This is a genomic window from Frondihabitans sp. OV104 (assembly GCF_057787745.1).
The window spans coordinates 3,334,549-3,390,317 of sequence record NZ_CM173541.1 but is presented as its reverse complement, the minus strand read 5'-3'; the positions used below and the strand labels follow the sequence as shown (position 1 = coordinate 3,390,317).

Sequence of the window (55,769 nt, the reverse complement as noted above, 5' to 3'; positions counted from 1 at the left end):
GTAGACGTTCTCGATGATGAAGCGCATCTTCTCGGGGAGGGCGTCGACGGCGGCGCGGAGGTAGCGGGTGCGCTCCTGCTCGAGCAGCGTCTCCTCGGGGAGGATGATGTCGGCGGCCAGCTGGTCGGCGACGGTCTCGTCGATGGCCGACACGGTGCGCGAGGCGTCGCTGAGGGCATCGGCGGCGGTCTGGCGGTCGACGCCGAGCGACGAGGCGATCTCGTCGACGTTCGGGGTGCGTCCGAGGGCGGCGGTCAGGGTCTCCTGCGTCGCGAGGGTCTCCTTGATGCGCTTGCGGGTGGCCCGGCTGGCCCAGTCGCTCGAGCGCATGTCGTCGGCGAAGGCCCCCATGATGCGGGTGCGGGCGTAGGCGCCGAACGGCACGCCCTGCGTGGGGTCGAAGGCGTCGGCGGCCTGGACGAGGGCGAGGGCGCCGGCCGACGCCAGGTCGTCACGGCTGAGGTGCGTCGCCTTGGCGCACACCTCGGAGACGAGGTAGCCCACGAGCGGGAGGTTCTGAACCACCATCGCGTTGCGTTCCGTCTTGTTCATCGTGACCCCTGAGTAGGCATGACGAATAACCCCGGCGGCAGAGCGCGCCGAAGCGATTCGAGTGGAAGGTGCCGCGGTCGCGGCGGGAGAGTTCGTGGAGTCCGGCTCGTCCCTAGCGGTCCGCCGGCGGTGTCGGAGTGATCTTTCCGACACCCATAACGCTAGAGGGGCGCAACCCCCGAAAACTAGGCCGAAATGGCCCCACTCCGGGGGTTTGGGGTGTCGTCATTTAGGGGGACAGACAGCAATTTTCCCGATTATTCACCCCCGTAAGGGGAGTTGTGACGAAGCGGTCGGGAGCCGGGTGCCAGGCCCGTGTCGACCATTCGGGGGGCACGGATATCGCACGAAGTCGCGATCGCCTCTAACGCCCTGTGCCCCCCTGCCGATAGTGGTCGTTGTGAGCCGGACGGCCACCTGCGGCACAGATCGCAGCCAAGACGTGGAGGGACCGTGGGCGTGAACGAATTGTCCGCCGTGCTCTGGCGTGAGAGGGAGCTCCTGGAGCTCCTCACGTTCAAGCTGGAAGAGGAGCAGCTGCTCCTCACCGCCGGGAAGTCCCGGTGGATCGAGCACGCGACCCGCGAGGTCGAGCAGGTGCTCGACCGCCTGCGCTCCGCGGGCCTCGAGCGGACCGTCGAAGTCGCCGTCGTCGCCGAGGAGTGGGGGACCGACTCCGAGATGCCTCTGCGCGAGCTCGTCGAGCACGCGCCCGACGGGCCCTGGGCCGACATCTTCTCCTCCCACCTCCGCGCGATGACGGAATTGACTCGGCAGATCAAGCAGCTGCGCGACGAGAACGAGCAGTTCCTGCGCGCCGCCGCCCGCTCCACCCAGGAGACGCTCGCGACCGTGTCGGCCGACTCCTCCCTCTACGACTCCCACGGCGCCGGGCGCGCCGCGACGGCGTCGTCGAGCCACCTCTTCGACGGACGGCTGTAGACGTGAGCACCTTCTCCGGGCTGAACACCGCGTACCGCGGCCTCTCGGCCGCACGCGCCGGCCTCGACGTCGTCGGCCAGAACATCGCGAACGCGTCGACCGAGGGCTACACGCGTCAGCGCGTCACCACCTCCTCCATCTCGGCTGTGCAGCCCGGCATCTTCTCGACCGGCACGAACATCGGCCAGGGCGTCTCGATCGACGGGTACGCCCGCATCGGCGACGCCGCCCTCGACACCCAGGTGCGCACCACGGCGTCATCGGCCGGCTACGGCACGGTCCGATCGAGCGTCCTCTCGACCCTTGAGGGCTCTCTCAACGAGCCCGGCTCGACCGGCCTCTCGTCGCAGCTCTCGAAGATGTGGTCGGCGTGGGGCGACATGTCGAACTCCCCCGACAGCGCCGCCGCCGCCTCCACCCTCATCGGGCAGGCGCAGTCGATCTCGGACACGATCAAGACCGGCTACCAGTCGGTGAGCAGCCAGTGGAGCGCCGCCCGCTCGTCCGTCCAGACGATGGCCGACACCCTGAACGCCACCGCGACCCAGATCGCCAGTCTCAACGGCCAGATCCAGCAGGGCATGGCCACCGGCGGCTCGGTCAACGAGCTGGTCGACCAGCGCAACCTCCTCACCGAGAAGGTCGCGGGCCTCGCCGGCGGCACCGTCCACGCGAACACCGACGGCACGGTCGACGTCCTGATCGGCGGCAACGCCATCGTGTCGGGAACGAGCTCTCGCACGGTCCAGGTCTCCGGCTCCTCCACGATGGAGGGCGCAGCGGCCTCCCCCGTCACCCTCGAGTGGTCTCACCGCCCGGGCGCCTCCGTCGGGCTCGACGGCGGTCAGATCGCAGGAACTCTCTCGGTCCTCGCCCCGGCCGACGGCTCCGGCACCGGCGGGGTCCTCGCCGAGGCCGGCGCGACGTACAACTCGTTCGCGACCACCCTCGCCTCCGCCGTCAACGCGGTGTACTCGACCGGTGCGACCGCGTCGGGCACCACCGGCGCGAACTTCTTCGCCGTCTCGACGACCGGCCCCGCCGCCCTCGGCCTCTCGGTGGTGCCCACGTCGGCCGCCGCGATCCAGAGCGGCGCCGTCGGCGCCGGAGCCCGCGACGGCTCGATCGCCGACAAGCTCTCGACCCTCGGCACCGGCAGCGCCGCTCCCGACCGCGTCTGGGCCGGGTTCGTCACGACGACCGGCTCGCTGGCCAAGAGCGAGATCGCGTCGTCGGACCGCGCCACCGTCGCCGCCACCGCGGCCAAGACGCAGCAGACCTCGACGGCGGGCGTCGACCTCGACGAGGAGAACGTCAACATGCTCACGTTCCAGCACGCCTACCAGGGCGCGGCCCGCGTCATGACGGCGGTCGACGAGATGCTCGACACCCTGATCAACCGCACCGGACGGGTGGGCCTCTGATGCTCGGACGCGTCACCAACCAGACCGCCGCCATGGCCTCCTCGCGCATGCTCCAGGCGAACCAGGCTCGGCTCGCGCAGCTCAACAGCCAGGCGTCGTCGCTCAAGGCGATCACCGTGCCTTCGGACGACCCGACCGCCACCGGGCAGTCCCTCCTGGTCCGATCGCAGCAGAGCGCGAACTCCCAGTACGCGCGCAACGCGACCGACGGCGTCGGCTGGCTCTCGACGACGGACGCCGCCATGAGCGACACGTCCAAGATCCTGAACCGCATCCGCGACCTCACCGTCCAGGGCGCGAACGACGGGTCGATGTCGGCCACGGCCAAGGAGGCGATCGCCACGGAGCTCGTCGGGCTCAAGAGCGACCTGCTCGCGACCGCGAACACGTCCTTCCAGGGCCGCTCGGTCTTCGCCGGGTCGTCCGACGCCGGCGTCGCCTTCACTCCCGGCACCTCGACCACCGACCCGGCGACCGGAGTCGTCACGACGACGCAGCCGGCGTTCACCGGAACGGCCGGCAGCAGCGTCCAGCGCCGCATCGCCGACGGCACGACCGTCACGGTCGACACCGACGGCGCCGCCGTCTTCGGGACCGGCAGCGACTCCGTGTTCTCGATGGTCGACGACATCGTCAGCGATCTCCGATCGGGCGTCAACGTCAGCAGCCACCTCGCCGACATCGACACGCACCTGACCGCTGTCCGCGGCGCCTGGGGCGACGTCGGCGTCCGCCAGAGCCAGCTCGAGCGCGCCCAGGACAGCCTGGCGTCAAACGGCGTCTCGCTCGAGAACCAGCGCTCCGGTATCGAGGACCTCGACCTCGCCAAGGTCATCCTCGACCTCCAGACCCAGTCAGTCACCTACCAATCCGCCCTTGCGACCACCGCCAAGGTGATCCAGCCGACCCTGATGGACTTCCTCCGATGAGCGCTTCTCTCTCCTTCGTCACGCCCCCTCCCGGCCTCGACCCCCTCGTCGACTTCACCCTCGACGAGATCAGCGGCGCCGCCGGCCTGTACTCGCTGCACGCGAGCGACGAGCCGGCAAAGCGCCTGTTCGTGGTGGACGCGTCGGTGCACCTCGGGCACTACTCGCCCGAGATCTCGACCGAGCAGGCCGACCTCCTCGGCCTCACCACCCCGGCCGACGCGCTCCTGCTGGTCGTCGCCAACCCCGCCCCGGAGGGCACGACCGTGAACCTGATGGCTCCGATCGTCGTCAACGTGACCACCGGCGCCGCGGCCCAGCTGATCCTCGACGAGCAGGAGTGGCCGCTCCGCGCGCCGCTGGCCCCTGCCCGTGCGGCGGCTCCCGCCGCCCGACCGGCGGCGACGCCGGCGTCCGTGGCGTCACGGGCGAAGGCCCCCGTCCTCGCCTGACCTCCCCGGAGATCGACCACCGGGGGCGGTGAAACAGGCCCGGCCGAGCCCCCGAGCGCGCCGCACAGCCCAAACGCCCCGTCAACGACTACCCTCGAATCGATGACCGAGCACGACCACTCCGACAACGACGCGCACGGTGGCCCCACCAGCCGCCCCGTGCCCGCGAGCCTGACCGCACCCATCGTGCCGACGGGCCCCACGGGCCTGTCCGCTGCTTCGGGTGCGGCCCACTTCGACCCCGTCTCGCTGCGGCCCGCCGTCGACGTCACGGCCCTCGAGCACCGGCTCTCCGAGCTCGGCGCCAGCCGCAGCACGGCCGCCCTGGGCGAGCGCGCCGATCTGCTGCGCATGCTCGGCCGCCTCGACGAGGCTCTCGCCATCAGCGAAGAGGCGTTCCGCCTCGCCCACTTCACCGGCGACCGCGCCGACTCCGCCGCCGCGCGCATCCGCCGCGCGTACGTGTTCAAGGAGCAGGGCCGCCTCGAGCGCGCCTACAGCGACCTCCACACGAGCCGTCTGAGCGCAGCCACCGAGGAGTGGCACGCTCTCGAGGCCGCCGCCGCCGAGCTCGAGGGCTACACGCTCTACGATCTCGGCCGCTTCGAGGAGGCCCGCGAGGCGCTCGGCGCCGCCCTGGCCGCCTACGAGAAGGCCGGCGCCCCGGCCGAGCGCACGAACGGCCTCCGAGTCGCGATCGAGGGCGTCATGCGGGCGATCCTGCAGGGGTCGGCCGTCCCGCTCGTCGAGCCGATCGAGGAGCCCGCCGACGAGGTCGTCGAGCCCGAGGTCGAGCCGATGGTCACGCCCATCGTCGTCCAGCCGTCGCCGTTCGTCGTCCGCGACGAGCCCGTCGACGCCGAACAGGACGACGCCGACGCGATCGAGGGCGACACCGCTCCCCCGCCGCTGTTCCGCACCACGGGTTCGCCGGCGTTCCTGACGCCGTCCGACACCGCGACCGAGGCTCCGGCACGCCTCGACCCGGCCGCCGCGCGGCTCGATCCCGACGCGCCCGTCGATGAGCCCGTCCCCGACGCCGCGTCGATCGGCGTCGAGACGCAGGCCATCGCCGTCCCCCACGCGACGGCGCCCGGCACCGTCCGACTCGACGTCGACGACGAGGACCGGAACGAAGACGACGAGCCGGCCGCGACCGGCTTCGATGCCGAGGTGACCCGCGCCCGAAAGGCCGCGCGCAGCATCTGGGGCGCGTTCGACGCATCCCAGGCGGATCGCCCGAGCGACCGCTCCTAGCCGACGTGGCCGATCTGGCCCGCGTTCGGCACTGGGCTGCGGCCCTGATCGCGCTCCACCTCGACCCGTCGTGGACGTTCGGCTTCGACAACGCCAAGACCCGCGCGGGCCTCTGCAACTACGCCTCCAAGCGGATCACGGTCTCGCGCCACCTCGCCGGGCGGTACGACGACGACGAGATCCACCAGGTGCTCCTGCACGAGGTCGCGCACGCCATCGCCGGGTCCCGCGCCGGTCACGGCCCGAAGTGGGCCACGACCGCAGCCGACCTCGGCTACATCGGCGGACGGCTCCACGACGGCGCGATCGCATCGGAGCTCGCGCCCTGGGTGGGCCGCTGCCCGGCTGGCCACGAGCACTACCGGTACCGCGCGCCGTCGCGGCCGCTGGCGTGCGGGCGCTGCGCGCGGCGCTTCGACGACGCCAACCTCATCACGTGGGTGAAGCGCGCGGTCTAGACCCCGTGCTCCGGCACCCGCGCAGCGCCGCGGCCCAGGTCCGGTGCCGCTCCGTGGGGTGAACCGTGCGAGACCAGACCGGCTACGGTGGTTACATGCCCGAGACGACCTGGTTCCGCTCCGACACCGGCGTCCGCTGGGCCTTCGAGTCGGGCGCGACGTGCCTCGACTTCGCGTACCTGGGCGGCTTCGCCCCCGACGCGTTCGGCCCCGCCTCCGGCCTCCCCGGTGCGACGACCGACTCCGCGTGGGACGGCCTCCTCGTCGCCGCCGACCTCGGCGACTGGCTCGCCGAGCGCTTCGGGCCGCTCGGCGCCGCGCCCTCCGACCGCGAGCTCACCGACGCTCGAGCCCTCCGCGATGCGATCGCCCGCCTGGCGCTCAGCGCCGCCGACGGCCACGCCCCGCAGTCGCGCGACATCGACGCGGTCAACCTCTACGCCGCGGTGCCCGACGTGCCGCCGTCGCTTCCGGGCGGCGGCCGCCAGGCCGGGGCCGTGCGCCTGCGGGTGAGCCAGGCTATGGCGTCCGTCGCGCGCGACGCCGTGCACCTGCTCGCCGGCGTCGGGTTCGTCGGCGACCCGGCGCGGCGCCTGCGACGGTGCGCGGCCGACGACTGCGGGCTGGTCTTCCACGACGACTCGCGCGCCGGAACACGCCGGTGGTGCTCGATGACGAAGTGCGGCAACCGGGCGAAGGTGCGGGCGCATCGGGCGCGGGCCGCAGTTCCTGCGAGCAAGCCTCAGGCCTGAGCAGAAGGCGACGCAGCCCCGGGGGTTAACGACGTCGACCCCGCACTCGGCGGGGTCGAACGATCAGGCGAGGCGTCTACTCGACGACCTGCACCTCTTTCCAGAAGGCGACGTAGTTCGAGAAGTCCTTGCCGACGCGGTCGAACGCGGTCGGGTACGGGGTGGGGTAGCTGAAGGCGCGGTCCTGGAGGCCGTTCACCGAGAAGTACTGGCACTCGCCCTTCCAGGGGCAGGTGTAGGGGGTGTCGGTCTTCTCGAGGAGCGCGTCGTTGACGCTCGCGGGCGGGAAGTACCAGTTGCCCTCGATCTTGATGAGGTCGGATTCGGGGGCCTCTGCCACCACGGTTCCGTCGAGTACTGCCTTCATTTCGTCCTCCAAGGGTTGTTGACGGGGTGAACGCTACCCGCGCGAGGTGAATTCCCGCAGGGTGGCGACGGCGGCCGCGTGCTCTCGCCGCTGGTCGCGGGCGTCGGCGAGTTCCTGCCCCGATGTCGAGGCCGTGAGCAGATGCGCCGTCGCGCGACGGAGCCCCTGCCAGGCGGCGCACGCGGCTGCGGCCTCGGGCGACGAGAAGTCGATGCCGACCGCGGCGAGGGCGTCGACGACTGCTCCGGCGACGAGGTGGTCTTCGACGGCCGTGCGGAATCCGTCGTCGTCGATCGAACCGGCGCCCACGACGGCCACGACGGCGCGGTCGCCGAGCTGCTCCTGGAGCGCGAGCACGTGCGCGGCGGCGTCCTGAGCCGACGTCTCGGTGGCGCAGAGCACGGCGACGTTCGGCGGGCAGGCGTCGGTCACCGCGGCTGCGAGCAGGGCGGCCGACGCCGACCCGTGTCCGTCCAGCTCGTCGGCCACGACGACGACGTGGGCGCCCTCCGCGATGCGCCGGGCTCCGGCCTCGCCCCACTCGAACCGGACCTGGTAGCGCTCCTGATGCATGGCTCCAGGCTAGCCAGGTTGATCGAGCCAGCCAGGATGCCTGGCCAGCCAGGTCGTCCGGGCCGGGCGGGTGCAGACTGGCCCCATGCACGTGCAGCTCAAGCTCACCCTCGCCTGCTCTCCGGCCGCCGCGATCGACGCGCTCGCGAACCCCGAGGTCATGGTCGCCGTCACCCGCCCGCTCGTGAAGTACCGCTCGCTCTCGCGCTTCCCTCGCCGCTGGAGTTCCGAGCCGCACCTCGTGAGCGCCAGCATCCTCGGCGTCTTCCCGCTCGGTCGCACGCACGTCGACCTGAGCTGGCGCACAGTGCAGGGGGCGCGCATCCAAGAAGACACCGGCACGGGGGTCGCAGGAACGTTCCGCACCCTGTCCATCCGCCACCGGATGGCGGTGTCGCCCGCTCCGCTCCCCTCCGGCCTGCCGCGCGGGACCCTCCTCCGCGACCGCCTCGAGTTCGACGCGGGCCTCCTCGGCCCGCTGCTGTGGCCGGGGCTGTGGCTCGTGTGGCAGTGGCGCGGGTACCGCATGCGTCGGCTCGCGCCGACGTGGACGACCCCGGCGCGCGCGTAGCCGTCGGTGGCCGCGTCGGCGGGTGCTCGTCGGGTTCGGCGCGTCTCCGGGGGTACGCCCGAGCCGACCGCCACCCGCCCATCCACCCACGGCGAGTAGCGTCGGGAGCGTGAATCAGCCCGCGCAGTACGCCCTCGACATCGCCTCGTGGCGCCGCACCATCCACGACACCTACCGCTCCGTGCGCGAGGCCGCCGACCTCGAGGCGGCCCACGACCTCTGGCGCCGAACCCGCGACGACCTCTTCGCCACGCACCCCTCGACTCCCCTCCTGCCCGAGGACCGCCCGGTCTTCACCGGCCTCCCCACCAAGCCCTACGACAGGAACTGGCGGTTCGAGGTCGAGGTCACGCCGGCACCCGCCCACCGCATGGTCGTCCCCACCGGCACCGACGGCGACGTGCCCTTCGACCGCGTCGGGCTCGTCGACGTGCCCGGCGTCGGCTCCCTCGACGTCTGGCGCCTCGGCTCGTACGGCGGCGGCATCTTCGTGCCCGTGAAGGACGCCCTCGCCGGCAAGCCCGGAGGCACCTACGGCGGCGGCCGCTATCTCATCGACACGGTCAAGGGCGCCGACCTCGGCCCCGGGGCGGCGCCGGGCAGCCTCGTGCTCGACTTCAACTTCGCCTACAACCCCAGCTGCGCCTACGACCCGGCGTGGGCCTGCCCACTCGCGCAGCCGGGAAACACGGTGGCCGTGGAGATCCCCGTCGGCGAGCGGTACTCGGGCGCTCACTGAGCCGCCTCGCGTTCGCTCTTCGAGTCGATCCGGGCAGAAACGCGGCTGCGGCTCCGTTTCTACCTGATCCAACTAGCTGACGAGACAGGCCGCCACCTCGAGCGCGAACCACAGCAGGTGCGCCCCGGCAACCAGCACGACCACCCGCCGCACGGCCGCACGCACCGTCATCCGCGCCATCGATTCTCCATCGCCCAGCACGAGCGCCTCGGCCATGGCCACCACCGGCAGGAACGCCGCGCCTACGGTCGTCCACGCCTGAGGCAGGAACTCGCCCCCGAACCCGCTGCCGTCGTCGGGCGCGAACGTGGTCCCGAGTCCGAGGACCACCAGCGGGACTCCGAGCAGCGCCAGGGTCGCCACCGTTCCGAGCATCGCCCCGGCGATCGCGCCCGGCCACGGCCAGTGCGGCGTCGGCCGCCGCAGCACGACGACCGTCGCGGCCGACAACGCCACGACCGCGAAAGCGGCCACGACGGCCGCCGGGATCCAGTGCCCGTCGGCCCGGGCGAGAAACCAGAGCGCGATGTCGGCTGCTCCCAGAGCGGCCCACGCCCCGAGCACCGCGAGCGTCACGCCGACGTCTGTGACGGCACGGGTCGCGGTCGAGGTCATGCCTCCAGCGTCGCTCGCCCGCGCCGCTCCCGCGTCGCCCGCGGGTTCGACACGCGTCGTCCGCAGGTCGCTATGCGGCCAGGACGCCCTGCGAACTCGGGCGGGGCGCCAGGCTGAGATTCTCACCCGCTTGCACGACTCGACCAGTCGGCGTGGCTAACGCGGCGGCGGCGGGCAGCTGTCGCCGCAGCCCTCCCAGCCGGCCCATTCGACTGCTGAGTCGTCGGTGATCGCTCCCATCGGGTCGTCGGGATCGGGCCGGATGCCGGGCGGCCACTCGGTGGGGCCGGGCACCGCGGCCGGACCCGTCGGGAACTCCGATCCGTGGTCCGAGGGCGAGGGTTCAGCAGTGAAAGACCCCTCGAAAGCGACTGCTAGCGCTGAAACGCCGATGCTGTAGGCTTGGATCACTTGCGAGCCGACCCGATCGGCTCCCTGCGTCGTAGTACGCCCCTCTGATCCCGGCCTCGCACCTACCAGCGAGTCACGGAATCGCGAAGCTCACTCTGCGGCGAAACGATCGAGCGAAACCGCTCCGTCGCCTCATTCGAGTCCAGCTGCGCCGTTGACAGACGCACGCCCAGGAGGCTCGAAAACCTGTGCCTGAAAGGCAACCATTGACTGACACCCTCACCCCCGCCGTCGAGCAGGACGAGAACACCACGACCTTCGCGTCGCTCGGCGTCCCCGCCCCGATCGTCAAGGCCCTGAGCGCCGACGGCAAGACCACCGCGTTCCCGATCCAGGTCGACACGCTCCCCGACACGCTGTCGGGCCGCGACGTCCTCGGCCGCGGAAAGACCGGCTCCGGCAAGACCCTCGCCTTCTCCATCCCGATGGCCGCCCGCCTCGGCGGCTCGCTCGCCGGCGGCAAGCGCCGCCCGGGTCGTCCGCTGGGCCTCGTGCTCGCTCCGACCCGCGAGCTCGCCACCCAGATCGACGCGGTCCTCGCGCCGATGGCTGCCGCCTACGGCATGAACACCACCACGATCTTCGGCGGCGTCTCGCAGAACCGCCAGGTCCAGGCGCTCAAGCAGGGCGTCGACATCATCGTGGCGTGCCCCGGACGCCTCGAAGACCTCATGAAGCAGGGCTTCGTGAAGCTCGATGCCATCGAGATGACCGTCCTCGACGAGGCCGACCACATGGCCGACCTGGGCTTCCTGCCCGGTGTGACCCGCATCCTGAAGGCCACGCCCGAGAACGGACAGCGCCTCCTGTTCAGCGCGACGCTGGACAACGGCGTCGACAAGCTCGTCAAGCAGTTCCTGCACAACGAGGTCCTGCACTCGGTCGACGAGGCGAACTCGCCCGTCGCGAAGATGACCCACCACGTGTTCGAGACCGAGTCGGTCGAGACCAAGAAGGCCCTGATCAACACGCTCGCCTCGGGCCAGGGCCGCCGCATCCTCTTCATGCGCACGAAGCACCACGCCAAGAAGCTCGCCAAGCAGCTGACCGAGTCGGGCATCCCGGCCGTCGACCTGCACGGCAACCTCTCGCAGCCGCAGCGCGACCGCAACCTGGCTGCCTTCCAGGACGGAACGGCCCGCGTCCTCGTCGCCACCGACGTCGCCGCCCGCGGTGTGCACGTCGACGACATCGAGCTCGTGATCCACGTCGACCCGCCGACCGAGCACAAGGCGTACCTGCACCGCTCGGGCCGTACGGCTCGTGCCGGGGCCGAGGGCGACGTGGTCACCCTCATCATCCCGAGCCAGCGTCGTGACGTCGCGCAGATGATGAAGAAGGCCGACATCCACGCGACCCCCGTCGCCGTGAAGCCCGACTCCAAAGAGGTCAAGGCCCTCGTCGGCGAGGTCGCCGCGTACGTGAAGCCCGCCCCCAAGTCGGAGCGCGCCGAGCAGCACCAGGGCGGCGGCCGCTCGACCGGCGCGAACGCCCAGCGCAAGCGCGCCGCTCGCCAGACGTCCGACGGCTCGCCGATCGCCCGCAAGGACCGCTCGGGTCGCCCCTCGCAGTCCGGTGCAGCATCGACCGAAGGAACTCGGGGCGCTCGCCAGCAGGGCGGCGCCGGTCGCGGTCGCGGCCAGGCCGCCGGCGGTCGTGGCGGCCAGGGCGGGCGCAGCCAGGCCCCCCGCACCGGCAGCTCCACCTTCTACTCGACGGAGTCCGGCGCCGGGTCGTCGACCCCGGTCCGCGATGAGCGTCCGGCGCGCGACGAGCGCCAGCCGCGCCGCGCCCAGAGCGACGGCGGCTCGAGCCGCACGAACTCGACCCGGAACGACCAGGCGGCGTTCGCCGCGGAGCAGTCCGGCCAGCCCGGCGCGCGTCGCGACGGCAACGGCGGCGGCTCGCGCCGCGCGTCGTCGGCCGGCGGTCGCCCGGCGTCGCTCAAGGTGGGGGCGCTCGTGCGCGGCAGCGCGCCCCGCAACGGCGGCGGTCGCGGCCGCTAGGCGGAGTTCCTGCGCCCTCGCTGTCTTTCGAGATGGCGGGGGCGTTCTCCGTTTAACGAGGGCCGAGCGCAACCCCCGCCGCGAATCTGGGCGACCCCGGCGCAGACGTGGTGGCCTGGAGGGGACGACGAAAGGGGCCCCATGGCCGATCGACAGTATGTTCTCCGTTCTGGACGCCGAGTGGGCACCTCAGCTGCCGGCGATCCGATCGCTCGCCGGCTGGTGCTGCTGTGCCACCCGACGCCGGGTGCGGGCGGATTCGACCCCGATCCGCGGATCACGGGTCCGTGGGGCGTGCACCTCCTGACCCTCGACCGCCCGGGCTACGGCGTCTCGGAGCCGGTGACCGATCCGGCCGACGCGTCGATCGCGCGGTGGGCCGACGATCTCGACGAGTACGTCTCGTCGGCGGAGCAGATGGCCGAAGAGACGCAGCGGGTCGACTTCGGCGCTGTGGGCCTGGTCGGCTGGGGCACGGGTGGCGCTACCGCTCTCGCCTTCGCCGCCCGGCACCCCGATCGCGTGGACCGGGTGACGATCGTCGGCACGGCCGCTCCGAAGCGTCGGTCGCCGGTCGACAAATCGGCCGAGATCGCCGAATTCACTCGGGTCAAGACCAACGCCAGCGTCGCCGAGGTGGCGGCCGGCCTCGAGCAGACACCGTTCGCCACGTTCGCGGCGCTGGGCATCGCCGACGACGATCCGACGATGGCTCGGCTTCCCGAGCTCGACGCGATGGGCCTGAGATCGCGGCTCGGTCGCATGCTCGACGAGTCCGCCGTTCAGGGCGCGACCGGGTACGCGACCGATCTGCTGAGCCTCGCCGACGGCTCGTGGGCCGACGACCTGGGGTCGATCACGGCGTCGGTCCAGCTCGTCTACGGCGACTCCGACCCCGCCGCGGACGTCTCGGACGGGCACTGGTTCGCCGACCGGATCCCCGACGCGACGGTCGTCTCGGTGCAGGGCGCCGGGCGACTGGCGATCGTGGACGAGTGGGCGCGAATCTTGAAGCACGTCGCACCGCAGCACGGGGCGATCGGCGAGGACGTGGCCGAGGGGCGCTGACGCGCGATGGTCAGCGCGCCAGGAGCGCCTGACCCAGCTCGCTGCGGAGGTAGAGCACGCTGCGGCCGTACCGCGTCGCCGTGACCAGGCCGCCGGCGTGGAGCGCGCGCAGGTGCTGGTTGACGGCCGACGTCGTGACGTCGAACCGCACGCCGAGCTCCGTCGACGACGCGGGCGACTCGAGCGCGACCAGCAGGGCCGCGCGCGTCTCGCCGAGCAGGGCGGCGACGGCGGCGACGGTCGCGGGCTTCTCGGTCTCCCACAGGGCTCCGCGACCGCGGGCCGCGTAGAGCAGCAGGGGCGGCTCGTCGTCGTCGACCGCCGACGAGACCCGTCGCGAGAACATGGTCGGCACGAGGGTGAAGCCCCGGCCTGCGACGTCGATGGAGCGGTCGCGCGGATCGGTCGGCCTGACCGTCAGGACGTTGTCGGCGAACGACACGTTCTCGGCGATCTCGCCGAGCATCGCGGCGAGGCCCGACTCGGCGATGCGACGGCCGCGGTGAACGATGTCGGCCTGGAGGATGCTCCGCATGCGCGGCCACCACGGCTCGAAGGTGGCGGTCCAGTAGGCCGAGAGCGCGGCGACGGTGCGGGCGAGGGCGCGACGCGGGGTCTGCCCGAAAGGAGCGGGCAGGGCGCCGTGGATCGCCTCGATCTGGGCGACGAAGAGGCTCGGCGACATCGCTGCGAGGGTCTGCAGCTCATCGTCGATCACCGTCAGGGGCGAGTCGGGGCGCGGGTTCAGGAAGTCGGGGGTCCACAGCCGCTCGTCGACCAGCGCGAGCAGCACCTCGAGGTCCAGCGAGGCACGGGCCTCCTGAGTGCGCAGCAGCCACGGCAGCTGCAGCGGGTACCGGGCCGGCTCGCGAAGGGTGCGCAGCGACAGCCCCATCTCGCACAGCGGCGACACCCCGAACCGGATGTCGCCGAGATCGGTGTCGGTGAAGCGGTAGCGCAGCATGAAGCCTCACGCTACATCCATCGCGCAGGAACTCGGTGTGGTGGCAGAAAGGTCAGGTGCCCCGCATCGCCACCCGCCTCCGCCGACCGTTCGCCGACCCGGTGGTCCGCGTGCTCGCCACCGCCACGCTCGTCTCCACCCTCGGTCGCGGAGCCTTCTTCACGCTGACGGCGCTGTACTTCACACTTATCGTCGGGCTCTCGGCGACGCAGGTCGCGCTCGTCCTGACGGTGGCGAGCGCCGTCGGCGTCGGCACGTCGCTGCTCGGCGGCCACCTGTCAGACCGCCTGAGCGCACGGCGCCTGCTGTTCGCGCTCGTCATCGCGCAAGGACTCGCGCTGCTCTCATACGCCTTCGTGACGTCGTTCGGAGCGGTGCTGGTCGTCGCCTGCATCGTCAACGGGGTGCAGTCCGCCGCGAATGCCACGCGGTCCGCGGTCATCGCCCGGGCGTTCACCGGCCGCGCACGCGTGACGACGCGGGCCCTGCTGCGCACCGTCACCAACATCGGCATCGCCGTCGGATCGGCGGCCGCCGGAGCACCCCTGCTCATCGGCACGGGCACGGCCTTCCGCACGGCCATCGTGCTCGCCGCCTGTGCGACGCTCGCCAGCTCGCTCCCGCTCCTGCGGCTCCCGGTGCGCGTGAATGCCTCCCCTGCCATCGCGACAGCAGACTCGGCCGGCGGCCGCTCCCCCTTCCGCGACCCCGCCTACCTCGCGATCACCGCGCTCTCCGGCCTGTTCGGCATCCAGTTCGCCCTCGCCGAGGTTGGCCTGCCGCTGTGGATCGTGCACGACACCGAGGCGCCGGTGATTCTCGTGTCGGTGATCCTGATCGTGAACACGGTGCTCGTCATCGCGCTGCAGATCCCGCTGGCGCGACGGACGGACACGATCGCCCGCTCGGGCCGCGCCGTCGGCATCGCCGGAGCCCTGATGCTCGGCGCCTGCGTGGCCTACGGCAGCTCCGCGTGGACCGGCGCGCTCGTCGCCGGAGGGCTTCTCGTCGTCGGCATGCTGTTCCACACGTTCGCCGAGATCCTCTCGTCGGCCGGCACCTGGAACCTCGGCTTCGAACTCGCCGACCCGGCCCGCGCCGGCGCCTACCAGGGCGTGTTCTCGATGGGCTTCTCGCTCGGCTCGCTGTTCGGGCCGCTGATCGTCGCCGCGACGGCTCTGGCACACGGATTCGCCGGGTGGATGGTGCTCGCCGCGGTGTTCGCGGTGGCGGCCGGCGGGGTGGTGGCGGTGGTGCGGGTGCGTGGCGCGATTCCGGCGGCCTGACACATTTTGCTCGTGCCAAGGCTCGACCTGATAGAACGGCATCATGCGAATCCTGTTCATTGGCGGCACCGGAATCATCAGCTCGGCCGCGGCCGTCCGAGCCCAGTCCCTCGGCCACGAGGTCACCCTCCTGAATCGCGGCAGCTCGTCGATCAGACCCGTCCCGTCGGGAGTCGAGGTCGTCACGGGCGACGTCCGCGACCCGGCCTCCGTGCGGAACGCCATCGGCGACCGGATGTTCGACGTCGTCGTCGACTTCGTCGCGTTCACACCGGAGCAGGTGCAGGGCGACATCGACCTGTTCTCGGGGCGCACCGGCCAGTACGTCTTCATCAGCTCCGCCTCGGCGTACGCCAAGCCCGTGCCGTCGCTCCCGATCCGCGAGTCGTCGCCGCTCCGCAACCCGTTCTGGCAGTACTCGCGCGACAAGATCGCCTGCGAAGACCTGCTGATGAAGGCCTACCGAGACACCGGCTTCCCGATCACGATCATCCGCCCGTCGCACACCTACGACCGCACCGGCCTCCCGGTCACGGGCGGCTGGGCCGTCATCGACCGCATGCGCCGCGGCCTCGATGTCGTCGTTCCCGGCGACGGCACCTCGCTGTGGACCCTCACGCACACCGACGACTTCGCGAAGGCCTTCGTCGGCCTGCTCGGGCTGCCGTCGGCGGTCGGCGAGACGTTCCAGATCACCTCCGACGAGGCCATGCCCTGGAACGAGATCTACACGACGCTCGCGCGAGCCGCCGGCGTCGACGACCCGTCGCTCGTGCACGTCGCGAGCGAGACCATCGCGCTGGCCGAGCCCGAGTGGGGCCCGGGAATCCTGGGCGACAAGGCGCACTCGGTCGTGTTCGACAACAGCAAGGTGAAGGCGTTCGTGCCGGACTACGTCGCGACGATCCCGTGGGTCGCCGGGGCGGCCGAGATCCTGCGCTGGTTCGATGAAGACGAGTCGCGGCGCGTGGTGGACGCGCGCACCAACGAGGTGTTCGACCGACTCGTGCGGGCGGCGCGGCTGGACTAGCCGGCGCTAGACCTCGGCCGTCGCACCCACGAGCGCCGGCGCGATCGCCTGTGCCCACATCCGGTGCATGGCGCGGAACGAGAACGCGTCCTCGATGTACATCTCGGTGATCCGCCAGTCCGGGAAGGGAACGAAATCCGCGCCCATCTCGTCGGCGACCGCCGCGCTCACGGCGTTCAGCCGGGCCACCTGCGCCGAGATGAGAGCCCGCCCCGAGGGCTGGATCGGGCGGAAGTCCTGCATCGGGGGGACGCCGGCGATGGCGACGCGGGTCGACGTTCCGGCGGCCTGCCTCGCGGAGCCGACGATCGCCCGCAGGGACCTCCGCCACCGCTCGTCGTCGGTGCCGAGCAGCACGTCGGGGATCCCGAGGAGCACCACCACGACATCGGTCCCGGGCGTGACGACAGCGTGCTGCGCCGCCTCGGAGATGGTGAGGCTGGGGTCGGTGACGACGTCCCACGCGACTCCGCGTCCGGTGCGGGCACCCACGCAGCCCGCCACCTGAGCCGGCACCGCCATGCTCTCGTCGAGCACTCCGTAGCCGCTGACGGCGATGTCGCCGACGAACAGCATCCGAATCGGATCCTCCCCGTCGACGACCCGCTCGGCGGCGACCGTCGGAAAGATCCCGGCGGCGATGGTTCGGCGGTAGATGGCGAAGTGGGCGAGCAGAACGGGTCGGACGAGCCGGCGCAGCAGTGATCGGCTGAAGGGCATGGGAGGCGGGTGTCTCTCGTTGTCGCCGAGGATGTGCGGCGCGGGGCGGGTGGTGCGGGTGTGACTCCACACTGGCAGAAAGGAGGACACACTTCTGTCCCCCGATGGGGGCGATATCTCCCGTGACGAGGCGCGCGGGAGGTCCGCCTAGAGTGAGAGCGTGACGAAGGCGGGCATGTGGGGGCGGTTCGCGATCCTGCTGATCGCTTCTGCCGTGGCTCTGGTGCCGGTGGCGGTGGTGGTCTGGCGCGCGTTCGAGTTCGGGCCGGGCGGCGTCGCCGCGATCCTGCGAGGGCCTGCCCTGGCCTGGTTCGGCAACAGCCTCGCCGTCACGGGAGCGACCGTCGTCGTGAGCCTCGTGGTGGCGGCGCCGGCCGCGTACGTGCTCTCGCGCGGGCGGTCACGGCTGGTCGACGGATACTCGCTGGTGGTGTTCGCGCTGCAGTCGTTCCCGGTCTTCCTGGCCGTGGTGCCGCTGTTCGTGCTGTTCGCGCGAGCCGGGCTGGTCGACTCGCTGCCCGGCCTGACGCTCGTCTACATCGGCACGACGGTCGCCACCGTCGTCTTCATGCTGACCACTGCGATCGACGCGATCCCGCGGAGCCTCGAGGAGGCAGCGTGGATGGACGGCTGCAGCGTCGCCGGGGCCTTCGTGCGCATCGTGCTCAGGAACTGCCTGCCGGGCCTGGCCTCCGCCGGAGTCTTCGCCTTCCTCCTGGCCTGGAACGAGTACCTCGTCGCCCTGATCTTCCTGCGCTCGACGTCGAACTACACGCTCGGCATCGGCCTGAGCGCGGCGGGCGGGTCGCCGGCCCTCGCGGTGCTGATGATGCTGCCGCCGATCGCGGTCTTCCTGATCTTCCGGCGCCACTTCAGCGTCGGCGGCGTCGCGGGTGCCCTCGCCGGCACCTGACCGCCACGCCTCCTGGCAATTTCATAAGGATCCTGCGCGTGCCGGAGCCGCCGCACGCTCACTCCCGGCCCGGTTGTGCAGAATCTCTTGAGTCTTGGGGGCGGGCAGGCTACACGGAATCGTCATTGTGACCCGGCGCAACGGCGAGACTCCAGCTTTGGCCCCCGCCGGCGGTTCTAGCGGGGCTAATGCTGGAGTCTCGCGACCCTCGGGGCCCGATTCAGGGCGGGTGGTGCGACGACGGTAGCAGTTCCTGCGCCCCCTCCCCCCACCCAGAACGGGAGGGGATCGAAGTGCCCCGGCCCAGTCAATTCGCACGCTCGCGGGCATAGATTCAGGCCATGACTCTCGATGACATCGGCCTGACGACCCTCCGCGGGCAGGCCACCACGTTCGGCGCGTACTCCGACAAGGTCGTGCTCGTCGTCAACGTCGCATCGCGCTGCGGCCTCGCCCCCCAGTACGAGAAGCTCGAGGCGCTGCAGAAGCAGTACGGCGAGCGCGGTTTCACCGTGCTCGGCTTCCCGAGCAACCAGTTTCTGCAGGAGCTCGGCACCTCCGACAAGATCGAGGAGTACTGCTCGGCAACCTGGGGTGTGACGTTCCCGATGATGGAGAAGGTCAAGGTCAACGGCCGGTCGGCCCACCCGCTCTACTCCGAGCTCACGAAGACGCCCGACGCGTCGGGCAAGGCCGGGCGCGTCACGTGGAACTTCGAGAAGTTCCTGGTGCTGCCGGGCGGCGAGGTGCTTCGGTTCCGGCCCAAGACCGAGCCCGATGCTCCCGAGATCGTGTCGGCGATCGAGAAGGCGCTCGTCGCGGCCTAGCTCGCCCTGCCGGTCTCGGTCGCCGAGAGGGCGATCGTTGTCGATCTCGACCTGCCGGGCGACAACGATCTCACTGTCGGCACCTGAGGGCGGGTCAGACGGCGATGTCCCACACCGGCGCGGTGTAGGCGCGCGACCAGCCGGTCCGCAGGCGCGTGACGGCCCGGTCGTACGAGTCGAGGAGGTCCATGCGCGGGCGCACCATCCACTGGATCGTGAGCCCCTCGTAGAGGGCGACGAGCTGCTCGGCGCCGCGCGCCGGATCCATCGTGGCGGGCTCGCGGCCGAGCTCCACGTCGCGGGCGAGGTGGTGCTGCACGAGCTGGTGGAACTGCTTCCAGTCGTCGCGCAGCATCTGGCCCATCGGGTGATCGGGCAGCGCGGCGACGTTGAGGAGCGCCATGATGAGGCGCATGAGGGCCGGGTCGGCGAGGTTCGCTTCGACGATGCCGCGCAGGAAGACGACCGTGCCGTAGCGCTCCGCGATCGGCCTGAGCGGCTTCATCCGCTTGGCGTTCCAGCGGTCGACGGTGGCGAGCACGAGACCGTCGAACGTTCCGAACTGGCGCGTGATCATCTCGGTCGAGACTCCGGCCTCCTGAGCGACGTGCGCGAAGGTCACCTCGTGGAACGGGTGCTTGCTGAACATCGCGATCGCGCCGTCGACGATGGCCTTGCGGATCTCAGCGTCGGCCGAGAACAAGTCGGTCGTCGCGAATTCAGGGGAGGAGGGGTTTGCTGCCAGGTCGGTCACACCAGCAACAGTGGCAGGAACTGCATGCCCCTCGCGACCACCCGTTCTGGGCACTGACAGGCATCGCCCGCTCGTGCAGTGGTCGTACGGCTCAGTGCTGTCGAACAGCTCAGTGCTGTCGAACCACTCAGTGCGCGAAGCCCTCGAACTGCGACTTCGTCATGACGACGTCGAAGCCGCCCTCGGCGTCGGCGTCGGCGTCCGACCCGCCGCCGCCGAGCAGAGACCTCGTGAGCGCCTCGCGGTCGGAGAGGAGAGCGTCGACGGCGGCCACGAGGTGCGTGTCTGCCACGGGCTCGCCCGCGACGGCGGCGGAGAGCACCGCCCGCCGCATGAGCTCCTTGGCGAACGATCCGGTCGTCCCGTCGGCGCGCTCGGCCGCGGAGGCGATCGCCTCGTCGCTGAACGGTAGCGCCCCGGCGTATCGACGGAACAGCTGCGTTCGCGCCGCCAGATCGGGCAACGGGATCTCGACGGCGAGGTCGACGCGGCCGGGCCGCTCCGAGAGGGCGCTCTCCAGCATCTCGACGCGGTTCGTCGTCATCAGGAAGGTCACGTCGGCGTCGCCGGCGAGGCCGTCGAGTGCGTCGAGCACCTGGAAGAGGAGCGGCTGAGGGCCGGCGCTGAAGTCGCGGTCGCTGGCCACGAGGTCGATGTCCTCCAGGACGACGATGGCCGGCTGGAAGGTACGGGCGACCTCGGCGGCCATCGTGATGTAGCCGATGCTCGAGCCGGTCAGAAGGATCGCGGTGGTGCCCTCGGTCGCGCTGATCAGATGCCGGACCGTCATCGTCTTGCCGGTGCCGGGAGGTCCGTAGAGCAGCACGCCCCGCTTGAGGTGCTGCCCCGCGGCGAGAAGCGCGTCGCGGTGCCGGCCGATGCCGATGACGTGCTGCCGCACCTGGTCGATCACACCGGGCGCGAGAACGATCTCGTCGGCCCGGACGACGGGGCGCGCGACGAACGTCGCACCGGCCTCCATGCCGTACTCCGTCGACTCGAACGAGAGGACCTGGCCGCGGAGGACGCTCCGCTCGATCATCAGGCCCCGGAGGAGTTCCAGCGCCCTCCTCGATGTCTCGGCGTCGAGAGCGATCAGCTCGAGCGACACCGTCGACCGGCCGAACTGCGGAGCGGCGTCACGCTGCAGCACGGCGACGGGCTTGCCGTCGACACGCAGCTTCCAGATGCCGAACGCGACGACCTGCCGCGTCGACGCGGGCCCGGTGGCTCGTTCGGCGAAGTCGACCGGCCCGACGGTGAAACGGCCGTACGCGTTCGAGAGGATCTCCTGGAGGTCGGAGTGGTGCCTCTGCTGACCGCCGCCCACGCCGATCACCGAGTCGGGTCCGACTCCGCCGGCGAGCTCCGCCAGAGCGATGTCGGCGTCGGCCAGCCGGTGGGGCGCGATGGCCTCCGTGACGACCGAGAGCCGGGTCACATCGGCACCGAAGTACTCCGTCAGGTGGTCCTGGACGCTCGGCTCCCCGGTGTCGGCGTTCTGCTCGTGCTCGCGCACCACCCGCTCGATGAAGGTCGCGAAGGTTCGCAGGAACTTCGCCTCGTCGTCGTCGCGCTCGTTCGCCATCCTGGTCCCCCCGCCTCGTAGCCTGCCCCCCACGCTAGCGCGCGTTCCGATGCCTAGTCGGGCTGCACGACCGGCACCGGCGCCGTCGCCGTGTGCGGCGCCCGCACGCGCGGCATGGCCACCACGGCCGCGACGGCCAGGAGCACGACCACGACCACCGCGACGAACACCGCGCTCGACGCGTCGACGACGGCGCTCGGCACGGTGTCGCCGTCGGGTGTCCGGGCGTAGATCGCGTTGGCGACGGCGCCGAAGATCGCGACGCCGATGGCGCTTCCGATCGACCGGGCGAACAGGTTGGTGCCGGTGACGACGCCGCGCTCGTTCCACTCGACGCTCGACTGCGCCGAGATCAGGCTGGGCGTGGCGACGAATCCCATGCCGAGGCCGACCACGAAGCACGCCGCCGCCACGACGACGAGGTTCGGGTGGTGCGCCGTCGCGGCGAGAACCCCTGCGCCGAGAAGGGCGACTCCGATGCCGATGAAGACCGTGCCGCGGAAGCCGATCCGCAGGTAGACCTTGCCGGCCTGCGAGGCGCTGACCGGCCAGCCGAGCGTCAGTGCCGCGAGCGCCAGGCCGGCGAGGATCGGCGACACGTGGATCGACCCCTCGAGGTAGGTCGGCACGTACGACGTGAGGCCGAGCACGATGGCGCCGACGCCGAACGAGATGAGCGACGTCGTCAGGAGCAGGCGGCGCGTGAACACCCACGGCGGCAGCACCGGCTCGGCCGCGCGGCGCTCGACCACGATGAAGATCGCGAGCAGGATCCCCCCGGCCGCGAACGCGCCGATGCTCTGCGGGGAGTTCCACGCCCACGCCTGCCCGCCCTCGAGCAGCGCCAGGATCAGGAGGCTGAGCGACGCCGTCAGGAGCGCCGCACCGAGGTAGTCGACGCTGTGGCGCGTGCGCTCGATCTTCTCGTGGAAGGCGCGCAGGATCATCCAGGCTGCCAGGAGGCACAGCGGCACGTTGACGAAGAAGATGCCCCGCCAGATGCCGAGCTCCGAGAACACTCCGCCGAGGGTGGGCCCGACGACCGAGGCGATCGCCCAGACGCTCGCCAGATAGCCCTGCGCCTTGGCGCGCTCCTTGACGGTGTAGATGTCGCCCGCGATGGTGATCGCCATCGGCTGCACGGCACCGGCGCCGAGGCCCTGGACGACGCGGAACAGGATCAGCGCCGGCATGCTCCACGCGAACCCGCAGAGGATGCTGCCGACCAGGAAGAGCCCGATGCCGAACAGCATGAGCGGCTTGCGGCCGACCATGTCGGACAGCTTCGCGTAGATCGGCACGGAGACGGCCTGGGCCAGGAGGTAGATCGAGAACACCCACGGGAACGACGAGAACCCGCCGATGTCGTGGACGATCGACGGGACGGCGGTGGCGACGATGGTCGAGTCGATGGCGACGAGGCCGGTCGACAGCATCAGGGCGATGAGGATCGGGCCGCGGTCGGAGCGGAAGCCGACGCCGGCGGACGTGGTGGTCATTGGCACCACGCTAGGCCGTTCGCGCGCTAGTCGGCGAGCGACCAGTCGTCGAAGGTGAACCCGGGCGAGACCAGGCACGAGACGAGTGCCTCGCCGGCCGAGGGGAGGGTGCGCTGCCAGGTGCCTGCGGGCACGAGCCCTTGGGCGACGGACTCGGAGCCGGCCGTTCCTGCGCCCGGGCCCAGGACGTGGCGCTCGGCGGCGACCGGCGTTGCACTCGTTCCTCCGAGCTCGAGCACGACCTCGTCGGGGCCGTGCCAGAGCCAGATCTCGTCGGACTCGACCTTGTGCCAGGCCGACGCCTCGCCGGGCGGGAGCAGGAAGTGGATCAGCGTCGCCGCGGGCCGGTCGCCGGTGGCGTTCAGGGCCGGCGACGTCCAGGTGCGGCGGTACCAGCCGCCCTCGGGGTGCGGCTCGAGGTCGAGGGCCGCGGCGCGCGCGGGCACGTCGAGCCACTCGATCACTTCGCCGTCGACGGTTCGGCGGGCTACCTGGTCAGTCATGGGCTTCTTTCGTGAGGAGGGCGCCATCCTGCGCGCGGATCTCGCCGCGGATGACGGTGGCGCTGGCGCGCCCGGCGCCGTCCTCGACGAGGGCGGCGAAGGCGTCGGGGACGGTGCGGGCGTCGACGTCGAACACGACGAGGTCGGCGCGGGCTCCGACGGCGAGGTGGCCGATGCGGTCGGGTCCGGTGGCCAGGCCGATGGCATTCGCGCCGCCGAGAGTGACTGCGGCGAGCAGCCGCTCGTGCAGGTCGAGGGCGCCGTAGCCCTGGGCACGGGCGATGCGGTGCAGGGCCGTGACGTCGGCCATCAGGTCGAGCGAGGGCGACGACGACAGCGAGTCCGTGCCGATCGCGATCGGGCTGCCCTCGCGGAGGTAGTCGGCGACCGGCGGCGGGTCGAGGCCGATCACGGCGTTGGAGCGCGGGCAGAGCGCGACGGCCGTGCCGCGGGCTCGCAGCAGGGCGCGGTCGGCGGCGGTCATGTAGACGCCGTGCGCGATGTGGCAGTCGGGCCCGAGCACCCCGAGGCGGTCGACGAAGCTGGTGGCGCTGGCGCCGAAGCCCAGCTCGCGCAGCGCGCGGAAGGAGGGGACGCCGGCGAAGTGCCAGTCCTCGTGCCGCTCGCCGTGGTCGGTCGGGATGCGCTCGCCCTCGAACGCCGACTCCCCGAGGTGAAGGTGCAGGCGGAGGCCGCGCTGGCGGACGATGTCGGGCAGCTCGAGCAGCGGCGAGACGTCGAGCGAGTAGGGCGCGTGCGGCGACAGGCCGACCCCGGGGACGGCCGGGATGCGCTCCAGCTCGGCCACGACCTGGTCGCGGCCGCGCGCCTCCCAGGCCGCGTTCTCCCAGTTCATGACCTCCCAGAACGCGACGCCGCCGAGCCCGGCGTCGCCGAGCACCGATGCCGCCTCCATGTCGGTGACGATGTCGGCGATGCTGGTCACCCCGGCGACGATCGACGCCGCGGCCCCGGCTGCCGCCTCGGCCCTCCAGTCGTGCGGCTTCTCGTACTCGACGTCGAACGCCTTCGCCCAGTCGTCGAATCCGTCGTACTGCCCCTGACCGACGGCTGCCATGCCGGTGTACTGCAGGTGCGAGTGGGCGTTGACGAGGCCCGGCAGCAGGGCGCCGCGCCAGTGGTGCTCGGTGAACGCCAGGCCGCGGGCGGCGAGCTGGTCGACGACCCAGGCGTGCTCGCCGACGTGCAGGATGCGGCCGTCTTGCACCGCGACGGCGCCGTCGAGGATGGGCGGGGCGGTCATCGGCACGACGATGCGGGCCGAGTGGACCGAGACGGGGCCGCCGGGGCCGGCTCCGGTCATGCGCGCGGCCCGAAGCGCGTGGTGGCGACGTCGACGGGAGCGTCGCCCGGGCTCGCGGCGAACGGCGGCGTCGTCACACCGAGCCGCCGGAGCGCGAGCGTCGCGATGCGGTGATCGGCGCCCGGGTCGACCGGGTGCAGGCCCAGCGCCAGCGAGCCGCGACCGGCGAGCAGCGTGCGCACCGCCTCGAGCTGCACCGCGAACGAGAGGTCCATGATCTCGATCGGGTTGCCCTCGCCGGCCGCGATGTTGACGCAGGAGCCTCCCGCCAGCAGAAGCACGCCGCCGCCGCCCGGCAGCGTCAGCGACTCGACGTGCTCTGTCAGGGTGAGGCGGGAGGTTCCTGCGCCCTGAGCTTCGGCGAGCGCCACCTCGTTGTCGACTCCGCCGGCGACGGCGATGACGCACCCGGGCGCGCAGGAACTCAGGGCGGCGAACGTCACGGTGTCGCGCACCCCCGTCGCCGAGACGACGAGGTCGGCGGTGGCCACGGCGGTCTCGAGCGGCGCCACCGCGTACCCGGCGTACGCCGCCTGAAGCGCGCGCACGGGGTCGATCTCGGCCACCGTGACACTCAGCCCCAGCGCCGTCAGCATCTGCGCGCAGCCCTCGCCCACGGGGCCGAAGCCGGCGACGACCGCTCTGCCGCCGGGCGCGACCCGGTGCCCCTCGACGCCGTCGAGCGCGTCGACGATCGCGAAGACGCACGACTGGCCGGTGCCGTAGCGGTTGTCGAACCAGGTCTTGGTGCGGGCGTCGTTCACGGCGATGACGGGCACGCGGAGGTCGCCGCGCTCGGCCATCACGCGGAGCGGCCGCAGCCCCGACGTGGTCTCCTCGGCGGCTCCGATCATGCCGTCGAGGAGCTCGGGGGCGGCGTCGCGGGGCGGCGTCTCTTCGCGGGCCGGCGTCTCTTCCTGAGGCGGCGTCTCTTCGTGGGCCAGCGTCTCCTCCTGAGGCAGCGTCTCTTCGTGGGCCAGCCTGATCAGGTGCGATCCGTCGTCGAGCAGGATGTCGGGTCGCGTGCGCAGGAACTCGAGCGCCAGCCCCCGCTGCTCCCGGAGCGTCGCGGCGCTGTCGGCGTAGACGCTGAACCCGCGCGTGCGGAGCGCGTCGGCCACGGCGTCGTCGGTCTCGTCGGCGTGGGCGTACACGGCCACCTCCGCGCCGGCGTCACGCAGCAGCAGCGACAGCACGGCCGTCTTCGGCTCCAGCACCATGCTCACGCCGACCCGCAGGCCCGCCAGGTCGAGGCCCCTGACGGTCTCGGTCGAGATCGGCATGCGCTGCGCCGCCCACTCGATGCGGCTGTCGGCGTCGTCCTGGCGGAGCGGGGCCGCGTCGTCGCTCGTGTCGATGACGAGGGCGCCCTCGTCGGGCCCGCGATCCGCCGTGTCGACCAGCCACAGGTGATCGACGGGGCCGGCCGGCAGGTCTCGCCCGCCGAGGGCCTGGAGCAGGCTCCGGAGCGCATCGGCACGGGCTCCCCCGCCCTCGATACGGAACCGTCGCCCGGCGATCAGGAGGTTCGTCTCACGCGCGAAACGGCGGACCGCGGCCGACGCCCACGCTTGCTCGTGCATGCCCTCAGTATGGCAAGGCCCGCCCTGCGAGTCGTTGCGTGACGCCGACCGCGCGAGTGTCGGTGGTTGCGCTGTAATATCCAGTACTTCCCCACTCCTCGAACGAAGGCTCCCTGAGATGCGTCTCCGCTCCCGCACTGCTGTCGTCGCCGCCACCGTCCTCGCCGCGACGCTCGCTCTCGCCGGCTGCTCCGCCGGCTCGTCGAGCAGCGCCTCCGGCACCGTGACCGACGGCAAGCTCACCATCGCGACCGGGCAGCCCGCCTACTCGCCGTGGGTCGAGGACAACAAGCCGCAGTCGGGCGAGGGCTTCGAGTCGGCCGTGGCCTACGCCGTCGCCAAGGAGATGGGCTACTCGAAGTCCGACGTCGTCTGGACGAGATCCACCTTCGACAGCGCCATCGCGCCCGGCGCGAAAGACTGGGACCTCAACATCCAGCAGTTCAGCGTCACCACCGCCCGCAAGAAGGCCGTCGACTTCTCGACGCCGTACTACACGACCACCCAGGCCGTCGTCACGACGAGCAAGTCGAAGGCCGCGGACGCCACCAGCGTCGCCGATCTCAAGGGCGACAGCATCGGCGTCGCGACCGGCACGACCAGCCTCGCGACCGTCCAGAAAGACGTCGGAGTCACGCCGCAGGTGTTCAACTCGAACGACGACGCGATCCTGGCCCTCAAATCGGGCCAGATCGATGCGGTCGTCACCGACCTCCCCACGGCGTTCTACATCGCCTCGGCCGAGCTCGACGACGGCAAGGTCATCGGCCAGTTCCCGTCGACGGGAGACGGCGACCAGTTCGCCTTCGTGCTCCCGAAGGGCTCGAAGGTCACCTCGAAGGTCGACACCGCCCTGGCCGCTCTCGAGAAAGACGGCGCCCTGGCCGAGCTGACGAAGACCTGGCTGTCCGACAAGGTCGACGCCCCCGTCCTCAAGTGACCGCCGCCGTCGGCGCGCCGTCCGAGCTGGAGGTCGAGCGGCGCCTCTACCGCCGCCAGCGCGGCCGCCGCTCGCTGATCGCGAGCATCGCGTCGACCGTCGTGGTCGTCGCCATCGTCTACTTCGGCGTCGTCAACACCCCCGGCTGGGCCTCCGTCCAGCAGTCGTTCTTCGACCCGAAGACGGCGGCCGACTCGTTCCCGTCGATCCTGCTCGGCCTGTGGCTGAACGTGCGGATCCTGTTCTTCGCGGCCATCGGCGTGGCCGTATTCGGCACGCTGCTCGCGGTGGTCCGCGGGCTGCAGAACCCGGTGTTCTTCCCGCTGCGAATGCTCGCGACCGGTTACACCGACCTGTTCCGCGGCCTGCCGCTCATCATCGTGCTGTACCTCGTCGGGTTCGGGATCCCCGGGCTCGGCGTCTTCCCGCGGCTGCCCTACGCCGTGCTCGGCACGGTCGCGATCATCCTCACCTACTCGTCGTACATCGCCGAGGTGCTCCGCGCCGGCATGGAGGCCGTGCACCCGTCGCAGCGCCTCGCCGCGCGGTCGCTCGGCCTGTCGCACGCCAAGACTCTCCGCCTCGTCGTGCTGCCGCAGGCGCTCCGCAAGGTCACCCCGGCGCTCATGAACGACTTCGTCTCCATGCAGAAGGACGTCGGGCTCGTCTCGATCCTCGGCGCGATCGATGCCGTGCGCAGCGCTCAGATCGCGTCGCAGGAGACCTACAACTTCACGCCGTACGTCGTCGCCGGCCTGCTGTTCGTGGTCATCAGCCTGCCGCTCATCCGTGTGACCGACGCCATCGCCCGACGCCAGCAGCGGCGCGAGCAGATCGGGGGTGCGGTGTGAGCACCCCGGCTTTCCGCGACGACCAGCCCACGTCCGAATCCGCGCCGACCCCCGATGCAGTGCTGGAGCTGCGCGGCCTCCGCAAGTCCTTCGGCGATCAGGAGGTGCTGCGGGGCATCGACCTGACCGTGCACACGCACGAGGTCATCGCCGTGATCGGCGCCTCCGGATCAGGCAAGTCGACGCTGCTCAAGACGGTCAACCTGCTCGAGGGGATCGACGACGGCCAGATCCTGCTGCGCGGCAGCGACATCTCCGATCCGCGGGTCGACGTCGACGCCACCCGCGCGCGCATCGGCGTCGTCTTCCAGCAGTTCAACCTCTTCCCGCACATGACCGTGCTGAACAACGTGACCCTCGCGTCGCGCCGGGTGCACGGCATCGACCGCGCCGCGGCCGAGGCGACAGCGCAGACCCTGCTCGACCGCATCGGGCTGGGCACGTTCGCTGGCGCCTACCCCGACCGGCTCTCGGGCGGGCAGCAGCAGCGCGTCGCCATCGCTCGAGCGATCGCGTCCGACCCCGAACTGCTGCTGCTCGACGAGGTGACGAGCGCGCTCGACCCGCAGCTCGTCGGCGAGGTGCTCGACCTCGTGACCGAGCTCAAGGAGGGCGGCTCGACGATCCTCATGACGACGCACGAGATGCACTTCGCGCGGAACGTGGCCGACCGCATCGTCTTCCTGCACAAGGGCGAGGTCGTCGAGCAGGGCGCGCCGGCCGAGGTGCTCGACGCGCCGCAGCACCCGGCGCTTATCGAGTTCCTCTCGCGCGCGGCCCACTAGCCTCGACGCTCCGACGCGAAGACCGAAAGACGAGCAAAGATGTCCTTATTGCGGCCTAACTCATTAACCCGCAATATGAAAGAATCGACACATGGCTCGCTTCACGCACGTACGGCATCGCGGAGATCCAGGCGCGGCCACGCGAAGCGAGCGAACCGGCTACTCCTATCTGCGCTACGAACCTGACCCGCTCCGCGACCGGCTCCTCGAACTCGACTCCGACACCTGGCGATCGGTGGCGGAGGCAGGCGCCGCCCTCGCTGAGTCCGAGTCCCGACTCTTCCACCTCGGCGGAACAGAGGCTCTCGGGCGAATACTGCTTCGGGCTGAGGCCGTGGCGTCGTCTCGGATCGAGGGGCTCGAGGTGTCGCCACGGCGCCTCCTCGAAGAGGAGCACCTCGCCCGAACCGAGGCCGGACATCGACACACGACCGCGGGCGAAGTGATCGGCAACATCGATGCCATGCGCCTCGTGATCGAGCGAATCCAGTCGGGCCACGAGATCGTTCTCGACGACATTCTCTCCACCCATCGCGAGCTCATGCGGAGATCCGCTACGCCCGAGATCGGAGGGCGGCTGCGGCAGGGGCAGAACTGGATCGGCGGCGCCACACCCGCGCTTGCCGAATTCGTGCCTCCGCACCCCGATGCTGTCGAGGGACTTCTCCTCGATCTGCTCGAGTTCGTCGACAGGAGCAACCTGCCATCCATCGCTATCGCTGCGATCGCCCACGCGCAGTTCGAGACCATCCATCCCTTCGCCGACGGCAACGGCCGGACAGGCCGAGCTCTGATCCACATGGTCCTTCGATCCCGCGGCGCAACGAGCGCGGCCGCTCCGCCGATCTCGCTCAGCTTCGCCACGCATTCGCGCGACTATGTCGAGGCATTGACGCTCTTCCGCTACCAGGGCGACGGGTCCTCGCCCCTGGCCGCATCGCGCGCAGCACACTTCGTGCGGTTCTTCAGCACAGCAGTGTCCGAAGTGGTGGACCAGATGGAGCGCTTCGAGTCCGAGATACGCGGATTGCAGGCGACCTGGAGGTCCGCCCTCGTCGGAGTCCGCTCTGACTCGGCGGTCTGGGAACTCCTTGACCTCCTCCCCGGAATGCCCGTGCTCACGGCACGGTCGGTGCAGAGCGCCACGAACCGCAGCTTCACGACCATTAACGACGGGCTGGCCGCGCTCGAAGCCGTGGGCATCGTCGTTCAACGCAGCGTCGGCGCACGCAATCGAGTGTTCGAAGTGCAATCGATCATCACGGCGATGGCCTTGTTCGAACGACGGCTCGCGTCGCCCGTGCTCGACACAGCCTCCGTCCAGCCGAATCGGCCGGTGCCGGCTCGCCCTCAGCACTAGCCTGGCGCGATGACCGAGCGCGACACCCGCACCCTCCCCAAAGCCGAGCTGCACGTCCACGCCGAGGGAACCCTCGAGCCCGAGATGGTCTTCGCCCTCGCCGCGAAGAACGGCGTCGCGCTCCCCTACGCCGACATCGACGACCTGCGCTCGCGCTACAGCTTCTCGAACCTGCAGGAGTTCCTCGACCTCTACTACGCGTGCACCGCCGTGCTCGTGACCCGCGACGACTTCCGCGACCTGGCCGCCGCCTACCTGGAGCGAGCCGCGCACGACGGAGTCCGCCACGTCGAGCTGTTCTTCGACCCCCAGGCCCACACGGCCCGCGGCGTGGCTATCGACGACGTCCTCGACGGCCTGCTCGACGCGTTCCGCCAGGCCGAGGCCGACCACGGGATCACCGGCGGCCTGATCCTCTGCGTCATGCGCCACCTCCCCGCCGACGACGCGATGGCCACCCTCGAGTCGGTGGCCCACCGCGCCGGCGACCTGCTGGCGATCGGCATGGACTCGTCCGAGGTCGGCTTCCCCGCCGCCCCCTTCGGCGCCGTCTATGCGCGGGCGCAGGAACTCGGCCTCCACGCCGTCGCACACGCCGGCGAGGAGGGCGACCCCTCGTACGTCTGGTCCGCCCTCGACGACCTCCGGGTGCAGCGCGTCGACCACGGCATCCGCAGCCTCGAAGACCCGGCCCTCGTCGAGCGCCTCGTCGCCGACGGCATCACGCTGACCGTCTGCCCGCTCTCGAACGTGCGGCTCGCCGTGACGCGCGACCTCGCCGACCACCCCCTGCCGCGGATGCTCGAGCTCGGCGTCCTCGCCACCGTGAACTCCGACGACCCGGCGTACTTCGGGGGCTACATCGACGACAACTTCCGCGCGGTCCGCACCAGCCTGGGGCTCGACGATGCCGCGCTCGCGTCGCTGGCGCGCAACTCAATCACGGGAGCGTTCGCGTCCGCCGACCGCAAGGCCGAGCTGCTCGCCGGGGTCGACGCCTGGCTCGACGCGCCGCAGTAGTCGCGGAGCCCGTGCCCGGCACGCCGGGCGCCGCCCCCACTCGAGATGGCCGCGCCCGTCGGGCCCCCGCCCCGGGGCCGACGCCAAGGGCCTCCTCGCGAAAACGGCCCGGCACGCCGGGCGGCGCCCCCACTCGCGAAATGGCCCCGCCCGTCGGGCCCCCGCCTCGGGGCCGACGGCGAGGGCCACTTCGTAGGCAGGCCACCTCGCAAGCAGGGCCACCTCGCGAGCAGGCCCCGCGGCGCCTACGCCGCCAGGAACTTCTCGGCGCTGCGGAGCCCCAGTGCCATGATCGCCAGCGCCGGGTTCGCGACCACGGCGCTCGGGAAGACCGAGTTGTCGGCGATCCACAGGTTGGGCACGTCGAAGCTCCGTCCGTCCGCGTCGACGACGGCCGAGTCGGCCGAATCGCCCATGCGGGCGGTTCCGATGGTGTGAGCCGTCCGCGCGAGCACACGGGTCGACGTGGCTCCGGCCGCTTCGACGATCGCGGTCATGGTGCGGATCGCGTGTCGGTCCATGGCCTCCTCGTTCTCGCCCGAGCTGAAGGCGACGCGGGCCTTCGGGATGCCGTAGGCGTCCTTCTCGTCCGAGAGCGTGAGCACGTTGTCGTCGCTGGGCAGGCACTCGCCGTTCATGCCGACCCCGGCAAGATACCGGTAGCCGTCCATGGCGTCGACGAGCTCCCGACCCCAGAGGCCGCCGCCCCGCACCATGGTCGTGGCGAGGGTGAGCGGCACGACGCCGAGGCTCTGGAGCAGGTAGCCGCCGGCGAAGTCGGCGTCGTCGGGGCGGAGCGTGTCTTCGGTGATGATCGACGACGGGTAGCCGCGGTGGCTGCGCATCTCGGTCTCGAACGTGCCCCACACCTGCGTGGCGCCGTGGGCCATGTAGTTCCTGCCGACCTGGCCGCTCGAATTGGCCAGCCCCGTGTGGAGGAGCAGGCGCGGAGTCTCGACGCCGCCGGCGCAGAGGAAGAGCGCGGCGCACCGCTGGCGGTGCTCGACGCCGTCGCGGAGGTAGACGACCGCGCTGACGCGGCCCTGGCCGTCGAGCTCGATGCCGGTCACCATCGAGTCAGGACGGATCTCGGCGCCGTGCGCGACCGCGAGCGGGAGGTAGGTGGTGTCCATGCTGACCTTGGCACCGCTGCGGCAGCCCTGGTGGCAGCTTCCGCAGGACGAGCAGGCGGGGCGGAGTCCGGCGTGCTCCTGGTGGCGGTCGACGGTGGTGAGAGCCGCCGGGGCGTCGGTGGCTCGGATGCCGAGGGCCTCGCAGCCGCGCATCATCATGTCGGACGACGCGTTCCTCGCCGGCGGCGGCATGAGGTACTTGCGCGACGGATCCCACGGGTAGAACTCGGGGCCGGCGATGCCGACGAAGTGCTCGACGCGCTCGATGTAGGGGATCAGCTCGTCGTGCTCGATGGGCCAGTCGACGCCCTTGCCGGAGTCGGAGTGCAGCTTCAGGTCGCGGGGGTCGGGGCGCGGCGTGAAGGCGCCCCAGTGCAGCGTCGAGCCGCCGACGCCGCGGCCGGAGTTGTTGGCGCCGAAGGCCGTCGGGTTCGCCCCGTCGGTCAGCCGCTCCTCCATCCAGTTGATGTCGACGGCCTGGTTCTCGTCGGGCGTGAACTCGTGCGGGTCGAAGTTCGGGCCCGCCTCGAGCGCGACCACGCGCAGACCGCGCTCGGCGAGGGTCGCGAGCACGGGCGCTCCGCCGGCGCCGGTGCCGATGACGACCGCGTCGACGATCTCGTCGTCCGAGTAGGTGCGCATTCCGTCGAGCCTCATCGGGCTGCCTCCTGGGTGTCGTGGTCGTGAGTCGGGTGCGGGAGCGGCTCCCAGCCCTCGCGGGTGTCCGCGGCGAGCAGGTGGAAGCCCTGGATCCGCTGCACGTCGCCGCCGTTGGCGAAGCCGTCGAAGCCGACGCGGGCCATGGTCGCCGGGTGGGCGAGCCAGGTGCGCGAGAGGTCGACGCGGCAGTCCTCGAACCACAGGGTCATCTGGTCGGCGGTGAGGGTGCCGGCCGGCGGCGTCCAGCTGCCGTCGACGATGGCGGTGAGCGTCTCGTCGCGGGCGTGCTCGGACAGGTCGCCGAATCCGGCGAGCGCCGTCAACGCGAGTCGGTACGCCTCGGGATCGGGCGGCAGAGCGACATTCCGCCAGCCGTCGCTGTGTCCGCGGTGCAGCTGCGAGTCGACCCGCGCGGCGAGGTCGATGGGCTCGCCCGTCTGCGGGACGACGCGCGCCGCGACCGCCCGGAGGGTCTCGAGCTGCGCGGGGGTGAGAGCCCGGGGCTCGTACGACGGGCGGTCGGCGAGGGCCCGGCGCGCGAGGATCCGGCGGGTGCGGGTGTTCGTGCGGCCCGACGCGATCACGCGGCCGACGTCGACGGGCACCTCGGGTCCACGGCCGGCGTGCTCCCGCCAGAGGGTCCGCACGGCGGCGGCGACCTCGTCGGGTCGCTCGAGAGGCAGGAGGTGGCCGGCTCCCTCGAGCACGACGACGTCGGCCCGGCCGTAGACCGGCAGGTTGAGGCGACGCTGGCCGTCTTCGCCGAGGGGTCCGTCCGCGCCGCCTGCCAGGATGACGGCGGGGACGTCGAGCGTCCCGACCTCGTCAGACCGGTCTTCGCGGCTGCCGCGCTCGAACCAGGCGGTCCAGGCTTCGGCCCGAGACCGCTGGACGTCGGCCAGGGCGCGCTCGTCGGCCGCGGCCCCGAGGGGCACGCCGACGTTGTCGTCGACGAACGTCCGGGCAGCGTCGTGGTCGATTCGGCCGGTCGCGGCCCAGCCGAGCATCTGCGCGCGGCTCTCGTCGCTCATGGGCTCGGGGGACGGCGGCGACGCGGCGAGGAGCACGACGCCGGTGAGGCCGAACAGGCCGGCCGACCCGTCGAGGATCCGCGCGGCGACGAGGGTGGCGACCTTGCCGCCCATGCTGTGGCCGGCCAGGAGGAAGCGGGTCGAGCCGTGACGCCGGATCTTGCGGATGACGCCGTCGACCATCTCGTCGACGCTCAGCCCCTCGGCGCGGTTGGCGTCGCCGAAGCCGGGCAGATCGAAGGCGACCACCTCGAAGTCGTCGCCGAGACGCTCAGCCAGCGGCTCGAATTCCAGACGGCTGGAGCCCAGCGCGTGAAGGCAGAAGATCGTAGGAGTCGACACCGGCTCGACAGTACGCGCCGGCCTCCGACCGACCTCAGCGGTCGGGGGACACGCCGGCCGCTTCCCGAGGCGACAGGAGCTAGCTCAGCGCGCCCACCGAGGCGAGGGCCGTGCGGAGCAGGGCACCGCGGCCGCCCTCCATCTCGCTGGCGACCTCCGGGCTGGCGGCGACGAGCGGGCTCATCCAGGTGATCTCGAGGGCGTCCTGGCGCGGCTCGCAGGTGCCGGTGACGGGCACGACGTAGGCCAGCGAGACCGCGTGCTGTCGCTCGTCGGTGTAGACCGAGGCGCCCGGGAAGGGGAAGTACTCGGCGACCGAGAACGGCACCGGCGACGGCGGGAGCTGCGGGAAGGCCATCGGCCCGAGGTCCTTCTCGAGGTGCCGGAAGAGCGCGGTGCGCAGCGACTCCCCGTACATCACGCGGCCCGAGACGAGCATCCGCGTCATAGTGCCCTCGCTGTCGGCGCGCAGAAGCACCCCGACCTCCGTGACGAGGCCCTGGCCGTCGGTGCGGACGGGCACCGCCTCCACGTACAGGATCGGGAGGCGCTGCCGGATCTGGAACAGCTCCTCCTCGGAGAGCCAGCCGGAGTTGGGGTCGGGAGTCTGAACGGAAGCCATGGGCCATTCTTACCTGGTCTCATGACGAACACGTTTCGACGCGGCCGCTCGCTACGCTTGCGACATGGTCTCGATCGATCCGTCTGCCGTCCAGTGGTCCCTCCCCGAGGCCGAGAGGGCGGGCAAGCCGCTCGTGCTCCTGCTGCACGGCGTCGGCTCGCACGAGGGCGACCTCATCGGCCTGGTGCCCCATCTCTCGACGGAGTTCGCCTACGCGTCCCTTCGAGCACCTCTCGCCTACGGCGGCGGCTTCTCGTGGTACCCGCTGTCGCAGCCGGGCGCTCCGGAGTACGCCCCCGTCGACGAGGCCGCCGACGCGGTGCTCGCCTTCGTCGCCTCGCTCGGCGACGCCCACCCCACCGTCGGCCTGCTCGGCTTCTCGCAGGGCGGCTCTCTCTCGCTCCAGCTGCTGCGCCGTCGCCCCGGCTTCTTCGACTTCGCCGTGGTACTCGCCGGCTTCGTCGTCCCCGGAGGCACCGACGAGGTCGACGACGCCGTCACGGCCTCCGAGCCGGCGGTCTTCTACGGCCGCGGCGACGCCGATGCCGTGATCCCGCCGGCCGCGGTGGAGCGCACCGAGGCCTGGCTGACCGCGCACGCGCCGGGCGCCGAGCTCACCGTCTACCCGGGTCTCACCCACGGCATCGCCCAGGAGGAGCTCGACGACGTCAACGCGTTCCTCGCCCGAGTCCACCCCGCCTGAGCGACCCCTGTCGCGCAGGCCCGGCGCGCGGCATGATGACGACATGACCACATTCGTCGTATCCGGGCACGCCTCCGCGCTGCACCCCGCCGAGCGGGCGACCATCACCGTCACCGTCTCGTTCACCGGACCCGACCGGAAGGCCGTGCGCACTCAGGCGCTGGCCGCGCACGCCGCGGTGGTGGCCGACGCGAAGTCGCACGACGCGTCGAAGGCCGCGACCGAGTGGTACGCCGACTCGGTGGCCGTCGACGCCTACAACGAGTGGGTGAAAGACAGCGACACGACCGTCCTCCGGTACCGCGCCCAGTCGCAGGTGCGGGTCACCTTCACCGACTTCGACGCCCTCGTCGACTGGGTCAGCGACCTGGCCGAGCGGAGCGGCATCGAGTTCCACGGCATCGACTGGAAGCTCACCGAGCCGACGCGCCTCCGGGTGCAGCGCGAGGTGCGCGTCGCCAGCGTGCAGGACGCCATCACGAAGGCGCACGACTACGCCGCCGGGCTGGGCCTCGGAAGCCCGCAGCTCGAGAAGGTCTATGAAGAAGGGCTGCGGCCTGGCGTCGGCGGCGGCCAGGGCATCGGGTACTCGAAGTCGATGGTGCCTCTGGGGTTGTCCGACGCCTCGGGCGGCGCCGTCTTCGAGCTCAAGCCGGAGGACGTCCAGGTCGACGCGTCGATCACCGCCGACTTCACGATGTAGACACGGCGTCTCGCCACTCCCCCAGGCCGCGGCGGTGCGCGGATGCCGCTTCGCGGGGTCGACTGCGCAGGAACTGCGACGCCCCGCACGACTCAGACCAGCAGCGCGACCTTGCCCCCGGCGTGCCCCGACCCCACGAGCTCGAGCGCGGCCTTCGCATCGTCGAACGCGAACGTCGTCGCGATCGGCACGACGAGCTGGCCCGCTCCGGCGAGCTCCAGCAGGTGGGCCCGCACGCTGTCGCGGAACGCCGCGCTCTCGGGCATCGCACCGCCCACGACCCGGTAGCCGTCGCGCTCGGCCCTGCCGAACGCGGCGATGCTGACGATCCGGCCGCGGTCGGCGACGAGGGCGAGCGAGACGTCGACGGCCTCGTCGGTGCCGACGCAGTCGAGGGCGGCGTCGATCCCGTGAGGCGTGAGGCTGCGGACGCGCTCCTCGAGTCCGTCGCCGTAGACCACGCCCGTCGCGCCGAAGCCCTCGACGACGCCGAAGGTGCGCTCGGAAGCCGTCCCGATCACGGTGGCCCCGAGCAGGCGGGCCTGCTGGATGACGCTGACCCCGACGGCTCCGGAGGCGCCGTGCACGAGGATCGTCTGGCCGCTCTCGACACCGGCCACGTGCAGCATCTCGGCGGCCGTGGCGCCCGCGAGCAGCAGGTTGGCGGCCTCGGGCCAGCCGAGGGCGGGCGGCTTGGGGAAGACATCCGTCGACGGCACGGTGATCGACGTCGCGTACCCGCCCGACACGCGGAACGCGACGACCTCGTCGCCCGGCGCCAGGCCGACGTCGTCGCCCACGGCGGCCACGCGCCCGGCGACCTCGTAGCCGATCGCCAGGGGCAGCTTCGACGCATCGGAGCCCAGCAGCACGGCCTTCGCGTCAGCGGGGTTCATGCCGACGGCCACGACGTCGACCGTGACCTCGCCGGGACCGGGCGGCGGCACGTCGGCGCCCTGCTTCTCGAGCCCGTCGAGGGAACCGTAGGAGGTCGCGACCCAGTGCTGCGTGACGCCGTTTTCAGTCATGGGCCCATCTAACGCCGACGCGGGCTCGTTCCTGCTCCCGATCTACAGCTTCCGGGCGACGAGGCCCAGGCGCTCCTCGACCTCGGCCACCTCGGCGGCCGGCGACGAGCTCGCGTCGACGACGATGTGCTGCTCGTCGGCCTCCAGCGGCTCGAAGGTCGCCAGCTGCGAGTCGAGGAGCGACGTCGGCATGAAGTGCCCCGAGCGCTGCGACATCCGCTCGCCGATCAGCGCCGTCGACCCCTGCACGTGCACGAAGACGACGCTCGGGCCGCGGAGCACGTCGCGGTACGACTTCTTGAGCGCGGAGCAGGTGATGATCCCGGGCTGCCCTGCGGCGGCGCGCTCCTGGATCCACGCGGCGATGCGGTCGAGCCACGGCCACCGGTCGTCGTCGTCGAGGGGCGTGCCCGCCGCCATCTTCGCCACGTTCGACTCGGGGTGCATGGCGTCGCCCTCGGCGAAGTCCCAGCCGAGGTCGTCGGCGAGCATCCCGGCGACAGTCGACTTGCCGGAGCCCGACACCCCCATGACCACCAGGATCGGCTCGTTCACGTGCGGTTCGACGGTCATGTCAGATCACCAGTCCCAGGAGGAGTGCGCCACCGAGGCCCACGACGGAGATGATGCACTCCACCACGGACCACGTCTTGAATGTCTGCCCCACGGTAGTGCCGAGGTACTCCTTGATGAGCCAGAACCCGGCGTCGTTCACGTGCGACAGGAACAGCGAGCCCGCGCCGACAGCGAGCACGACGAGCGAGACCTCGGGGCCGGCGAGGTGGGCGGTCACCGGGGCGAGGATGCCCGCCGCCGTCACGATCGCGACGGTCGCCGAGCCGGTTGCGACCCGGACCAGGGCCGCGACGAACCAGGCGACCAGGATCACCGAGATCCCGCTGTCGGTCACGGCGTGGGCGATGAGCGTGCCGATTCCCGTGTCGATGAGCACCTGCTTGAAGCCGCCGCCGGCGCCGACGATGAGCAGGATCCCCGCGATCGCCGGCAGTCCCGAGCCCAGCGAGGTCTGCACCTGGTCGCGGCTCATCCCGGCACTGCGCGCGAAGAACACCATGCCGAAGAGCACTGCGATGCCGAGCGCGATCATGGGGGTGCCCAGGAACTCGAACAGCGCCTTGACGGGCCCGCCGCCGTTCTCGTCGAACGCATCCCACAGCGCCTTGAGCAGCATCAGCACGACCGGCAGCAGTATCCCGGCGACGGCGATGCCGAACGAGGGGCGCTTCCGGTCGCTCGCGTCGGCCTCGTCGGCGTCGCTCTCGAACAGGGCCGGAGCCGAGATCGGCACCCAGCGCGCGGCGAGCACCGAGAACAGCGGGCCGGCGATGATCACCGTCGGGATGGCGACGGCGATGCCCAGCGCGATGGTGAGGCCGAGGTTCGCGCCCAGCGTCGTGACGGCGACCAGCGGGCCGGGGTGCGGCGGTACGAGGCCGTGCATCACGCTGAGGCCGGCGATCGCCGGGATCGCCACCCGCATGAGCGGCATCTTCGCGCGGCGCGAGACCAGGACGATCACGGGCATGAGCAGCACGACGCCGACCTCGAAGAACATCGGCAGGCCGATGAGCGCGCCGATCAGGGCCATGGTCCACGGCAGGGTGCGCGGCGACGAGCGCTTCACGAGGGTGTCGACGATGCGGTCGGCCCCGCCCGAGTCGACGAGGATCTTGCCGAACATCGCGCCGAACCCGACGAGGATGCCGACGCTGGTCATCGTGGCGCCGAAGCCGTTGCCGAAGCTCGTTACCGTGTCGGCCGGGGCGAGCCCGGCGCCGATTCCCACGCCGATGGACGCGATGGCCAGCGCCAGGAACGGATGGACCTTGAGCCACGTGATCATGAGGATGATCGCCGCGACTCCGGCGAGCGCCGCGATGATCAGCTGCGCGTCGGAGCCCGAGGGCTTCACCAGCTCGGTGCTCGCCAGCGCGAGGGGGGAGAAGTGCACGTCGTCGTCCTCTTCCGGGGGCGCTTCTGCGCGACCCCATTGTCAGGGTGACCTCGTCGGCGGCCGGGGTGCGCCAGACTGGGTCGGTAAGTTCGTCTGATTAATCAGATTAATAAGACTTATGTACTCTGCCACCACTGCCAAGGAGCGTCAAATGGCGAAGAGCCCCCTCGGCGACCGAGGCCTGCACTCGCGCGTGGTGGGCACGCTCGGGCAGCGCATCGTCGACGGCGAGCTGCCCGCGGGCGCGATCCTCAGCGTCGACCGGCTCGGCGAGGAGTTCGCCGTGTCCCGCTCGGTGCTCCGCGAGGCCCTGCGGGTGCTCCAGTCGCTCGGCATGGTCGAACCGCGCCAGCGCGTCGGCACGCAGGTGCTCCCCCGGGCCGACTGGGACGTCTCGAGCCCGCAGGTGGTGGAGTGGCGCGGCCGCGGCGCCGACTACTTCGTGCAGATGCGCGAGCTCTTGGAGATGCGGCTCGGGATCGAGCCTGTCGCTGCGCGCCTCGCGGCCACCGCTATGACGCCCGGCGAGGCCCACCGCGTGCAGGAGTGCGCCGCCGCCATGGTCGACGCCAGCGCCGCCGGCGACGACCGCCGGTACCTCGAGGCCGACGTCGCCTTCCACACGACGATCCTCGCTGCCTCGGGCAACCTCGTCATCGCGCACTTCGCATCGACGGTGGAGGCCCTGCTGCGGACCCGGACGGAGGAGCGCCGCCACACCATCACCGAGTACACGCCGTCGTCGGCCCACCGTCACAACGAGCTCGCCCGCACTCTGGTCGACCGAGACCCGGCCGCCGCGGAGCGCTGGGCGCGCGAGCTCCTCGGTGAGACCCTCGCGGAGTTCATCGCCGAGGGAGCCCAGCGCACCCGGTAGCGCTAGTGAATCGGCGTCCCGCCGGTCAGCGCTAGTGAATCGGCGTCCCGCCGGTCACCGCGATCGTCTCGCCGCTGATGTAGCTCGACTCCTGCGAGGCCAGGAAGACGAACGGCGGTGCCAGCTCGGCCGGCTGACCCGGACGGCCGAAGACGGCCTCCTCGCCGAACGACTCGATCTTCTCGTTCGGGACGAATGCCGGCTGCAGCGGCGTCCACACCGGTCCGGGGGCCACGCCGTTGACTCGGATCCCCTTCTCGGCGAGCTGGCCCGCCATCGCGCGGGTCCAGTTCGCGATGCCCGCCTTCGAGACGGCGTACTCCGCGAGCGACGGCGACGGCTGGAAGCCCTGGATCGACGATGTCGTGATGATCGACGCGCCCGGCTTCAGGTGCGGCAGGGCGGCCTTGGTCGTCCAGAACAGCGTGTAGATGTTGGCCTTGAGCACGTGGTCGAGGGTCTCGGTCTCGAAGTCCTCGATGGAGTCGACGGTCGGCATGACGCCCGCGACGAGGGCCAGGATGTCGACGCCGCCGAGTTCCTGCACCGTCTTCTCGATCATGGCCGTGTTGTACGACTCGTCTTGCAGGTCGCCCGGAATCAGGACGGCCTTCTGGCCGGCGGCCTCGACGAGGGCGGCCACCTCGTCGGCCTGCTGCTGCTCTTCGGGCAGGTAGGCGAGCGCCACATCGGCCCCCTCGCGCGCGTAGGCGATGGCGACGGCGCGGCCGATGCCGGAGTCGGCACCCGTGACGAGTGCCTTGCGGCCCGCGAGGCGCTTGCCGCTGACGTAGCTCTCCTCGCCGTGGTCGGGCCGGGGCTTCATGTCGTGGATGTCGCCGGGGCCGGTCTGCTGCTGCTTCTCGAACGGCGGGCCGGGGTACTGGGTGAGCGGGTTCTGCGGGGTGTGGATCGTGTCTGCCATGCCGCCCGGTCTACGCGGACGGCGCGGGATGGCGGCACAGCTTTGTCCCCCTGCCGCCCGTCGCTCTCGCCGGGAGCGGCCGAGTCGGGCCCCGGACCGGCCTCAGAGCCCAGGCGCGCCGCTCTCGACGGGGGAGGACCGGCGCCGCCGAACCCCCGCCACCAGCACGACCAGGAACGGGATCACGGCCAGCACCCCGACGAGCGTGAACCCGGCGTCGGGCGCGACCCGCTCGCCGACGACCCCGCCGAGAGACGAGCCCAGCGCCATCGCGCCCACGACGAACGCCGACACCCAGGCCAGGGCCTCCGTGAACACCTCGGGGCGCACGGCCTCGTGCACGACGCGATTGGTCGAGATCGTGAACGGGGTGATCGTCATGCCCGCGAACACCCCGATCGGAAAGAGCCAGAACGGGTTGGGCGCCTGCGACAGCGCGAACCAGAAGATCGCGAACAGCAGCGTCGACGCGACCAGGAGCCGATAGGCGGGAAGCCGGCCGGGCACGAGTCCCATCAGGAACCCGCCCGACACGCTGCCGATCGAGTAGGCCGTGAGCACGAGACCGGCGATCTGCGGAACCCCGATGCTGGCGGTCCAGGCCACGACGCTGACGTCGTTGATGCCGAACATGAGGCCGACGACGGCGTTAGCGATCAGCAGGCCCATGAGCCGCCGCGACCGCCAGGGCCGGAACGCCGCCCGGGGTCCGCTGCCGGCCAACGGGATCGGGCGCGTCGGCGCCCCACGCAGCAGCAGGAGCGCCCCGGCCGTGCCGATCACCGCCGAGATCACGAGGCCGGCGGCAGGGCTGATGGTCCCGGCGACGAGAGCGGCGAGCGCCGGCCCGAACACCCAGACGAGCTCATCGGCGATCGCCTCCAGCGAGAACGCGACCTGCAGGATCGGGGTGTCGCCGAGCCGCTGCGACCAGCGGGCCCGCATGTACGACCCGACCGGCGCGATCGAGGCACCCACCAGCACGGATGCCGCGGCCACGACAGGGAGGGGCGCGCCGAGCGAGCCGACCGCGATCATCAGTGCGACGGCGAGCGGGTGGGCGATCGCCGCCGCGAGGAGCGCGCCGCGCTGGCCGGCGCGGTCGGCGATGCGGCCGAAGACGGGGCTCACCGCGGCCATCGACGCGATGGCCAGGCCCGAGGCGAATCCGGCCGTCGCGAACGACCCGGTCGTCGCCTGGACGAAGAACAGCACGCTGTAGCCGACGATCGCCAGCGGGACGCGGGCAAGGACTCCGACCGCGAAGAGCGCGCGCCGATCGGCCGGACCGAGCAGCTCGCGGTACCCGCCGACGCCGCCCGCGCTCACCAGCGGGAGCCGGGAGCTTGAACGGAGAGCATCTATCGAGGCTACTGAAGATCGGACTCGGTCATCCGAAGAAACTCGGCGCGAGGGGCCGGGAGAGAAGCGATCGCCCCTGTCGCCACATCTCCTCCGTCAGGTCGAAGGCGACGCTGCAGCTGATTTCGCGATTCGCGACGAGTTCTTCGAGCATGTGGACGGTGTCGCGCGTGATGAACCCGCGCCGCTGGCCGAGGCGGTTCGCCTGCTTGTCATCGGTGATCCAGATCGAGTCCGAGAACTCGGGCCTGGCACCCAGCACATAGAGGGTCTGACTCTCCCCCAGATGTTCGAGCGGCCGCGACGGCATGCCGCCGAAGACGGCCGTGCGGCTGACCTCGATCGCGTGGCGTGCGGGGTCGTTGTCGAGTTCGATCGGTGCACCGAATACCGAGTCGACATCGAGGGCAGCAAGCGCTCGGAGAATCGTCGCCGACCGAGAGATCTCATAGGCGACAGCTTCGACGATGCGGCCGCGACCGTTGAGGTAGTCGACGAACAGGTCCAGCCGGTCTACGGCGGCGAAGTTGCAAACGACTGTTGTGTCGGGAAAGAACGTGACTGCCATGTGCCCGAGCTAGCCCTGGTTCTCGGGGTCGGCCCAGATGCCCTCTGCACCATCGCTGTCGAAGAACGCCTCGACCTCCTCGATGGGTCGCTTGAGAAGCGCGGCAAGAGGACGCGCAGTAGCGACACCCTGCTCGTAAGCAGTGACGAAGGCGTCGACCAGCGGCTGCGCCGGCCGGAACGTGTCGGAGAGGCTGCACCGGGATGCGTGTTCAGTCGATACGCGCAGTTGCCGCGCTACCGAGTGAGATGACAGGCCGCTCAAGCCCTCGCGTTCGGCGTCGTCGATGATCAGCAGATTGAACAGTCGCCAAGCCATGGAGTCGGGGGAGACACCGAACTGCCAGACGAGATCGGGGAACGCTTCGACGCCGGTGCGTTCGGACAGAGCCTCTCGAATCTCACGTTCAGGCATCAGGAACGATGCGGCGAAGACGTTCGCGCGCTTCTCCTGATGGGGGTCTCGCCTATCTCGCGGAGGCAGAAGATGCTCTGCGATGATCTCCTCGCTGGCGTCACCCCAGAGAAGATGCCCCACTTCGTGAGCGAGGGTGTATCGCTGGCGAACAGCCCGTGGGGTCTTCGCCAGCACGATGGCTCGGAAGTCGTCGTCCTGGTAGCTGAGACCGTCGTAGCCGTCGGGGAGAGTGTCGATGACCACGCAGACGCCGAACGCCTCTTCGATCGCACCGATGAGCGACACGTTGTCAGTGGCGCCGAGCGGTGTGGAGAGCCGGGAGACGGCCTGCGCGGCGAGGGCGTTCGCTTGCGCGACGTACCCCCTCTCGGATCCGCCGACGGGAAGAGCCGGAGCAGGCGCGATGAGCCCGAGCTCATGCGCAGCGTCGTGCCACTGGCCCAGGTCGGCCAGGATCTCCTGCCCTCGCGCGCTCGATTCGGATGTGGCTCTCAGTGCTCGAGCGGCGAACTCGAGCGATCGTGAAGGAGCTCCCGTGAGGAGCCAATCCACAGTCGTGCCGCCGATATCGGCAATGCGGGCGAGTTCGAGAGACGTGAAGCGCCGTGAACCATGAAGCGACTTCGAGAGCTTCGAACCGTTCATCCCGATCGCCGTCGCGAGTTCGGCCTGCGATACGCCGAGCCGGGCCTGAATCTGCTTTACGCGAGGAGCGACTTCATCTGTCATATACCTAAGATGTCAGAATATTGCGATAATCGCAATCCTCACCAGCGCGAATGCACGACCGGGCGGAAGTACCGGTCGTAGAGGCGCTCGGTGCGGTCGTGGAACTCCTCGCCGAGTGCCGGGACGTCGCCCGCCTCCGCGTTGGCACGGGCCTGCTCGGGGTTGCGGGCACCCGGGATCACCGTGGTCAGGCCCGGCTGCTCGACGATCCACTTGAGCGCCGCCTGCGCGGTCGAGACACCCTCGGGGGTGAACTCCGAGAAGGCGACGGCCGCCTCGACGCCGGTCTCGAAGTCGACGCCCGAGAACGTCTCGCCCTGGTCGAAGGCCTCGCCGTGGCGGTTGAACGAGCGGTGGTCGTTCGGGGCGAACTGCGTCTCGGCCGTGTACTTGCCGCTCAGCAGACCGCTCGCCAGCGGCACGCGGGCGATGATGCCGACGCCCGACTCCACCGCCGCGGGGAGCACCTCGTCGAGAGGCTTCATGCGGAACGCATTGAGGATGATCTGGACCGTCGCGAGATTCGGCCGCTCCATCGCGGTCAGCGCCTGCCCGGCCTCCTCGACGCTCACGCCGTACGCCGCGATCATCTGCCGCTCGACCATCTCGTCGAGGGCGTCGTACACGTCGCCGCTGCGGAACACCGAGGTCGGCGGGCAGTGCAGCTGCACGAGGTCGAGGGTGTCCATCTGCAGGTTGCGGCGCGACCGGTCGATCCAGTCGATGAAGTTCGCGCGAGTGTAGTTCTTGAGCTCCTGCGGCTCGCGGCGGCCCATCTTCGTCGCGATCGTGAGCGGGGCGTCCGCGTTGCTGCGCCGCCACTTGCCGATCAGCTGCTCGCTGCGCCCGTCGCCGTAGACGTCGGCGGTGTCGAAGAACGTGACGCCGCCCTGCACCGAGGCGTCGAGCACGGCGAAGGCGTCGCGCTCGGGCACGTCGCCCCAGTCGCCGCCGAGCTGCCAGGTGCCGAGGCCGATGACCGAGACTTCGCGAGAGGTGCGTCCGAGACGTCGTTGTTCCATGCCTTCACCCTAGAGGCCGCCACCGACTCTCGCGGGCGCAGGAACTCGGCCTACGCCAGGCGGACCGCCGCCGCCGCCGCTGCCTCGTGAGCGCCGTCGAGCTCCGCGTGCTGCTTCGCCACCTCGTCGGCGGGCCCCCCGAACCGCTCCGTCAGGGTCCGCGTCGCGACGATGGTCTCGACGCGCATGCCGAGGGCGGTGCCGAGGATGAGCTGGAGCGCCGGAAGCGCGTGGTCGTCGAAGGCCGTCGGAGTTCCTGCGTCGTAGACACCACCGCGGGTGGACACCAGGACGGCCGGGCGGCCCGCCATGGGCTGCGTCGTGTCCGCGCCGAACGGGGCCGTGACGGACGGCACGTGGATGTAGTCGATCCAGGCTTTGAGCGTCGACGGCATCGAGTAGTTGTAGAGCGGCACGCCGATCAGCAGCACGTCGGCGGCGAGGAGCTGAGCGATGATCTCGGCCTGCAGCGCCTCCTGCTCGGGGCTCGGCGCGGCACCGGCCGGGCGCAGGTGGGGCGGGAAGTGCAGCGAAGCGTCGCTCAGGTGCGGGAGCGCGTCGACGTGGAGGTCGCGGTAGACGACGACGTGGTCGTCGCCCTGGGCGGCCCAGGCGTCGGCGAAGGTCTTCGTGACGGCGCGGGAGCGGGAGCCGTCCAGGTCGGCGGAGGAGTCGAGGTGCAGCAGAGTGGGCATGGCTCCACGCTATCCGGAGGATCGCGGCGGCGATCGGCCCGGTCGAATGCCGTCCCGGTCGAATGTCAGTGGCTGCGGGCAGGATGGCCTGACGATGACCGACGTTCTCGACCGTTTCTCCCCTGCGACCGCAGAGTGGTTCCGCGGCGCCTTCGCGCGGCCCACGCACGCGCAGGAGGGGGCGTGGGAGGCCATCTCGGGCGGCCGCAACGCACTCGTGATCGCGCCGACGGGCTCGGGCAAGACGCTGGCCTCCTTCCTCTGGTCGATCGACCGGCTGGCGTCGTCGCCTCCTCCCGAGGCCAAGGAGCACCGAACTCGGGTGCTCTACATCTCGCCGCTCAAGGCACTGGGCGTCGACGTCGAGCGCAACCTCCGGTCGCCGCTCGTCGGAATCACCCAGACGGCCCGGCGGCTGGGCTCCACCCCGCCCGACATCAGCGTCGGCGTGCGATCGGGCGACACCTCGTCGTCCGACCGTCGGCTGCTGCAGCGCACGCCGCCCGACATCCTGATCACGACGCCCGAGTCGCTCTACCTGATGCTGACGTCCGCCGCGCGAGAGAACCTGCGCGGCGTCGAGACCGTCATCATCGACGAGGTCCACGCCGTCGCCGCGTCGAAGCGCGGCGCCCACCTCGCGCTGTCGCTCGAGCGCCTCGACGACCTGCTCGAGAAGCCCGCCCAGCGCATCGGGCTGTCGGCGACCGTCCGTCCGCGGGAGGAGGTCGCGCGGTTCCTCGGCGGCACGGCACCGGTGACGATCGTGGCGCCCGCGTCCGAGAAGAAGTTCGACCTGCGGGTCGTGGTGCCGGTCGACGACATGACCGAGCTCGGCACTGCGGCTCCCCTCGAGGGCTCGGCCGCCGGCGCGGCCCCGCAGGGGTCGATCTGGCCGCACGTCGAAGAGGGGATCGTCGACCTGATCCTCGAGCACCGGTCGACCATCGTGTTCGCCAACTCGCGGCGCCTGGCCGAGCGGCTGACCGCTCGGCTCAACGACATCTACCTGGAGCGGCAGCTCGTCCCGGCGGAGGAGGCGCTCGTCGGCGCCGCGGCCGACGGCCCAGCCACCGGCGCGATCGGCTCGCCGCCGGCGCAGGCGGTGCCCGCTCAGGCGGTGCCCGCTCAGGCGGTGCCCGCTCAGCTCATGGGCGGCTCGGGCCAGACCCAGGGCTCCGAGCCGCTGCTGGCCCGCGCCCACCACGGCTCCGTGAGCAAAGACCAGCGCGCGATCATCGAAGACGACCTGAAGAGCGGCCGCCTGCGCTGCGTCGTCGCGACGAGCTCGCTCGAGCTCGGCATCGACATGGGCGCGGTCGACCTCGTCGTGCAGGTCGAGTCGCCGCCGTCGGTCGCCAGCGGCCTGCAGCGGGTCGGCCGCGCGGGCCACCAGGTCGGCGAGGTGTCGCGGGGCGTGCTCTTCCCGAAGCACCGGGCCGACCTGATCCATTCGGCGGTCGCGGCCGAGCGCATGGTCGCCGGCCTGATCGAGCAGCTGCAGGTGCCGGCCAACCCGCTCGACGTGCTCGCGCAGCAGACCGTCGCGGCCGTCGCGCTCGATGAGATCAACGTCGACGAGTGGTACGACCTGGTGCGCCGCAGCGCCCCGTTCGCGACCCTGCCCCGGAGCGCCTACGACGCCACGCTCGACCTGCTGAGCGGCAAGTACCCGTCTGACGAGTTCGCCGAGCTGCGGCCGCGAATCGTGTGGGACCGCGTGCACGGCACCCTCGCCGGCCGTCCCGGCGCCCAGCGCCTGGCCGTCACGAGCGGCGGCACCATCCCCGACCGCGGCCTCTTCGGCGTGTTCATGGTCGGCGAGAAGGCGGCTCGCGTCGGCGAGCTCGACGAGGAGATGGTCTACGAGTCCCGCGTCGGCGACGTCTTCGCCCTCGGCGCGACGAGCTGGCGCATCGAAGACATCACCCACGACCGAGTGCTGGTCTCGCCCGCATACGGGCAGCCCGGACGCGTGCCGTTCTGGAAGGGCGACGGCATCGGCCGCCCCGCCGAGCTCGGCCGCGCCATCGGCGCCTACACGCGCGAGCTCGCCACGTCGAGCGAGGTCGAGGCTGTCGCCCGAGTGGCCGCGGGCGGCCTCGACGAGCGGGCCGCCCGCAACCTCCTCGCCTTCATCGCCGAGCAGCGGGAGGTCGCCGGCCACGTGCCGACCGACCAGACGCTCGTCGTCGAGCGGTTCCGCGACGAGCTCGGCGACTGGCGCCTGATCCTCCACTCGCCCTACGGCATGCGCGTGCACGCTCCCTGGGCGCTGGCCGTCTCCGGGCGCATCCGCGACCGGCTCGGCATCGACGGCTCGGCGATGGCCGCCGACGACGGCATCGTCGTCCGCATCCCCGACACCGACGCCGAGCCGCCCGGCGCCGACCTGTTCACGTTCGAGCGCGACGAGCTCGACGCCATCGTGACCGAGGAGGTCGGCGGCTCGGCGCTGTTCTCGTCGCGCTTCCGCGAGTGCGCGGCGCGGGCCCTGCTCCTGCCCCGCTACAACCCGGGCAAGCGGTCGCCGCTCTGGCAGCAGCGACAGCGAGCGTCCCAGCTGCTCGACGTCGCCCGCAAGTACCCGCAGTTCCCGATCGTGCTCGAGGCGGTCCGCGAGGTGCTCCAGGACGTCTACGACCTGCCGGCCCTGATGGAGCTGACCGACGCTCTCGCCCGCCGCGAGGTGCGAGTCGTCGAGACCGAGACGGCCCAGCCCTCGCCGTTCGCGCGGTCGCTCCTGTTCGGCTACGTCGCGGCCTTCCTCTACGAGGGCGACTCCCCCCTCGCCGAGCGCCGGGCCGCCGCGCTGTCGCTCGACTCGTCGCTGCTCGCCGAGCTGCTCGGCCGTGCCGAGCTGCGCGAGCTCCTCGACGCCGACGTCATCGACCTGCACGAGCGCGAGCTGCAGAAGCTCACGCCCGAGCGGCGCGCCCGCGACATCGAGGGAGTCGTCGACCTGCTCCGCCTCCTGGGCCCGCTGACGACGTCCGAGATCGTCGAGCGCAGCTGGCTGGCCGACACCGACGACGCCGCCACCCAGCTCGAGGGTGCCCTCGACGAGCTCGTCCGGGCGGCGCGCGTCCTTCGCTTCACCCATTCCGGCACGGAGCGCTGGGCCGGCATCGAAGACGCCTCCCGCCTGCGCGATGCGCTCGGAGTGAACCTGCCCATCGGCGTCCCGTCGGCCTTCATCGAGCCCGTCGACGATCCGCTCGGCGACCTCGTCGGCCGCTACGCCCGCACGCACGGTCCGTTCGCCCCCGCCGAGGTCGCCCAGCGCCTCGGCCTGGGCACGGCGGTGGTGCACGACACGCTGCGGCGCCTCGCTACCGATCGCCGCGTGGTGGAGGGCGAGTTCCGGCCCGATCGCCAGGGGTCGGAGTGGTGCGACGCCGAGGTCCTGCGGCGACTCCGCAGCCGCTCGCTGGCGGCACTCCGCCACGAGGTCGAGCCGGTCTCGCACGAGACGCTCGGCCGGTTCCTGCCCGCGTGGCAGCACGTCGCGACCGACGCCAAGGGCTCGGGCCTGCGGGGCATCGACGGCGTCGTGCAGGTCATCGACCAGCTCAGTGGCGTGGCCCTGCCCGCCAGTGCATGGGAGACCCTGATCCTCCCCGCCCGCGTCACCGACTACTCCCCCGCCATGCTCGACGAGCTGACCGCGACCGGCGAGGTCATCTGGTCGGGCTCGGGCACCCTGCAGGGCAATGACGGCTGGGTGAGCCTGCATCTGGCCGACGGAGCCGGCGTCACGCTCTCCGAGCCATCGGGCGACGAGACGACCGAGCTGCAGCGCGAGGTGCTGGCCGCCCTGGCCGGCGGTGGGGCGTACTTCTTCCGGCAGCTCTCCGACGCGGTCGGCTCGAAAGACGACGAGTCGCTGGCCACCGCGATCTGGGACCTCGTCTGGCAGGGCCAGATCACCAACGACACCTTCGCCCCGTTGCGCACCCAGGTCGGAGGCAAGCCGCCCCGCCCCCGGGCTCCGACGCGCATGCGCTCGTCGTACCGCGGCCGCGTCCCCCGCGCCGACCGGGTGCGCCAGGCCGGTCCGCCGACCGTCGGCGGCCGCTGGTCGCTGCTGCCGCTCGCCGAGGGCGACTCGACGATCCGCGCCGCCGCGCAGGCCGAGATGCTGCTCGAGCGGCACGGCATCGTGACGCGCGGCGCCGTCGCCAACGAGGGCGTCCGCGGCGGCTTCTCGACCGTCTACAAGGTGCTCTCGGGCTTCGAAGAAACCGGACGCGCCCGCCGCGGCTACTTCGTGGAAGGGCTCGGCGCCGCCCAGTTCGCCACGGGGCCGACCGTCGACCGGCTCCGCTCGTTCCTGCGCGACGACGGAGACACCTCGCCCGTGCCCGTCGTCACCCTGGCGGCGACCGACCCTGCCAATCCCTACGGCGCCGCCCTGCCGTGGCCGGCGCTGCCCGAGCCCGCCGACGGCTCTGCCGCGCCACGCGGACACCGCCCCGGGCGCAAGGCGGGCTCGCTCGTCGTGCTCGTCGACGGCCGACTGGTCGTCTACGTCGAGCGGGGCGGCAAGACGCTGCTGACGTTCGGCGCCCCCGGCCCGGACGACCTCGTCGCAGCCGCGACCTCCCTCGCCGCCGTGGTGCGCACGCGGCTCGGCCGCCTCTCGGTCGAGCGCGTCGACGGCGAGTTCGTGCTGAGCACGACCCTCGGCGAGGCGCTCCGCGACGCCGGCTTCGCGACGACGCCCAGCGGTCTGCGGCTGCGCGGGTGAGGCCGGACCATGCCTGAGGGCGATACCGTCTACCGCGCCGCCAAGAACCTCGACGCGGTGCTCCACGGTGCGGTGCTGACGAAGAGCGACTTCCGCGTGCCCGAGTTCGCCACCGTCGACCTGGCGGGCACCGTCATCGACGACGTCGTCAGCCGCGGCAAGCACCTGCTCCATCACCTCGGCGACGTGACGCTGCACACGCATCTCAAGATGGAGGGGTCGTGGCACCTCTATCGCCACGGCACGAAGTGGAAGCGGCCCGCCTACCAGGCGCGCGTCGTGCTCGAGACGGCCGACTGGGTCGCCGTCGGCTTCGACCTCGGAATAGTCGAGCTGGTCCCGCGCGACGACGACGACTCGGTCGTGCGCCACCTCGGCCCCGACCTGCTCGGCCCGGACTGGAACCCCGACGTCGCTCTCGCCAACCTCGAGCGCGACCCCGAGCGGCCGATCGGCCTCGCGCTGCTCGACCAGCGCGTGCTCGCCGGAGTCGGCAACGTCTACCGCAACGAGCTCTGCTTCCTGCGCGGCGTCCTCCCCACGCGGCCCGTCGGCGAGGTGCCTCAGCGCGCGAAGGTCATCGAGCTGGCGCACCGCCTCATCGACGCCAACAAAGACCGGGTCGACCGCACCACGACCGGGCGCCTCCGCGGCGACACCGACTGGGTGTACGGCCGTGCCGGGCGGCCCTGCCTGCGCTGCGGCACGAAGATCGAGCGCGGCATGCTGGGCGAGTCCGAGCTGGAGCTGCGCGACACCTACTGGTGCCCGCGCTGCCAGAGCTGACCCCGCCGGCGCGGGCCGCCGTCGACAACGACGGAGATCTGCCGCAGCGGCGAGAAATGAGGCGGCGAAACGGGCCGGGTCGCGAGAATCCCCGTCATTGGCCCCGGCACCAGGCCGGGCTGTGACCGCGTGTTACGCAGCCCAGCCCCGGCGACGCCCGGACGCATACCCTGAGCCAACCATCCCGACCCCCACCCGAGGAGCACCATGCCCAGCGACACCCGACCCGCCGAGACCACGACCATCGCCGATCAGGTAGCCACCTTCAACGAGGGCTTCACCGCCCAGATCGGCCCGCGCCTCACGGCGGTCTTCGACGACGAGCAGGCGGCGTTGACCGCGTCGGGCGCGCCCGACGGGGCGGTCGAGGCGGGCGACGCGCTGCCGGACGCCGAGCTCGTCAGCACCACCGGCGAACCCGTGCGGCTGGCCGACGCGCTTGGCGCCGACGGCACGGTCGTCGTCTTCTACCGGGGCTCGTGGTGCCCCTACTGCAACCTCACGCTCAAGCACTACCAGGAGGCGCTCCTCCCCCAGCTGCGCGAGCGCGGCATCGAGCTGCTGGCGATCAGCCCCCAGACCCCGGAGGCCTCCGAGCTCGCCATCACGAACGGGTCGCTCGAGTTCACCGTGCTCTCCGATCCGGGCAACACGCTGGTCCGCTCCCTCGGCATCCTGACCGAGCCGACGTCCGACGCCCGCGCCGCCCACACCGACCTGGGCTTCGACGTCGCCGACAGTAACGCCGACGCGACGGGCGACATCCCGTTCCCGACGGTGCTCGTGGTCGCGGGCGACGGCACTGTCGTCTTCGCCGACGTCCACGTCGACTACACGACCCGCACCGAGGTCCCGACGATCGTCGAGGCGCTGGCGCTGCTTCCGAGCTAGCCGCCGCCTGCCTGCGCCGCCGCAATTTCAAGGAGATTTCCGCGCCAGCACGAAAGTGAGGCGGATCGGGCCACAGTCGGCCCGAAAATCTCCTTGAAATTCGGGGCACGGCCCGGGCGCAGGAACTCCCGGCCGCCGCCGACCCCGCCGACCCGACGGGGGCCGGCCGCCGCCGGACCCCCGCGGGAGCGCGACGCCGGCCCCGCCGGCAGCGGGCCCTACTTCGTCTGCTGCGCCATGATGAACGCGAGCATGTAGGTGCGCGAGTTGCCGTTGTCGATGGAGGCGCTCGGGAACTTCTTCGCCGCCGCCAGCGCCGCGTCAGCCGACGAGGTGCCGGCAAGCGACTCGTACATGAGCACGTAGTCGGCGAGCGTGACGTTGGTCCCCGCCGAGAGCGCCGTGTCGACGAGCGAGATGATGTGCTTCGAACCGCCGCCCGCCTCGGTGCCGAGATAGGTCGACACGGGGCTCATCGGGATCAGCTGGATGCCGATGATGGCACTCGGCGCCGCCGAGAACCAGGTGGCGTAGTCGCGCTTGCCGCCCCAGTTGAGCGAGACGAGCTCGTGCGAGAAGCCGTCGAACTCCGAGCCCGTGAGGTCGGGGTTGACGTAGTAGGCCAGCGCCGACGCGGTCTCGCCGCTGAGCATCCAGTTCGCCTCGGCCTCGAGCCCCGAGTCGCCGGAGGCCTTGGCCCAGAGGGCGAGTCCGTTCCAGGCGTTCACGGCCTCGGACGACGACTCCTGGTTGTTGCCGTCGTTGAACTCCGAGTAGCCCGAGGCCCAGGCGTGCGAGAAGTACGGGTCGTACGCGCGCGTGTCGGGGAAGTACGTGCCCGACTGGTCGCCCGTGTTGGTCGCGATGTCGGCGGCCAGCAGGTTCATCACCGGCGCCCACTTCTTCGCCAGCGCGGGGTCGTTCTGCGCGACGACGCCCGCCGCATAGAGGAAGTACCCGTAGTGGAAGTGGTGGTCGTTGGCGAGCTCGGAGCCGAACGAGTTCACGAGGCCGACGATCGTCTTGAGCTTCGGGTCGTAGACGAAGCACTCCTGGCCGCGTGTGGTGCAGCCGTCGGGCTCCATCCACAGGGAGATCTCGGTGGTGAGCTTCGTCGTGAGCGTCTTCTCGGATGCCGAGTCGCCGAGCTGCCGCGCGATCTGCAGGAGCATCGCGGCGCGGTACAGCGACTTGCCGCCGTAGTAGGTGTCGGTGTTGAAGGTCGGGAGCGACGACACGTCGACTTCGAGCTGCGACTTCAGGGTGGCCTTCTGCGACGACGACAGCTTCGACAGGTCGAGCTCGCCGGTGGCCTCGACCGCGGCGGTCGTGAAGGTCAGCCCCGACGAGATGCAGACCGGCACCGTGCCGTAGATGGTCGTGTAGGTGAGGCCGGTGCAGCCCGTGCTGGCGGCGTCGGAGCCCTGGTGCGGTAGGGGGACGACGATCGTCGACTGCGCCTTCGAACCGGACGCGGTCGTGTACCCGAGCGACGTCTGCTCGCCCTTCGAGACCGACTTGTAGGCCGTCGTGACACCGGTCAGCGGAGCCTCGGCGGCGGTCATGAGCTTCGTCAGCTGCGATGAGGAGGCGCCCGACGGCACGGGGAACAGCACGACGCTGCCGCCCTTGTCGAGCTTCACGGAGGCGCCGTCGATCGACCCCCCGGTCGTGACGACAGCCCACTCCTGGCCCGAGACGGTGAGGGTCCCGCGGCCGTCGCCGGTCGACGCGACCTGGCCGTCGAGAGTGGTCGTCTGCGAGCTCGCGGCGACGTACGAGACGAGGGGCGAGCCCTCGGCGATGGTGGTGTGGCCGATCACGGTCGAGCCCTTGCGGTGCTCGACGGTGACAGAGACGTCGTCGTAGCGGCTGACGACCGCAGTCGAGGCGCCCACGTCGAGGGTGACCTGCGGAACGTTCTCACCGAACAGCGTGTTCTCGGTCGCCGTGACGGGCGGGAGCCCTGCCGAGAAGCCGGTCGCGGTCTCCTGGAACGAGATCGGGAAGGGGAACACCGCGAACGACTCGGCGCCGAAGGCCAGCCCGGAGTACCACTTGTTGGTCGGCGGGATGAGGCCCTTCGCCAGCTTCGTCGTCGTCGCCGGAGCGATGGACTTCTGCGGCAGTGCTTTGACGAGCGGGGCGACCGTCGAGTCGCCGAGCACGGTCGAGGCGGTGCTCGGCCGCGACGGCGTCTGGGTCGTCTGGCTTCCCTCCGAGGTGCAGGCGCTCAAGAGGAGCGCCGAGGCCGCCACGAGGGCGGCGGCGGCCAGGCGGCCGCGGCGTACGACACCGATGACTACAGGCCGATCTTCTGGACGAAGGCGAGCATGGCGTCCTGGACGCCGGCGAACATGCCGTCCTGACGCAGGTGCAGCGTAGCCGTCACCGGGGTGCCCGGCGCGACGAGCCCGGAGGCCGAGCCCTGCACCAGGTACTTGCTGGAGACCTGGACGGACGTCTGGGCGTTGCCGTCGGTCGTCTGCACGGAGACCTTCTTGACGGTGCCGTTGAGCACGGTCTGGTTCGGCAGGGTCAGGTCGACGGTGCCGCCGGACTGGATGCGCTCGTAGTCGCGCGGCGTCAGGTTGTAGTCGCCCATCACAAAGAGGCTGTCGGCCGCATCGATGGTGGCGAGGTCGGCGCCGGCCTGGACGAAGCCGCCCTCCTTGGTCGCGATGTCGGTGACCGTGCCGGTGACCGTGGCCTTGAAGGTCATGGTCCCGTCGGCCGTGACCGAGTACGCGGCGCTGTTGTAGCTAAGGAGGTTCGACGAGACGTCCTGCAGCACCGACAGGCTCTTGATCGTGAAGAGCGGGTCGCCCTTCGTGACCGTGTCGCCGTCGACGACGTACTGCTTGGTGATCGAGCCCGAGTAGTCGGTGCCGATCTTGTACTCCTCGGCCTGGATGCTGGCGCTGGTCGAGATGACCTGCGACTGCCTCTTGGTGAAGATCACGGTGAATGCGGCGACGAGGATGATCACGACGACGATGCCCGCGAAGAGCTTGAAACGGCTGGCCCAGGTCATGAAGCAACCCTCTGGTCGGTGGCGGAAGAAGGACTGGTGGTGAGCGATGCGGGCGGGGTGACGACCGGCGGCTGGATTCGGCGCGAACGAGGCAGGGTGTCCTCGATCGACGTCTCGAGGAGAGCGATCTCCTCGGGGCTGCGAGGCGCGGGTCGGGAGATCCGCGTGCGGGTGGCCTTGGCGGCGGCAGCGACCGGCTCGTAGACGTCGGTCACGATCTCGCCGCGCAGGGTGGCCTTGTTGGCCTTGCGGATCTGCTTGGCCTCGCGGAAGGCGACGATGATGAACGACAGCAGGATGAAGGTGTTCAGCAGGTTCCAGAAGGTGGCGAGCGTCGCGACGCCGTTCTGCATGTCGCGGTAGATCGCCACGCAGCTGGTCAGCGCCAGGAAGACGAAGAACAGCACCTGCGGGATGATGAAGTTGAACGGCGACTTCTGCAGGTTCTTCGCT

Annotated in this window: 53 protein-coding genes (2 of these 53 only partly in view); 26 read left to right on the top strand and 27 right to left on the bottom strand. The window is 71.2% G+C overall.

All coding sequences use genetic code 11. The features are described from left to right. On the bottom strand, nucleotides 1-552 hold the 5' portion of the coding sequence (locus tag AC3CBB_RS16015; protein WP_488625365.1) for a sigma-70 family RNA polymerase sigma factor. It extends 270 nt beyond the left edge of the window; only the first 552 of its 822 coding nucleotides appear in the window; it begins with the start codon at nucleotides 550-552; its stop codon lies beyond the left edge, outside the window. A gap of 453 nt (nucleotides 553-1,005) precedes the next feature. Here AC3CBB_RS16015 and AC3CBB_RS16010 point away from each other — a divergent pair, with 453 nt between their 5' ends. From AC3CBB_RS16010 to AC3CBB_RS15980, 7 genes are all read left to right on the top strand, one after another. Then, on the top strand, nucleotides 1,006-1,494 hold the full coding sequence (locus tag AC3CBB_RS16010; RefSeq protein WP_123506876.1) for a flagellar protein FlgN: 489 nt from the start codon (nucleotides 1,006-1,008) through the stop codon (nucleotides 1,492-1,494). A gap of 2 nt (nucleotides 1,495-1,496) precedes the next feature. Next, complete coding sequence (flgK, locus tag AC3CBB_RS16005; protein ID WP_488625364.1) at nucleotides 1,497-2,918, top strand: flagellar hook-associated protein FlgK; 1,422 nt, start codon at nucleotides 1,497-1,499, stop codon at nucleotides 2,916-2,918. Further along, a complete protein-coding gene (flgL, locus tag AC3CBB_RS16000) occupies nucleotides 2,918-3,847 on the top strand; it encodes a flagellar hook-associated protein FlgL (protein WP_488625363.1) in 930 nt (309 codons plus the stop codon). Before flgK ends, flgL begins: the two co-directional genes overlap by 1 nt. Then, entirely contained in the window at nucleotides 3,844-4,299 is a 456-nt protein-coding gene (locus AC3CBB_RS15995; RefSeq protein WP_123506873.1) for a flagellar assembly protein FliW, read from the top strand. The genes flgL and AC3CBB_RS15995 overlap by 4 nt, the downstream gene beginning before the upstream one ends. A gap of 102 nt (nucleotides 4,300-4,401) precedes the next feature. Then, nucleotides 4,402-5,556 carry a tetratricopeptide repeat protein gene (locus AC3CBB_RS15990; RefSeq protein WP_488625362.1) on the top strand — a complete coding sequence of 385 codons (1,155 nt, stop codon included), beginning with the start codon at nucleotides 4,402-4,404 and terminating at the stop codon, nucleotides 5,554-5,556. A gap of 5 nt (nucleotides 5,557-5,561) precedes the next feature. Then, the gene (locus AC3CBB_RS15985; protein ID WP_123506871.1) at nucleotides 5,562-6,014 is read left to right on the top strand and encodes a SprT-like domain-containing protein; all 453 of its coding nucleotides are present in this window, start codon (nucleotides 5,562-5,564) and stop codon (nucleotides 6,012-6,014) included. 95 nt (nucleotides 6,015-6,109) lie between these two features. Beyond that, nucleotides 6,110-6,766 carry a CGNR zinc finger domain-containing protein gene (locus AC3CBB_RS15980; RefSeq protein WP_488625361.1) on the top strand — a complete coding sequence of 219 codons (657 nt, stop codon included), beginning with the start codon at nucleotides 6,110-6,112 and terminating at the stop codon, nucleotides 6,764-6,766. A gap of 76 nt (nucleotides 6,767-6,842) precedes the next feature. On the opposite strand, the gene AC3CBB_RS15975 is transcribed toward AC3CBB_RS15980, so the two are convergent. After that, nucleotides 6,843-7,145, bottom strand: a complete 303-nt coding sequence (locus AC3CBB_RS15975) for a DUF427 domain-containing protein (RefSeq protein ID WP_488625360.1) — start codon at nucleotides 7,143-7,145, stop codon at nucleotides 6,843-6,845. Nucleotides 7,146-7,166: 21 nt separating this feature from the next. Then, the gene (locus AC3CBB_RS15970; RefSeq protein ID WP_488625359.1) at nucleotides 7,167-7,706 is read right to left on the bottom strand and encodes a 2-phosphosulfolactate phosphatase; all 540 of its coding nucleotides are present in this window, start codon (nucleotides 7,704-7,706) and stop codon (nucleotides 7,167-7,169) included. An 85-nt stretch (nucleotides 7,707-7,791) separates the two neighbouring features. Here AC3CBB_RS15970 and AC3CBB_RS15965 point away from each other — a divergent pair, with 85 nt between their 5' ends. Beyond that, nucleotides 7,792-8,277 (top strand): hypothetical protein, encoded by a 486-nt coding sequence (locus tag AC3CBB_RS15965; RefSeq protein ID WP_123506867.1) that lies wholly within the window; start codon nucleotides 7,792-7,794, stop codon nucleotides 8,275-8,277. A gap of 109 nt (nucleotides 8,278-8,386) precedes the next feature. Further along, nucleotides 8,387-9,016 carry a DUF1684 domain-containing protein gene (locus AC3CBB_RS15960; RefSeq protein ID WP_488625358.1) on the top strand — a complete coding sequence of 210 codons (630 nt, stop codon included), beginning with the start codon at nucleotides 8,387-8,389 and terminating at the stop codon, nucleotides 9,014-9,016. A gap of 72 nt (nucleotides 9,017-9,088) precedes the next feature. On the opposite strand, the gene AC3CBB_RS15955 is transcribed toward AC3CBB_RS15960, so the two are convergent. Then, the gene (locus AC3CBB_RS15955; protein WP_488625357.1) at nucleotides 9,089-9,631 is read right to left on the bottom strand and encodes a hypothetical protein; all 543 of its coding nucleotides are present in this window, start codon (nucleotides 9,629-9,631) and stop codon (nucleotides 9,089-9,091) included. Between the two features lie 617 nt (nucleotides 9,632-10,248). On the opposite strand from AC3CBB_RS15955, the gene AC3CBB_RS15950 reads away from it, so the two are divergent. Continuing rightward, on the top strand, nucleotides 10,249-12,048 hold the full coding sequence (locus tag AC3CBB_RS15950; RefSeq protein ID WP_488625356.1) for a DEAD/DEAH box helicase: 1,800 nt from the start codon (nucleotides 10,249-10,251) through the stop codon (nucleotides 12,046-12,048). A gap of 180 nt (nucleotides 12,049-12,228) precedes the next feature. Further along, nucleotides 12,229-13,116, top strand: coding sequence for an alpha/beta fold hydrolase (locus AC3CBB_RS15945; protein ID WP_488625355.1), 888 nt, complete (start codon nucleotides 12,229-12,231; stop codon nucleotides 13,114-13,116). Nucleotides 13,117-13,126: 10 nt separating this feature from the next. Here AC3CBB_RS15945 and AC3CBB_RS15940 read toward each other — a convergent pair whose 3' ends face one another. Continuing rightward, entirely contained in the window at nucleotides 13,127-14,080 is a 954-nt protein-coding gene (locus AC3CBB_RS15940) for an ArsR/SmtB family transcription factor (RefSeq protein ID WP_488625354.1), read from the bottom strand. A gap of 56 nt (nucleotides 14,081-14,136) precedes the next feature. Between AC3CBB_RS15940 and AC3CBB_RS15935 the strand changes: the two genes are divergently transcribed. Together AC3CBB_RS15935 and AC3CBB_RS15930 are read left to right on the top strand one after the other, a co-directional pair. Beyond that, nucleotides 14,137-15,366, top strand: a complete 1,230-nt coding sequence (locus tag AC3CBB_RS15935; RefSeq protein ID WP_488625353.1) for an MFS transporter — start codon at nucleotides 14,137-14,139, stop codon at nucleotides 15,364-15,366. A gap of 43 nt (nucleotides 15,367-15,409) precedes the next feature. Beyond that, on the top strand, nucleotides 15,410-16,396 hold the full coding sequence (locus tag AC3CBB_RS15930; RefSeq protein ID WP_488625352.1) for an SDR family oxidoreductase: 987 nt from the start codon (nucleotides 15,410-15,412) through the stop codon (nucleotides 16,394-16,396). A 6-nt stretch (nucleotides 16,397-16,402) separates the two neighbouring features. Here the strand turns inward: AC3CBB_RS15930 and AC3CBB_RS15925 are convergent, their stop codons facing one another. Further along, nucleotides 16,403-17,116, bottom strand: a complete 714-nt coding sequence (locus tag AC3CBB_RS15925; protein ID WP_123506859.1) for a GDSL-type esterase/lipase family protein — start codon at nucleotides 17,114-17,116, stop codon at nucleotides 16,403-16,405. A 160-nt stretch (nucleotides 17,117-17,276) separates the two neighbouring features. Here AC3CBB_RS15925 and AC3CBB_RS15920 point away from each other — a divergent pair, with 160 nt between their 5' ends. Both AC3CBB_RS15920 and AC3CBB_RS15915 read left to right on the top strand, forming a co-directional pair. Beyond that, entirely contained in the window at nucleotides 17,277-18,029 is a 753-nt protein-coding gene (locus AC3CBB_RS15920; RefSeq protein ID WP_488625351.1) for a carbohydrate ABC transporter permease, read from the top strand. Between the two features lie 341 nt (nucleotides 18,030-18,370). Then, complete coding sequence (locus AC3CBB_RS15915; RefSeq protein WP_123506855.1) at nucleotides 18,371-18,856, top strand: glutathione peroxidase; 486 nt, start codon at nucleotides 18,371-18,373, stop codon at nucleotides 18,854-18,856. A 94-nt stretch (nucleotides 18,857-18,950) separates the two neighbouring features. On the opposite strand, the gene AC3CBB_RS15910 is transcribed toward AC3CBB_RS15915, so the two are convergent. From AC3CBB_RS15910 to AC3CBB_RS15885, 6 genes are all read right to left on the bottom strand, one after another. Beyond that, a complete protein-coding gene (locus AC3CBB_RS15910) occupies nucleotides 18,951-19,610 on the bottom strand; it encodes a TetR/AcrR family transcriptional regulator (RefSeq protein ID WP_488625350.1) in 660 nt (219 codons plus the stop codon). Between the two features lie 127 nt (nucleotides 19,611-19,737). Continuing rightward, nucleotides 19,738-21,198 (bottom strand): AAA family ATPase, encoded by a 1,461-nt coding sequence (locus AC3CBB_RS15905; protein ID WP_488625349.1) that lies wholly within the window; start codon nucleotides 21,196-21,198, stop codon nucleotides 19,738-19,740. 53 nt (nucleotides 21,199-21,251) lie between these two features. After that, nucleotides 21,252-22,697: an MFS transporter gene (locus tag AC3CBB_RS15900; RefSeq protein ID WP_488625348.1), complete on the bottom strand. Its 1,446-nt coding sequence runs from the start codon at nucleotides 22,695-22,697 to the stop codon at nucleotides 21,252-21,254. Between the two features lie 26 nt (nucleotides 22,698-22,723). Next, nucleotides 22,724-23,200 carry a cupin domain-containing protein gene (locus AC3CBB_RS15895; RefSeq protein ID WP_488625347.1) on the bottom strand — a complete coding sequence of 159 codons (477 nt, stop codon included), beginning with the start codon at nucleotides 23,198-23,200 and terminating at the stop codon, nucleotides 22,724-22,726. After that, nucleotides 23,193-24,524 carry an amidohydrolase family protein gene (locus AC3CBB_RS15890; RefSeq protein ID WP_488625346.1) on the bottom strand — a complete coding sequence of 444 codons (1,332 nt, stop codon included), beginning with the start codon at nucleotides 24,522-24,524 and terminating at the stop codon, nucleotides 23,193-23,195. Before AC3CBB_RS15890 ends, AC3CBB_RS15895 begins: the two co-directional genes overlap by 8 nt. Further along, a complete protein-coding gene (locus AC3CBB_RS15885; RefSeq protein ID WP_488625345.1) occupies nucleotides 24,521-26,107 on the bottom strand; it encodes an adenosylhomocysteinase in 1,587 nt (528 codons plus the stop codon). The genes AC3CBB_RS15890 and AC3CBB_RS15885 overlap by 4 nt, the downstream gene beginning before the upstream one ends. A gap of 118 nt (nucleotides 26,108-26,225) precedes the next feature. Between AC3CBB_RS15885 and AC3CBB_RS15880 the strand changes: the two genes are divergently transcribed. From AC3CBB_RS15880 to AC3CBB_RS15860, 5 genes are all read left to right on the top strand, one after another. Next, nucleotides 26,226-27,047, top strand: a complete 822-nt coding sequence (locus tag AC3CBB_RS15880; RefSeq protein WP_488625344.1) for an ABC transporter substrate-binding protein — start codon at nucleotides 26,226-26,228, stop codon at nucleotides 27,045-27,047. Further along, entirely contained in the window at nucleotides 27,044-27,898 is an 855-nt protein-coding gene (locus AC3CBB_RS15875) for an amino acid ABC transporter permease (protein ID WP_488625343.1), read from the top strand. Before AC3CBB_RS15880 ends, AC3CBB_RS15875 begins: the two co-directional genes overlap by 4 nt. 59 nt (nucleotides 27,899-27,957) lie before the next feature. Continuing rightward, complete coding sequence (locus tag AC3CBB_RS15870; protein ID WP_233580058.1) at nucleotides 27,958-28,683, top strand: amino acid ABC transporter ATP-binding protein; 726 nt, start codon at nucleotides 27,958-27,960, stop codon at nucleotides 28,681-28,683. Nucleotides 28,684-28,774: 91 nt separating this feature from the next. Then, complete coding sequence (locus AC3CBB_RS15865; protein WP_488625342.1) at nucleotides 28,775-30,043, top strand: Fic family protein; 1,269 nt, start codon at nucleotides 28,775-28,777, stop codon at nucleotides 30,041-30,043. Between the two features lie 9 nt (nucleotides 30,044-30,052). Further along, complete coding sequence (locus AC3CBB_RS15860; RefSeq protein WP_488625341.1) at nucleotides 30,053-31,063, top strand: adenosine deaminase; 1,011 nt, start codon at nucleotides 30,053-30,055, stop codon at nucleotides 31,061-31,063. Between the two features lie 245 nt (nucleotides 31,064-31,308). On the opposite strand, the gene AC3CBB_RS15855 is transcribed toward AC3CBB_RS15860, so the two are convergent. The 3 genes from AC3CBB_RS15855 to AC3CBB_RS15845 form a co-directional block, all read right to left on the bottom strand. Further along, nucleotides 31,309-32,853 (bottom strand): GMC family oxidoreductase, encoded by a 1,545-nt coding sequence (locus AC3CBB_RS15855; RefSeq protein ID WP_488625340.1) that lies wholly within the window; start codon nucleotides 32,851-32,853, stop codon nucleotides 31,309-31,311. After that, the gene (locus AC3CBB_RS15850) at nucleotides 32,850-34,229 is read right to left on the bottom strand and encodes an alpha/beta hydrolase (protein ID WP_488625339.1); all 1,380 of its coding nucleotides are present in this window, start codon (nucleotides 34,227-34,229) and stop codon (nucleotides 32,850-32,852) included. Before AC3CBB_RS15850 ends, AC3CBB_RS15855 begins: the two co-directional genes overlap by 4 nt. Before the next feature lie 79 nt (nucleotides 34,230-34,308). Continuing rightward, a complete protein-coding gene (locus AC3CBB_RS15845) occupies nucleotides 34,309-34,851 on the bottom strand; it encodes an NUDIX hydrolase family protein (RefSeq protein WP_123506841.1) in 543 nt (180 codons plus the stop codon). Between the two features lie 64 nt (nucleotides 34,852-34,915). Here AC3CBB_RS15845 and AC3CBB_RS15840 point away from each other — a divergent pair, with 64 nt between their 5' ends. Next, nucleotides 34,916-35,554 carry an alpha/beta hydrolase gene (locus AC3CBB_RS15840; RefSeq protein WP_488625338.1) on the top strand — a complete coding sequence of 213 codons (639 nt, stop codon included), beginning with the start codon at nucleotides 34,916-34,918 and terminating at the stop codon, nucleotides 35,552-35,554. A 43-nt stretch (nucleotides 35,555-35,597) separates the two neighbouring features. Then, complete coding sequence (locus tag AC3CBB_RS15835; RefSeq protein ID WP_488625337.1) at nucleotides 35,598-36,257, top strand: SIMPL domain-containing protein; 660 nt, start codon at nucleotides 35,598-35,600, stop codon at nucleotides 36,255-36,257. A 92-nt stretch (nucleotides 36,258-36,349) separates the two neighbouring features. On the opposite strand, the gene AC3CBB_RS15830 is transcribed toward AC3CBB_RS15835, so the two are convergent. From AC3CBB_RS15830 to AC3CBB_RS15820, 3 genes are read right to left on the bottom strand one after another with little or no spacing between them, the layout of a single operon-like run. Beyond that, nucleotides 36,350-37,285, bottom strand: a complete 936-nt coding sequence (locus AC3CBB_RS15830; RefSeq protein ID WP_488625336.1) for an NADP-dependent oxidoreductase — start codon at nucleotides 37,283-37,285, stop codon at nucleotides 36,350-36,352. A gap of 42 nt (nucleotides 37,286-37,327) precedes the next feature. Beyond that, nucleotides 37,328-37,858 (bottom strand): gluconokinase, encoded by a 531-nt coding sequence (locus tag AC3CBB_RS15825; protein WP_488625335.1) that lies wholly within the window; start codon nucleotides 37,856-37,858, stop codon nucleotides 37,328-37,330. Between the two features lies 1 nt (nucleotide 37,859). Beyond that, on the bottom strand, nucleotides 37,860-39,257 hold the full coding sequence (locus tag AC3CBB_RS15820) for a GntP family permease (protein WP_488625334.1): 1,398 nt from the start codon (nucleotides 39,255-39,257) through the stop codon (nucleotides 37,860-37,862). A 154-nt stretch (nucleotides 39,258-39,411) separates the two neighbouring features. On the opposite strand from AC3CBB_RS15820, the gene AC3CBB_RS15815 reads away from it, so the two are divergent. Continuing rightward, the gene (locus AC3CBB_RS15815; RefSeq protein WP_158614257.1) at nucleotides 39,412-40,137 is read left to right on the top strand and encodes a FadR/GntR family transcriptional regulator; all 726 of its coding nucleotides are present in this window, start codon (nucleotides 39,412-39,414) and stop codon (nucleotides 40,135-40,137) included. Between the two features lie 31 nt (nucleotides 40,138-40,168). Here the strand turns inward: AC3CBB_RS15815 and AC3CBB_RS15810 are convergent, their stop codons facing one another. The 6 genes from AC3CBB_RS15810 to AC3CBB_RS15785 all read right to left on the bottom strand — a co-directional run bounded on the left by AC3CBB_RS15810 (nucleotide 40,169) and on the right by AC3CBB_RS15785 (nucleotide 45,855). Continuing rightward, complete coding sequence (locus tag AC3CBB_RS15810; RefSeq protein ID WP_488625333.1) at nucleotides 40,169-41,062, bottom strand: SDR family oxidoreductase; 894 nt, start codon at nucleotides 41,060-41,062, stop codon at nucleotides 40,169-40,171. 102 nt (nucleotides 41,063-41,164) lie between these two features. Continuing rightward, the gene (locus AC3CBB_RS15805; RefSeq protein WP_488625332.1) at nucleotides 41,165-42,391 is read right to left on the bottom strand and encodes an MFS transporter; all 1,227 of its coding nucleotides are present in this window, start codon (nucleotides 42,389-42,391) and stop codon (nucleotides 41,165-41,167) included. Between the two features lie 61 nt (nucleotides 42,392-42,452). Further along, on the bottom strand, nucleotides 42,453-42,992 hold the full coding sequence (locus AC3CBB_RS15800; protein ID WP_488625331.1) for a hypothetical protein: 540 nt from the start codon (nucleotides 42,990-42,992) through the stop codon (nucleotides 42,453-42,455). 9 nt (nucleotides 42,993-43,001) lie between these two features. Further along, a complete protein-coding gene (locus tag AC3CBB_RS15795) occupies nucleotides 43,002-44,138 on the bottom strand; it encodes a helix-turn-helix domain-containing protein (RefSeq protein WP_123506831.1) in 1,137 nt (378 codons plus the stop codon). A gap of 38 nt (nucleotides 44,139-44,176) precedes the next feature. Further along, nucleotides 44,177-45,160 (bottom strand): aldo/keto reductase, encoded by a 984-nt coding sequence (locus AC3CBB_RS15790; RefSeq protein WP_488625330.1) that lies wholly within the window; start codon nucleotides 45,158-45,160, stop codon nucleotides 44,177-44,179. 50 nt (nucleotides 45,161-45,210) lie between these two features. Further along, nucleotides 45,211-45,855 (bottom strand): FMN-dependent NADH-azoreductase, encoded by a 645-nt coding sequence (locus AC3CBB_RS15785; protein WP_488625329.1) that lies wholly within the window; start codon nucleotides 45,853-45,855, stop codon nucleotides 45,211-45,213. Nucleotides 45,856-45,949: 94 nt separating this feature from the next. Here AC3CBB_RS15785 and AC3CBB_RS15780 point away from each other — a divergent pair, with 94 nt between their 5' ends. The 3 genes from AC3CBB_RS15780 to AC3CBB_RS15770 all read left to right on the top strand — a co-directional run bounded on the left by AC3CBB_RS15780 (nucleotide 45,950) and on the right by AC3CBB_RS15770 (nucleotide 52,282). Further along, nucleotides 45,950-50,605 (top strand): ATP-dependent helicase, encoded by a 4,656-nt coding sequence (locus AC3CBB_RS15780; protein ID WP_488625328.1) that lies wholly within the window; start codon nucleotides 45,950-45,952, stop codon nucleotides 50,603-50,605. A gap of 9 nt (nucleotides 50,606-50,614) precedes the next feature. Beyond that, nucleotides 50,615-51,391, top strand: a complete 777-nt coding sequence (locus AC3CBB_RS15775) for an Fpg/Nei family DNA glycosylase (RefSeq protein WP_488625327.1) — start codon at nucleotides 50,615-50,617, stop codon at nucleotides 51,389-51,391. A gap of 207 nt (nucleotides 51,392-51,598) precedes the next feature. Then, on the top strand, nucleotides 51,599-52,282 hold the full coding sequence (locus AC3CBB_RS15770; RefSeq protein ID WP_488625326.1) for a peroxiredoxin-like family protein: 684 nt from the start codon (nucleotides 51,599-51,601) through the stop codon (nucleotides 52,280-52,282). Nucleotides 52,283-52,500: 218 nt separating this feature from the next. Here the strand turns inward: AC3CBB_RS15770 and AC3CBB_RS15765 are convergent, their stop codons facing one another. The 3 genes from AC3CBB_RS15765 to AC3CBB_RS15755 form a co-directional block, all read right to left on the bottom strand. Further along, nucleotides 52,501-54,519 (bottom strand): glycosyl hydrolase, encoded by a 2,019-nt coding sequence (locus AC3CBB_RS15765; protein WP_488625325.1) that lies wholly within the window; start codon nucleotides 54,517-54,519, stop codon nucleotides 52,501-52,503. A 65-nt stretch (nucleotides 54,520-54,584) separates the two neighbouring features. Beyond that, entirely contained in the window at nucleotides 54,585-55,316 is a 732-nt protein-coding gene (locus AC3CBB_RS15760; RefSeq protein WP_123506825.1) for an HlyD family secretion protein, read from the bottom strand. Continuing rightward, on the bottom strand, nucleotides 55,313-55,769 hold the final stretch of the coding sequence (locus tag AC3CBB_RS15755; RefSeq protein ID WP_488625324.1) for a glycosyltransferase family 2 protein. Its footprint extends 1,511 nt past the window's final position; only the last 457 of its 1,968 coding nucleotides appear in the window; its start codon lies beyond the right edge, outside the window; it ends in the stop codon at nucleotides 55,313-55,315. The genes AC3CBB_RS15760 and AC3CBB_RS15755 overlap by 4 nt, the downstream gene beginning before the upstream one ends.

What these genes read in the sequence shown, in the direction of transcription:
- AC3CBB_RS15800 (WP_488625331.1), bottom strand. Translation starts at nt 42,992, where the DNA reads ATGGCAGTCACGTTCTTTCCCGACACAACAGTCGTTTGCAACTTCGCC.
- AC3CBB_RS15965 (WP_123506867.1), top strand. Translation starts at nt 7,792, where the DNA reads ATGCACGTGCAGCTCAAGCTCACCCTCGCCTGCTCTCCGGCCGCCGCG.
- AC3CBB_RS15845 (WP_123506841.1), bottom strand. Translation starts at nt 34,851, where the DNA reads ATGGCTTCCGTTCAGACTCCCGACCCCAACTCCGGCTGGCTCTCCGAG.
- AC3CBB_RS15855 (WP_488625340.1), bottom strand. Translation starts at nt 32,853, where the DNA reads ATGAGGCTCGACGGAATGCGCACCTACTCGGACGACGAGATCGTCGAC.
- AC3CBB_RS15770 (WP_488625326.1), top strand. Translation starts at nt 51,599, where the DNA reads ATGCCCAGCGACACCCGACCCGCCGAGACCACGACCATCGCCGATCAG.
- AC3CBB_RS15840 (WP_488625338.1), top strand. Translation starts at nt 34,916, where the DNA reads ATGGTCTCGATCGATCCGTCTGCCGTCCAGTGGTCCCTCCCCGAGGCC.
- AC3CBB_RS15915 (WP_123506855.1), top strand. Translation starts at nt 18,371, where the DNA reads ATGACTCTCGATGACATCGGCCTGACGACCCTCCGCGGGCAGGCCACC.
- AC3CBB_RS15995 (WP_123506873.1), top strand. Translation starts at nt 3,844, where the DNA reads ATGAGCGCTTCTCTCTCCTTCGTCACGCCCCCTCCCGGCCTCGACCCC.
- AC3CBB_RS15900 (WP_488625348.1), bottom strand. Translation starts at nt 22,697, where the DNA reads ATGACCACCACGTCCGCCGGCGTCGGCTTCCGCTCCGACCGCGGCCCG.
- AC3CBB_RS15810 (WP_488625333.1), bottom strand. Translation starts at nt 41,062, where the DNA reads ATGGCAGACACGATCCACACCCCGCAGAACCCGCTCACCCAGTACCCC.
- AC3CBB_RS15890 (WP_488625346.1), bottom strand. Translation starts at nt 24,524, where the DNA reads ATGACCGGAGCCGGCCCCGGCGGCCCCGTCTCGGTCCACTCGGCCCGC.
- AC3CBB_RS15895 (WP_488625347.1), bottom strand. Translation starts at nt 23,200, where the DNA reads ATGACTGACCAGGTAGCCCGCCGAACCGTCGACGGCGAAGTGATCGAG.
- AC3CBB_RS15885 (WP_488625345.1), bottom strand. Translation starts at nt 26,107, where the DNA reads ATGCACGAGCAAGCGTGGGCGTCGGCCGCGGTCCGCCGTTTCGCGCGT.
- AC3CBB_RS15835 (WP_488625337.1), top strand. Translation starts at nt 35,598, where the DNA reads ATGACCACATTCGTCGTATCCGGGCACGCCTCCGCGCTGCACCCCGCC.
- AC3CBB_RS15785 (WP_488625329.1), bottom strand. Translation starts at nt 45,855, where the DNA reads ATGCCCACTCTGCTGCACCTCGACTCCTCCGCCGACCTGGACGGCTCC.
- AC3CBB_RS15925 (WP_123506859.1), bottom strand. Translation starts at nt 17,116, where the DNA reads ATGCCCTTCAGCCGATCACTGCTGCGCCGGCTCGTCCGACCCGTTCTG.
- AC3CBB_RS15825 (WP_488625335.1), bottom strand. Translation starts at nt 37,858, where the DNA reads ATGACCGTCGAACCGCACGTGAACGAGCCGATCCTGGTGGTCATGGGG.
- AC3CBB_RS15930 (WP_488625352.1), top strand. Translation starts at nt 15,410, where the DNA reads ATGCGAATCCTGTTCATTGGCGGCACCGGAATCATCAGCTCGGCCGCG.
- AC3CBB_RS15940 (WP_488625354.1), bottom strand. Translation starts at nt 14,080, where the DNA reads ATGCTGCGCTACCGCTTCACCGACACCGATCTCGGCGACATCCGGTTC.
- AC3CBB_RS15980 (WP_488625361.1), top strand. Translation starts at nt 6,110, where the DNA reads ATGCCCGAGACGACCTGGTTCCGCTCCGACACCGGCGTCCGCTGGGCC.
- flgL (WP_488625363.1), top strand. Translation starts at nt 2,918, where the DNA reads ATGCTCGGACGCGTCACCAACCAGACCGCCGCCATGGCCTCCTCGCGC.
- AC3CBB_RS15790 (WP_488625330.1), bottom strand. Translation starts at nt 45,160, where the DNA reads ATGGAACAACGACGTCTCGGACGCACCTCTCGCGAAGTCTCGGTCATC.
- AC3CBB_RS15780 (WP_488625328.1), top strand. Translation starts at nt 45,950, where the DNA reads ATGACCGACGTTCTCGACCGTTTCTCCCCTGCGACCGCAGAGTGGTTC.
- AC3CBB_RS15795 (WP_123506831.1), bottom strand. Translation starts at nt 44,138, where the DNA reads ATGACAGATGAAGTCGCTCCTCGCGTAAAGCAGATTCAGGCCCGGCTC.
- AC3CBB_RS15815 (WP_158614257.1), top strand. Translation starts at nt 39,412, where the DNA reads ATGGCGAAGAGCCCCCTCGGCGACCGAGGCCTGCACTCGCGCGTGGTG.
- AC3CBB_RS15990 (WP_488625362.1), top strand. Translation starts at nt 4,402, where the DNA reads ATGACCGAGCACGACCACTCCGACAACGACGCGCACGGTGGCCCCACC.
- AC3CBB_RS15970 (WP_488625359.1), bottom strand. Translation starts at nt 7,706, where the DNA reads ATGCATCAGGAGCGCTACCAGGTCCGGTTCGAGTGGGGCGAGGCCGGA.
- AC3CBB_RS15760 (WP_123506825.1), bottom strand. Translation starts at nt 55,316, where the DNA reads ATGACCTGGGCCAGCCGTTTCAAGCTCTTCGCGGGCATCGTCGTCGTG.
- AC3CBB_RS15775 (WP_488625327.1), top strand. Translation starts at nt 50,615, where the DNA reads ATGCCTGAGGGCGATACCGTCTACCGCGCCGCCAAGAACCTCGACGCG.
- AC3CBB_RS15830 (WP_488625336.1), bottom strand. Translation starts at nt 37,285, where the DNA reads ATGACTGAAAACGGCGTCACGCAGCACTGGGTCGCGACCTCCTACGGT.
- AC3CBB_RS15860 (WP_488625341.1), top strand. Translation starts at nt 30,053, where the DNA reads ATGACCGAGCGCGACACCCGCACCCTCCCCAAAGCCGAGCTGCACGTC.
- AC3CBB_RS15955 (WP_488625357.1), bottom strand. Translation starts at nt 9,631, where the DNA reads ATGACCTCGACCGCGACCCGTGCCGTCACAGACGTCGGCGTGACGCTC.
- AC3CBB_RS15865 (WP_488625342.1), top strand. Translation starts at nt 28,775, where the DNA reads ATGGCTCGCTTCACGCACGTACGGCATCGCGGAGATCCAGGCGCGGCC.
- AC3CBB_RS15905 (WP_488625349.1), bottom strand. Translation starts at nt 21,198, where the DNA reads ATGGCGAACGAGCGCGACGACGACGAGGCGAAGTTCCTGCGAACCTTC.
- AC3CBB_RS15880 (WP_488625344.1), top strand. Translation starts at nt 26,226, where the DNA reads ATGCGTCTCCGCTCCCGCACTGCTGTCGTCGCCGCCACCGTCCTCGCC.